Origin of the sequence: Coleofasciculus sp. LEGE 07092 (genome assembly GCF_015207375.1) — a bacterium.
In the GTDB taxonomy this organism is placed as follows: Bacteria; Cyanobacteriota; Cyanobacteriia; order Cyanobacteriales; family Coleofasciculaceae; genus LEGE-07092.
In genome coordinates this window covers 1-53,450 of the sequence record NZ_JADEWY010000030.1, presented here as the reverse complement: position 1 = coordinate 53,450, position 53,450 = coordinate 1, and the positions used below count along the sequence as shown (strand labels likewise).

40 protein-coding genes and 1 pseudogene are annotated in these 53,450 nt (G+C 44.4%); 26 read left to right on the top strand and 15 right to left on the bottom strand.

What is annotated here, in order from left to right:
- Nucleotides 1-194 precede the first annotated feature (194 nt).
- The gene (locus tag IQ257_RS09820) at nt 195-893 is read left to right on the top strand and encodes an ATP-dependent Zn protease (protein ID WP_193872836.1); all 699 of its coding nucleotides are present in this window, start codon (nt 195-197) and stop codon (nt 891-893) included.
- Here IQ257_RS09820 and IQ257_RS09815 read toward each other — a convergent pair.
- Nucleotides 890-1,879 carry a GGDEF domain-containing protein gene (locus IQ257_RS09815; RefSeq protein WP_193872835.1) on the bottom strand — a complete coding sequence of 330 codons (990 nt, stop codon included), beginning with the start codon at nt 1,877-1,879 and terminating at the stop codon, nt 890-892. The two genes, IQ257_RS09820 and IQ257_RS09815, sit on opposite strands and share 4 nt — an antisense overlap.
- A gap of 258 nt (nt 1,880-2,137) precedes the next feature.
- On the opposite strand from IQ257_RS09815, the gene IQ257_RS09810 reads away from it, so the two are divergent.
- The 4 genes from IQ257_RS09810 (at nt 2,138) to IQ257_RS09795 (ending at nt 6,745) form a co-directional block, all read left to right on the top strand.
- On the top strand, nt 2,138-2,416 hold the full coding sequence (locus IQ257_RS09810) for a hypothetical protein (RefSeq protein WP_193933010.1): 279 nt from the start codon (nt 2,138-2,140) through the stop codon (nt 2,414-2,416).
- Between the two features lie 149 nt (nt 2,417-2,565).
- Complete coding sequence (locus IQ257_RS09805) at nt 2,566-4,230, top strand: peroxidase family protein (RefSeq protein ID WP_193872833.1); 1,665 nt, start codon at nt 2,566-2,568, stop codon at nt 4,228-4,230.
- A 127-nt stretch (nt 4,231-4,357) separates the two neighbouring features.
- A complete protein-coding gene (locus tag IQ257_RS09800; RefSeq protein ID WP_193872832.1) occupies nt 4,358-5,557 on the top strand; it encodes a catalase in 1,200 nt (399 codons plus the stop codon).
- Nucleotides 5,558-5,674: 117 nt separating this feature from the next.
- Entirely contained in the window at nt 5,675-6,745 is a 1,071-nt protein-coding gene (locus IQ257_RS09795; protein ID WP_193872831.1) for a hypothetical protein, read from the top strand.
- 168 nt (nt 6,746-6,913) lie between these two features.
- On the opposite strand, the gene ggt is transcribed toward IQ257_RS09795, so the two are convergent.
- The 4 genes from ggt to IQ257_RS09775 form a co-directional block, all read right to left on the bottom strand.
- Complete coding sequence (gene ggt, locus IQ257_RS09790; RefSeq protein ID WP_193872830.1) at nt 6,914-8,713, bottom strand: gamma-glutamyltransferase; 1,800 nt, start codon at nt 8,711-8,713, stop codon at nt 6,914-6,916.
- A 112-nt stretch (nt 8,714-8,825) separates the two neighbouring features.
- Nucleotides 8,826-9,062, bottom strand: coding sequence for a hypothetical protein (locus IQ257_RS09785; protein WP_193872829.1), 237 nt, complete (start codon nt 9,060-9,062; stop codon nt 8,826-8,828).
- Nucleotides 9,063-9,259: 197 nt separating this feature from the next.
- Entirely contained in the window at nt 9,260-10,867 is a 1,608-nt protein-coding gene (locus tag IQ257_RS09780; RefSeq protein WP_193872828.1) for an adenylate/guanylate cyclase domain-containing protein, read from the bottom strand.
- A 142-nt stretch (nt 10,868-11,009) separates the two neighbouring features.
- Nucleotides 11,010-12,854: an AAA-like domain-containing protein gene (locus tag IQ257_RS09775; RefSeq protein ID WP_193872827.1), complete on the bottom strand. Its 1,845-nt coding sequence runs from the start codon at nt 12,852-12,854 to the stop codon at nt 11,010-11,012.
- A gap of 366 nt (nt 12,855-13,220) precedes the next feature.
- Between IQ257_RS09775 and IQ257_RS09770 the strand changes: the two genes are divergently transcribed.
- The 5 genes from IQ257_RS09770 (at nt 13,221) to IQ257_RS09750 (ending at nt 24,235) form a co-directional block, all read left to right on the top strand.
- Complete coding sequence (locus tag IQ257_RS09770) at nt 13,221-14,981, top strand: CHAT domain-containing protein (RefSeq protein WP_193872826.1); 1,761 nt, start codon at nt 13,221-13,223, stop codon at nt 14,979-14,981.
- Between the two features lie 94 nt (nt 14,982-15,075).
- Nucleotides 15,076-16,122 carry an AAA-like domain-containing protein gene (locus IQ257_RS09765; protein ID WP_193872825.1) on the top strand — a complete coding sequence of 349 codons (1,047 nt, stop codon included), beginning with the start codon at nt 15,076-15,078 and terminating at the stop codon, nt 16,120-16,122.
- Between the two features lie 29 nt (nt 16,123-16,151).
- Nucleotides 16,152-19,109: an AAA-like domain-containing protein gene (locus IQ257_RS09760; RefSeq protein WP_193872824.1), complete on the top strand. Its 2,958-nt coding sequence runs from the start codon at nt 16,152-16,154 to the stop codon at nt 19,107-19,109.
- Nucleotides 19,110-19,673: 564 nt separating this feature from the next.
- Nucleotides 19,674-21,815 carry a pentapeptide repeat-containing protein gene (locus IQ257_RS09755; protein ID WP_193872823.1) on the top strand — a complete coding sequence of 714 codons (2,142 nt, stop codon included), beginning with the start codon at nt 19,674-19,676 and terminating at the stop codon, nt 21,813-21,815.
- Nucleotides 21,816-22,069: 254 nt separating this feature from the next.
- Complete coding sequence (locus IQ257_RS09750; RefSeq protein ID WP_193872822.1) at nt 22,070-24,235, top strand: pentapeptide repeat-containing protein; 2,166 nt, start codon at nt 22,070-22,072, stop codon at nt 24,233-24,235.
- Nucleotides 24,236-24,476: 241 nt separating this feature from the next.
- Here IQ257_RS09750 and IQ257_RS09745 read toward each other — a convergent pair whose 3' ends face one another.
- Entirely contained in the window at nt 24,477-26,102 is a 1,626-nt protein-coding gene (locus tag IQ257_RS09745; protein ID WP_228060577.1) for a CAP domain-containing protein, read from the bottom strand.
- 149 nt (nt 26,103-26,251) lie between these two features.
- On the opposite strand from IQ257_RS09745, the gene IQ257_RS09740 reads away from it, so the two are divergent.
- Nucleotides 26,252-26,857, top strand: coding sequence for a thylakoid membrane photosystem I accumulation factor (locus tag IQ257_RS09740; RefSeq protein ID WP_193872821.1), 606 nt, complete (start codon nt 26,252-26,254; stop codon nt 26,855-26,857).
- Nucleotides 26,858-26,922: 65 nt separating this feature from the next.
- Complete coding sequence (locus IQ257_RS09735; RefSeq protein WP_193872820.1) at nt 26,923-27,531, top strand: hypothetical protein; 609 nt, start codon at nt 26,923-26,925, stop codon at nt 27,529-27,531.
- A gap of 71 nt (nt 27,532-27,602) precedes the next feature.
- Here IQ257_RS09735 and IQ257_RS09730 read toward each other — a convergent pair whose 3' ends face one another.
- Nucleotides 27,603-28,487 carry a hypothetical protein gene (locus IQ257_RS09730; protein WP_228060575.1) on the bottom strand — a complete coding sequence of 295 codons (885 nt, stop codon included), beginning with the start codon at nt 28,485-28,487 and terminating at the stop codon, nt 27,603-27,605.
- Nucleotides 28,488-28,814: 327 nt separating this feature from the next.
- Between IQ257_RS09730 and IQ257_RS09725 the strand changes: the two genes are divergently transcribed.
- Nucleotides 28,815-29,690: an OmpA family protein gene (locus IQ257_RS09725; RefSeq protein WP_193872819.1), complete on the top strand. Its 876-nt coding sequence runs from the start codon at nt 28,815-28,817 to the stop codon at nt 29,688-29,690.
- A 43-nt stretch (nt 29,691-29,733) separates the two neighbouring features.
- Nucleotides 29,734-30,741, top strand: coding sequence for a methionyl-tRNA formyltransferase (gene fmt, locus IQ257_RS09720; protein ID WP_193872818.1), 1,008 nt, complete (start codon nt 29,734-29,736; stop codon nt 30,739-30,741).
- Here fmt and IQ257_RS09715 read toward each other — a convergent pair.
- Together IQ257_RS09715 and IQ257_RS09710 are read right to left on the bottom strand one after the other, a co-directional pair.
- Nucleotides 30,732-31,103, bottom strand: coding sequence for a DUF6464 family protein (locus tag IQ257_RS09715; RefSeq protein WP_193872817.1), 372 nt, complete (start codon nt 31,101-31,103; stop codon nt 30,732-30,734). The genes fmt and IQ257_RS09715 overlap by 10 nt on opposite strands.
- A gap of 161 nt (nt 31,104-31,264) precedes the next feature.
- Nucleotides 31,265-31,657 (bottom strand): hypothetical protein, encoded by a 393-nt coding sequence (locus IQ257_RS09710; protein WP_193872816.1) that lies wholly within the window; start codon nt 31,655-31,657, stop codon nt 31,265-31,267.
- A 140-nt stretch (nt 31,658-31,797) separates the two neighbouring features.
- Between IQ257_RS09710 and IQ257_RS09705 the strand changes: the two genes are divergently transcribed.
- The 6 genes and pseudogenes from IQ257_RS09705 to IQ257_RS09685 form a co-directional block, all read left to right on the top strand.
- Nucleotides 31,798-32,169 (top strand): hypothetical protein, encoded by a 372-nt coding sequence (locus IQ257_RS09705; RefSeq protein WP_228060574.1) that lies wholly within the window; start codon nt 31,798-31,800, stop codon nt 32,167-32,169.
- Nucleotides 32,170-32,200: 31 nt separating this feature from the next.
- A complete protein-coding gene (locus IQ257_RS09700) occupies nt 32,201-33,436 on the top strand; it encodes an LL-diaminopimelate aminotransferase (protein WP_193872815.1) in 1,236 nt (411 codons plus the stop codon).
- Between the two features lie 88 nt (nt 33,437-33,524).
- Nucleotides 33,525-35,000 (top strand): AAA family ATPase, encoded by a 1,476-nt coding sequence (locus tag IQ257_RS09695; RefSeq protein WP_193872814.1) that lies wholly within the window; start codon nt 33,525-33,527, stop codon nt 34,998-35,000.
- Between the two features lie 8 nt (nt 35,001-35,008).
- Nucleotides 35,009-35,404 (top strand): hypothetical protein, encoded by a 396-nt coding sequence (locus tag IQ257_RS29995; RefSeq protein ID WP_228060573.1) that lies wholly within the window; start codon nt 35,009-35,011, stop codon nt 35,402-35,404.
- 65 nt (nt 35,405-35,469) lie between these two features.
- On the top strand, nt 35,470-36,054 hold the full coding sequence (locus IQ257_RS29990; protein ID WP_228060572.1) for a hypothetical protein: 585 nt from the start codon (nt 35,470-35,472) through the stop codon (nt 36,052-36,054).
- A gap of 178 nt (nt 36,055-36,232) precedes the next feature.
- A pseudogene (locus IQ257_RS09685) lies at nt 36,233-36,355 on the top strand (Uma2 family endonuclease); the annotation flags it as partial.
- Nucleotides 36,356-36,696: 341 nt separating this feature from the next.
- On the opposite strand, the gene IQ257_RS09680 reads toward IQ257_RS09685, so the two are convergent.
- Nucleotides 36,697-39,288, bottom strand: coding sequence for a glycogen/starch/alpha-glucan phosphorylase (locus IQ257_RS09680; RefSeq protein ID WP_193872813.1), 2,592 nt, complete (start codon nt 39,286-39,288; stop codon nt 36,697-36,699).
- A gap of 352 nt (nt 39,289-39,640) precedes the next feature.
- Here IQ257_RS09680 and IQ257_RS09675 point away from each other — a divergent pair, with 352 nt between their 5' ends.
- Together IQ257_RS09675 and IQ257_RS09670 are read left to right on the top strand one after the other, a co-directional pair.
- Nucleotides 39,641-41,041 (top strand): BamA/TamA family outer membrane protein, encoded by a 1,401-nt coding sequence (locus IQ257_RS09675; protein WP_193872812.1) that lies wholly within the window; start codon nt 39,641-39,643, stop codon nt 41,039-41,041.
- Between the two features lie 51 nt (nt 41,042-41,092).
- The gene (locus IQ257_RS09670; protein WP_193872811.1) at nt 41,093-41,551 is read left to right on the top strand and encodes a hypothetical protein; all 459 of its coding nucleotides are present in this window, start codon (nt 41,093-41,095) and stop codon (nt 41,549-41,551) included.
- Between the two features lie 95 nt (nt 41,552-41,646).
- Here IQ257_RS09670 and IQ257_RS09665 read toward each other — a convergent pair whose 3' ends face one another.
- From IQ257_RS09665 to IQ257_RS09650, 4 genes are all read right to left on the bottom strand, one after another.
- Nucleotides 41,647-41,880 carry a hypothetical protein gene (locus IQ257_RS09665; RefSeq protein ID WP_193872810.1) on the bottom strand — a complete coding sequence of 78 codons (234 nt, stop codon included), beginning with the start codon at nt 41,878-41,880 and terminating at the stop codon, nt 41,647-41,649.
- A gap of 104 nt (nt 41,881-41,984) precedes the next feature.
- The gene (locus IQ257_RS09660) at nt 41,985-44,468 is read right to left on the bottom strand and encodes an ATP-dependent Clp protease ATP-binding subunit (protein WP_193872809.1); all 2,484 of its coding nucleotides are present in this window, start codon (nt 44,466-44,468) and stop codon (nt 41,985-41,987) included.
- A 25-nt stretch (nt 44,469-44,493) separates the two neighbouring features.
- Nucleotides 44,494-44,727 (bottom strand): hypothetical protein, encoded by a 234-nt coding sequence (locus IQ257_RS09655; RefSeq protein ID WP_193872808.1) that lies wholly within the window; start codon nt 44,725-44,727, stop codon nt 44,494-44,496.
- 604 nt (nt 44,728-45,331) lie between these two features.
- A complete protein-coding gene (locus IQ257_RS09650) occupies nt 45,332-46,927 on the bottom strand; it encodes a hypothetical protein (protein ID WP_193872807.1) in 1,596 nt (531 codons plus the stop codon).
- A gap of 518 nt (nt 46,928-47,445) precedes the next feature.
- Between IQ257_RS09650 and IQ257_RS09645 the strand changes: the two genes are divergently transcribed.
- Nucleotides 47,446-48,636 carry an MFS transporter gene (locus IQ257_RS09645; RefSeq protein WP_193872806.1) on the top strand — a complete coding sequence of 397 codons (1,191 nt, stop codon included), beginning with the start codon at nt 47,446-47,448 and terminating at the stop codon, nt 48,634-48,636.
- Between the two features lie 99 nt (nt 48,637-48,735).
- On the opposite strand, the gene IQ257_RS09640 is transcribed toward IQ257_RS09645, so the two are convergent.
- The gene (locus IQ257_RS09640; protein WP_193872805.1) at nt 48,736-48,960 is read right to left on the bottom strand and encodes a TraX family protein; all 225 of its coding nucleotides are present in this window, start codon (nt 48,958-48,960) and stop codon (nt 48,736-48,738) included.
- Between the two features lie 128 nt (nt 48,961-49,088).
- Between IQ257_RS09640 and IQ257_RS09635 the strand changes: the two genes are divergently transcribed.
- The 3 genes from IQ257_RS09635 to IQ257_RS09625 form a co-directional block, all read left to right on the top strand.
- Nucleotides 49,089-49,697: a GDSL-type esterase/lipase family protein gene (locus IQ257_RS09635; RefSeq protein WP_193872804.1), complete on the top strand. Its 609-nt coding sequence runs from the start codon at nt 49,089-49,091 to the stop codon at nt 49,695-49,697.
- A 349-nt stretch (nt 49,698-50,046) separates the two neighbouring features.
- On the top strand, nt 50,047-52,386 hold the full coding sequence (hsdR, locus tag IQ257_RS09630; RefSeq protein WP_193872803.1) for an EcoAI/FtnUII family type I restriction enzme subunit R: 2,340 nt from the start codon (nt 50,047-50,049) through the stop codon (nt 52,384-52,386).
- Between the two features lie 95 nt (nt 52,387-52,481).
- A partial coding sequence (locus tag IQ257_RS09625; protein ID WP_193933008.1) for a type I restriction-modification system subunit M occupies nt 52,482-53,450 on the top strand: 969 nt, incomplete at its 3' end.

Here is a 53,450-nt window from a genome sequence, read left to right as displayed (position 1 = left end):
GCTGGGGAGCTGGGGAGCTGGGGAGCGGAATTTTCCTGTTTTGCTAGACGCTTCTGTTTAGAGATGGGTGTTACAAGGGCAGGGGGAGCAGTGCCTAATTGTTGCGTTTTGATACATTTATGAAAGAGCGATGGAGTCTGGGAATAGTATCCACTCCCTGACTTCTGTCTCCTGTTCCCTGACTCCTCTAAACCATGCAGCAAACTTCCCTAAATTTAATAGCCATCGGTATCTTCACCGTGACGATCTCGGCACTCCTCGGACCCATCTTCAACATCCCTCCCGCTATCCCTGCCGCAGCCACATTTAGCATTTTAGGTCTTGCCACTCTAGACAACTTAGGTTTCCAAGGTAAAGGCGTTACCTTGCTGTTAGACTGGCTATCGAGGACTCGGAGCGACTATCGCGATCGCATCCTCCGCCATGAAGCTGGTCACTTTCTGATCGCTTATCTGTTGGGTATTCCAGTCACAGGCTATACCCTAACTGCATGGGAAGCCTTAAAACAAGGACAACCGGGATTAGGAGGAGTCACCTTCGATACTCAACAACTGTCCCCAAATCCCTTGGCGATTACCGAAATGCAGTTAACATTAAACCGATTCTGTACTGTTTGGATGGCTGGAATTGCTGCCGAAACATTAATCTACGACACGACAGAGGGAGGTTTGGACGACCGCCAGAAACTCAGAGAAGCCCTAACCGCACTGGGGCGTCCTGCCAGCGAGTCTACGCTCAAAGAACGTTGGGCAACCTTACAAGCACAAACGCTCCTTCAGAACAACTGGACTGCCTACGAAGCACTCGTGACAGCGATGGAAAAACGAACACCTGTGACAGAGTGCTATAAGCTTATTCAGGAACATTGTCAGGCTTCTGGCGAGTCAAGCTAAATCTTATTTCCATCGCAGAAAACCTGATTGCGACCACTGGATTTAGCGAGCCGCAGATTATAGTCAGATCGTCGCACCAGACTCTCGCCTTTAGAATCATCAGAACCGTTTAGAGAAGCAAGCCCTAAGCTGATTGTAACTTCTAGGGCTAACTTACCATCAACGCGAAAGAGATGGTCGCAGATGATACGCCGCAGTCGTTGGGCGACCACTTGAGCTTCCCAAGCATTCGTTTGATTGAGGAGGATTAAGAATTCTTCGCCCCCGTAACGAAATAGGGTATCTTGAAGCCGCAGGTTGTTTTTTAATCGACCTGCCAGCAACTGGAGAACGCGGTCGCCCACCTGATGCCCGTGGTTGTCATTGACGGCTTTGAAATAGTCCACATCCAGCATAATAACGCTCACCGTACTTGAATGGGTTCGCGCATTTTGAATTTGTCGGGGTAACTCCCACTCCATGGCGCGGCGATTGCTCAGTTCTGTCAAGGGGTCGGCTAGTGCCATGGTAGAGAGCAAATCATTCGTTTGCTGTAGTTTTTGATAGAACTGAACGCTTCGGAAACCTGCCTGAAGTTGTGCCTTCAGCAATCGATATTCTGCCAAGGCTGTGACTGGATCTCCCGTACTTGCTGAAGTCAACTCTAAGTACGCATCGGCACCACCTTCTAAGGCGTCGGCACGAACCGCCCACTCCCGACGCAAGTCTGATACTATCCCATCGCAGGGCGTTTCAGACTTATCATTCACAAAAATGCAATAGATCCAGCCCAAATGGAGCTGTTCTTTAATTTGATGACACAGTTCTAAGCTACCCGGCTGTGTGGCTTGCACAATCAAAATAGCAGGTTGTTTAGCCTGAACCACGGATAAGACATCATCAAGATTAGAAGACGCCTCAACCGTACCGAACGTAATCGTGCGAATCTGGTCTAGAAAAATTCCCAGAAACTGCTGACTTCCCACTACCAGTATAGAAGCGTCCATCTTGGCATACTGCTCAAAAGAGCTAGAGCATTGATCCCGAGCAACCGATGTCGAAACTTTTAGCACCAGAACCCTTTAGCCGTGGATGTATGAATATTCTATTCAAGACTAGACGTTTCTGAAGAAGGTGGCAGTAGTAGTTATCCCTACTTTTGGCATAACTTTGCCAAATCTTTACAAAACTCAGGGGTGAACAGGTGAGAGGTGAGAGGTTATAGGGGTGAGAGGGGGAGACACGGAGACACGGAGATTTTTGAGGTGTTACTCTTCTCCCTAGCTCCCCTGCTCCCCACGCCGATGGATATGACATCAAATATTGATCAGCGTTCTGATGTTATTGACATCAAAGTTGAGTACAGCAAAGTCTTTCTTGTAATTCAACTAATTGTTAACTTAGGTTTAGTTATATTACTTTTTTTAATAAATATCATCTACACCACAGAAAGTCAGCAAAATGGCTGGAAAATATTTATATCTTTAGAGACAGGCTATAAAAGCAAAATTAAGGTGGTGACAAAAAGCTTAAAGTTGTTTTGAAAAGCTGAAAGGACTACCGCCCAAATAATCTAGAAAAGGTTCTCTCCAAACTAATTAAAAATGTAGAGAACTGAGAAAACTTCATCAATATCTCAGAAGAGAATACAAGCAAGCGAGCTAATCTACAAGAATCAAAAGGAAAAGCAATCATGGTAAGAGATACCTCTAAAGATGGATTCAGCAACAAAGCTTTAACTTATACGTTGAGCCATTTCAAACCAATTTGGGATTTAGTTCAAAGTTATGAGCCTCTGAAACGTAAACTCAACAAGTTTTTTCTGAATAGTATCATTTATAAAATTCCGACTCGACCCCTTCCCCATAGCTTAATGACTCTAGACCCCTGCATTCCAGGGACAAACATTCCCAAGAAAACTGATACCTATATCTCTTGGGATTCACTTACAGACCGAACTTATACTGGACGACATTTACCTCCAGACCCGGAATTTAACAAAGATGAGAATTTGCCGAAAATCGAAGATTTAAAGGTTTTATTCCAAAAAAGAGACGGAAAAACAATTTATTCGCCAAAATCGACTCTGCTTTTTCCCTATTGGGTGCAATGGTTTACGGATAGTTTTCTGCGGATTGATCAGGAAAACCGATTCAAAAATACCTCCAATCATCAAATTGATATGTGTAATGTTTACGGGTTGACCCGTAAACAGACAAATCTTATCAGAGCTTTCAAAGACGGTAAATTTAAAACCCAGAAACTCAAGCGCAAAGATGGCGTAGAAGAAGAATATCCGCTCTTTTATTATGCCGATCCTGAGCAGGGTATTGTCGATCCTCAATTTGAGGGTCTTCATGCACCCCTTAATGATGAGAAAAGACAACCCCCCGAAAAGAAAGCCAAGCTCTTTGCAATGGGAGTTGAACGGGCAAACGTCCAAATTGGCTATGTCATGCTCAACACTTTATGCATCAGGGAACACAATCAGATTTGTGATATCCTGTCAAAAAACTATCCGCAATGGGACGATGAGAGGCTCTTCCAAACCGCGAGAAATATTCTCATGGTGATTGTTCTAAATATCATTATGGAAGAGTATATTTTCCACATTACACCCTATAACTTTAAATTCTTTGCCGATCCTGAAGCTTTTGCCAAGGAAAGCTGGTATCGAGAAAATTGGATGGCTCTTGAATTTAGTCTTGTCTATCGCTGGCATAGTGCAATTCCTGAAACCTTTATTTATGACGGCGAAAAAACACCCATGTATGATTCCCTTTGGAATAATCAAATGTTAATTGATAAAGGGTTGGGCGCATTGATGGAAGAGACTTGTTCCCAACCGGGCACCAGAATTGGTTTGTTTAATACGCCTGATTTTCCGATCGCAGGAACACCCTACACATTTATTGATGTTACTGAACTAGCCAGTGTTAAACTAGGACGGCAGGCGCAATTAGCCAGCTATAATGATTACCGCGAAATGTGTGGTTTTCCAAGGGTAACTGATTTCAATCAAATTACGGGTGATGAATATGCTCAACAGAAGTTAAAAGAATTGTATGGTCATGTTGATAAGATTGAATTTTTTGTTGGATTGTACGCCGAAGATGTGCGAGAAAATTCAGCAATTCCGCCTCTAGTTGCACGGTTAATTGGCATTGATGCTTTCTCCCAAGCATTAACTAATCCTTTGTTATCACCTAAGATATTTAATAAGGACACTTTTTCTCCCGTTGGTTGGGAAATTATTCAAAATACCAAAACTGTCTCTGATTTAGTGAATCGTAATGTCCCTCCCGGCGATCGCAAGTACAAAGTCACTTTCAATCATCAAGTTGTAACTGACAACTAAGGCTCAAGGTAATTAGGGGTGCAAAGATATCTGCACCCTCACGCATTGAGGAAGGCAAATACTATCTTGTAGCAAAAAAAGCTAGAAGTCTAATGAACAAGCTGTACGGCGACGAAAGAAGGTAAATATGAGCCAGAAGTTATTTACAGAGTATCCCGAACAGGATGAACGCAAATACTACGATCTCCTGGTCGAGCAAGTCAAGACCCGCATGGATAATCTGTATAAGGACAAGGAGCGGGCGCTGCGAGATACCCATACCAAAAGCCACGCTGCTGTTAAAGGAATTCTCGAAATATTTGACTTTGATGAGGAAGCGATTAAAAGCGAATTGAAGAAACGCACCTCGTTGACATATTCGCAGCTTAATTCTATTTCCTTTAAGCAAGGCTTGCTCTCCTTACCCAAACAATATCCTGTTTGGCTGCGATTTGCCAACGGAGCCTTCCAAATAAAAAATGATTACGAGCCAGACACTCGCTCAATGGCAGTGAAAGTGATGAGGGTTGAAGGGGAACGACTTGTGCAAAGCTATGAGTCGAAAACCCAGGACATTATTGTTCATAATTCAGCGTTTTTCTTTGTTAAAACCATCAGAGACTACTACGGCTTTTTTTCTGCCGTTGTTGAATCAAAGGAGGCAACAAAGAAGTGGCTTTATCAACATCCCAGGCAGTTCTTAGCGCTCCTTAAGGGTACGAGCCAGGTTCCGAAAAGTTTACTAACACAAGAATATTGGAGCAGTTCAGCCTCTGCTTTAGGACTCAACCCCGATTTTGATGCCTCGAAGACTGGTCTAGTTCCTGTCGAATATCCTGCTGTAATTAAATATGCGTTTACTCCAGTTTCAAGCCAACCTCCACACAACAAAATTCCATTCCAGTCTCGACCTGGAATTCCTAAACTTCCCTTCTTCAATCGCGCCAAAGCACTTGGCTTAGATCCCAGTCAACCGGACAATTACTACCGGGATGACATAATTCAATCTCTGGCAAAACCTGATGCCCAATACTGTTGGGACTTTGGCATTCAGTTCCAAACCAGCCCAAAGATGTCGATCGAGGATGCCACGATTCTCTGGAAGGAAAAGGAATCACCTTTCTTCACAGTAGGTCGTCTCACCGTCAAGCATCAGATCATTAATTTTGAAAAACAATACGATTTCTGTGAAAACCTGCGATTTTCTCCTTGGAATGGTCTAGCAGTCCATCGTCCTGTTGGGTGCATAAATCGACTACGCGGTATTGTTTACCCTGTTGTCGCCTCCTATCGCCATCAGAAGCAAGATTTTGTCTACCAAGAGCCAACTGGAAATGAGACCTTTTGAATAGGCTTGACAAAAGGAATTAATGGAAATGTATAAAAATCCAGCCCCAAAAACTGGAGGCTGGTACTTATTTGTGTCTATCAACTACGATAGTTGAAAAGGCAGAAGTCAGTATAAATGAAAATAAACAAGAAGCTTGTTGCGATTCTGGCTTTTACGATCGCCCTCTTACCGACTCCCGTCCTTGCCAATGCGGGAACACCGTTGATGTGGACTGGATTTGGACACCTTTTTATTGGCAATGCGGTTATTGGTACTATAGAAGGACTCCTACTTTCAAGATTATTTAACACACCCCGATCGAAATCAGTCAATGTACTCGTTCTCGCCAACTACGCCTCCGCTTGGTTGGGAATGGTACTGATACTAGATCGACTATCCCATATCTCAACGATTACTATTGAAAATGTCTATGTTTGGCTTTGGCTCTTTGTCGGAATCGCCTTTATACTGACATTATTCATCGAATACCCATTCTTTTGGTTCCTACTTCGGAAACAACAAAAAGCAGTCCAAAAAGCTCTCAAAGCTACACTTCTTATTCATGGCATCAGTTACCTCCTGTTATTCGGCTGGTATGGGCTGAACAGCCAGACTAGTTTGTTGACTCAGCTTGATGTGGTTTCAGCCGAGCAACTACAACCGAGCAAGGACTATAGGCTGTACTTCATTACCTCTGACGGTAAGCAAGTGGTTCAGTCAAACCTGGACGGCAAGAATCAAGAGAGTATAAAAGATGTAATTGCTACAGATAGGAATGATAGACTCTCTATCTGCAAAAATGAAGAAGAGAAGTTTGATCTTGTTGTTAATGCCAAAGTCATCCTCTCCGATTTGGCATCTCTTGCCTCGATACCTGAACCGCCCGAACGGTATAATTGTGTCCCTTATCCTTTCGGAGCAGTTCCCAAACTGACTGAAAATACCAATTGGGACTATGAGACTTTCGTTTGGGCGGCGGGAGGAATTATGGGTTATAACGAGCCAGAAAAGTTAAGATTCGGATTTGCCCTTGAGACACCTTTTGTATTTTGGAATGTGAGTAATGCAACTCACCTCGACGGAGATTTTATTGTATTTCAGCTTGGTAACAATCAGGTGTGTATCTTACAGCCTCACGAAAAAAGAATAGCGTTGATTGCACGAGGACGATCGCCAGTTGTTGTCAAACCCAAACAATCAGACTAGTACCGCTACGCGGAATTCAAAATTCAAAATTCTTATAATACAAGCGTTTCATGGATTCTGAATGGTAGCTTGATTTCCGCCGCACTGTACTAGATGACTGCTTTGGGAGTTCCTTTTCGCTTCCAGATGATTATCCTTCTCGGCTGTGCCAGCTTAATTTTTCGGCAATCAGTATCCCAATGTTAAAGCACCAAGACGCCTCGGATCGGATGCACCTTGCAACGTATTATCAACAAACAGGATACTTTGCGTACTTCCCATCGCATCGACGACAGTAATCTGATGTCCTTTCTCCTTTAACAAGCGAGTTGTATCCCCATTCAAACTCTGTTCAATCATCAACTCATCAGGAAGCCATTGATGATGTACACGAACCGCATTAGTGGCTTCAGCAATATTCATATTGTGATCGATAACATTTAAGATAAGCTGTAAAACTGCCGTGATAATTCGACTCCCCCCCGGACTCCCAGTAACTAAAAAAGGATTTCCTTGTTTTAATACAATAGTGGGTGTCATTGAACTCAGCATTCGTTTTTCCGGTTCAACGGCATTAAATTCTCCACCAATTAATCCAAAGGCGTTAGGAACTCCGGGTTTAGCTGAGAAGTCATCCATTTCATTATTAAGTAAAATCCCTGTTCCAGGTACTGTTAATTTACTGCCATAACTGAAGTTTAAGGTGTAAGTATTAGCAACAAGATTTCCCTCTTTATCCATAACCGAATAATGAGTGGTGTTGTTACTTTCGGTGAATACATTTGGATTTCCGGGTGCAATCTTTTGGCTAGGTGTTGCCTGCTCACGATTGATTTGGCGGCGGAGTTGATTAGCATAGAGCTTTGACGTTAAGCCAGCCACCGGTACATCGACAAAATCAGGATCGCCCAAATATTTAGAACGATCAGCATAGGCTAACTTCATCGTTTCTGCCATTATATGAATGGTTTCTGCCGTATTATGCCCGAGTTCGCCAATCGGAAATCCTTCTAAGATATTTAACATTTGTATCAGATGAACACCACCGGAACTCGGAGGCGGCATCGAATAAATTTCATATCCTCGATAGGTTCCTCGAATGGGTTCTCGGATGACAGGTTTGTAGTCCGCTAAATCCTCTTTCGTAATTAAACCACCGTTGGCTGCCATATCTGCAACAATGGCATCTGCGATCGCACCTTGGTAAAATGCCTTTGCACCGTCTTGAGTAAGCTGTCTTAAACTTCTAGCTAAGTCCTTTTGGAGTATAATTTCCCCCACTTCATAGGGAATTACTCCAGGTTTGTAAAAAATTTCCATACTGGCAGGAGAGACTTGCATAGAGTCTTTGACAGCCACTAAAGAATTGTGCAAAAATTCAGAAACTTGCATTCCGTTTTCTGCCAATTCAATAGCAGGTTGCAAGGCGCGTTCGAGAGAAATTGTGCCATATTTCTCCAGTGCCATTGTCAAGCCAGCTACAGTGCCAGGAACGCCAACGGCTAAATAACTATTTTGAGATTTTTCAGAGTCAACTTCACCAGCTTCATTCAAAAACATATTGCGGGTTGCCGCTTTGGGTGCTTTTTCTCGATAATCAAGAGCAATCGTTTGGTTTTCTTGTGCCAAATGCACCAGCATAAAACCACCACCGCCGATATTGCCTGCTTCCGGTAAAGTTACAGCTAGTGTAAATCCAATAGTTACAGCCGCATCAATAGCATTGCCTCCTTCTTGTAACACCTCTAAACCTGCTTTAGTGGCATAGCTTTCTTGAGAAGCAACCATGCCATTTTGAGCGATAACAGGATGAAAGATATCCTTTTGGCTATAGATGGGGGCATCTTGCGCTAGGGTTCTGCTGGTGATGATGCTGATAGAGAGCAGAACGCCGAGTAGAACGTTAGGGTTGCGAAGGAAACCAAAAATGGTTATTGAGGTTTTCTTGAAACGAATACTTGGCTGGTTGCCTCTCTTAAGAGTTGGCATGAGATGTCTTTCATAATTTCCTGCAATGAGTGTAGTATGAGTGGAGCAGGTTTGGACAAGTCCCAACACCTCATTCAGACAGCAACGTTATCTTAGTGGCTTCTTTCTTGAGTTACGTTGCCTCAGACAAAAGAGCGATCGCAGGCTTGTTAAGGTAGAGAAAGGGCATCTTAACAGGTTGCCGCCCGTTTTCATTCACTTCTACATCAGTCAGAACAATACAATTTCGAGAACCGTTGAGCAGATCTGAAAGTTTGGAGCGATCGCTGCTCACAGGTGTAAAAAGAGTGACTTCTCCCGATATTTCAAGGTTGTTGGTTGTTAAAACCTTAATCCTCGTCCGTTTCATTTGCGTGATTCTGTGCAATTGGCTGTTATTTCTGTCTCAGGCATCGGAGGAGAACTTTACGGCAAAGGCTCGTTTTTTTTACAAAAATTTATATTTGCACAGAATTTTATGCCATCTGGCTGAAGCGATCGCAACTGCTTCCGCTAAATTAAGTAAACCATGAGTTTTTATTTTTGATTGTGCGATCGCTCAAATGCCTATGGGTTTGGCTTCACTTGACCCCAGAGGACGCGGTAAAGCTGTAACGGGTGTTCCTTCCCTTTCACCTGAACCGGATTCATTTTTTTAAGAGGGACTGTTGGCTCACTCAATTTATCAACCGTACTTTCAGAAATCAGAATTTGACCAGCCTGCGCTGCGCTGCAAATTCGACTCGTGACATTTGTCGTATCGCCAATCGTGGCATATTGAATGAGTTTTCCCGAACCAATATTACCGGCTGCCACTTTTCCCGTATTAAGTCCAATATGAATTTGCAAAGGTTGTTGGTAACGTTTAACCCATTCCTGATTTAAACGACGTACCGCCCACTGCATCTCAATAGCCGCTCGGACAGCACGGTTAGCATCATCCGCCTGCTGGTAAGGCGCACCCCAAACTGCTAATAAAGCATCTCCGATATATTTTTCAAGAGTGCCTTCATAGGGAAAAACAATCTCCTCTACCATGACTTTAAAATACTCATTGAGCATTTCAATCACCTGGCGTGGTTTCATTGTAGAGGACATTTGGGTAAAGCCGCTGATATCAGAAAATAATGCCGTGACTTCTGTATCGACAATCTCTAACTTTCCCTCTTCCCGAAGCTTGCGACTGACGGCTTGGGGAAAGAAATGCTCTAGTTTATTCCGCAGCACAGCCTCCGCTTGCATCTTGATGAAAAGTTGGGAATTGTCAAGGGCGATTGCCGCTTGGTTCGTTAGACAGGTGAGAAACTCCAAATCTTCGTCTGAATAAATGGCGGAGAGGGATAAATTATCGACATATAGCACCCCAATAATTGCCTCTCGACTTTTTAAAGGGACACACATTGCCGCATGAATTCCTTCTCTGACAATGGATTCGGATTTATAGTCTAAATAGGCATCGTCAGATAAAATAGCATCTTTCTTATCGCGAACGAATTCAACAATTTTTTGGCTGTAGAATGTATAGTCAGCCGGAATTTTAGGCTGGGATTTGACGGCTTTGCACTCAAAGTGCCCCGTTGTTTCGTTGATTAAGAGAATAGCGGCTCGGTCTACCCGCATAATCTTAAACAGCAAATCTAGAATTTTTCCTAACAGTTGCTCGGGTTTCATGGGGACGGCAAGCTGCCTGCTCACTTCCAGTAAAATTTCCAGCTTATCCATTGCCCGCTGTTGCGCGTCGGGTTGCTGGAGGATGAGGATAGAGTTGCCGAGGTTATCAGGATAGGGGGAACTATACCTCGTGATGCGGGTAACTTCGGGTTTGACTCGCCTGACGATGGAAAGTGCTGAGGCTTGATTCTCAAGCAATGTCGGTGGAGCGGGTTTAATCGTGTGAACCAACTGGAAAACAACGTTGCCAAACTCAATGAAGTCCCCGTATTTGAGTTGGCAGCGATTAATTCGTTTTTTATTGACAAAGGTGCCGTTGAGACTTTGCTTATCATTAAGGATAATGCGATCGCCAGTTATGCTGATCTCAGCGTGATGGCGGGAAAGACTGCCATCGAGTACCGCAATAAGATTATCCTTCTCGCGTCCAATCTTGTTGACGCCGAATCCCAGTTCGTAAATCCGTTGGTTGGAAGTATCGGGTTCGCGAATTAAGTACGGCACGCCTCAATCCTACGTTTAATGCTTTTGCTTAACGATAACAGACAATCGCACCACCAATTGTCTCGATTACATTGGCACAATCGGTATCTTTTGTCATTTTAACGCTTTAAATCAGTATTTTCAGAAGTTTTAACACTATAATCTAAGACGATGAAGATATAAAATTCCCTGAACGAATGCGGAAATACTGACGATACAAATCGCAGCGAAGTGTTACTTCATTACCCTGAAGATTGACTAGCCCCAAGCTGTACAACTTAAACCCATGAATTGGTTCTAATTGTACAGGTTTTTCTGCTATTACCACTTTATTAAACGCAGCCGCTAAGGTAGGTTGCTGGGATAGCATCCATAAATGTCGCCGTAAATGGTCGCTGTAGAGTCCCGAATCAGTGGGTGCTGTTTCTAATAATTGCTCCAGTGTCATTTCCTGTCGGGCGATGTGGTAGAGTGCTAGTCGCACCAGATAGGGATGACCTCCTACTATTGCCATCAGTTGTTCAACCTCACTGGCACCCCAAGCCAATCCGTGCCGTGCTGCTAGTTCTTCTATTTGTTCTGTATTAAATTCGGGTAATTCAATCGGTAGCCCGACATTAAAAGGTGACTGATTAATATCCATTGGAACGTAAACTTCTGTCGAATGCACCACCACTAAACGGAGTTTGCGCCAAATTTCCCGATTCTTTGATTCTTCGTGCCACGCCCGCAACAAACCAAAGAAATCAGAAGAAAGTTCAGGATATTGAAACACTCGGTCTACTTCATCAAGCCCCAACACCAAAGGCTCAGTAACGTTAGTCAGCAAATACCGCTCGAAATAAGACTTACAGCTAATTTTACTACCAAAAACCCCGTTCCAATACTTAGCCAACTGATCGGGTAACTGGAGTTCTAGGGCGATGACGGCACAGAACCACTGTAAAAATCGATCCAAATCGTTAAACACGCTGCTATCTGCCAACTGAAAGCTGAGAGGTACGGTTCGGTACTTTAGCGTTGTGGCGTGATGGAGAATTCTTGCCATCAATGAAGTTTTGCCCATCTGTCGGGGGGCTTTAATGCGAATCAAGGCACCAGGTTTGGCAATTTCTTCGTAACAGCGATTGTCAATTCTTGATCGCACTACATAAAAGGCAGAGGCTAGTTCAACCTGTCCCCTCGGTAACTCCGGTTCTGCCACCGGTTGAGGTGGACTATTGAGGGTGAGGGTATCGGGAATGGGCGATCGCACAATTTTCGCAGTTCCTTTTAGAGGTGTAAAGGCACTATCCCGACTCACCCCAGATGAAAGTAATTCTAGGACGGCTTGGGCGATCGCGCTAGTATCCTCGGCTGAGTGCCACTCCTGTTGGGGCATCCCTTGTAGATAACCGCGCAGGTCGTGGTTGAGTGAGTTTATGGGACAATTGATGAGAATGGGTACGATCCAAGGCTTACCTTCTGGAGTGCGATCGCGCAAAGTTTTTGCTAGCCGTACCTCTTCCGTCACCATTTCACTACCCGCTACTCCCTTTGACAGCAGTATCAATACGCCATCACATTGGTTAAGTTGGGTACATATTTGTCGCAGTCCGTTGGTTGCCATGCGCCGACTGTTGCTGGCAACGAATATGTCATAGCCGGAAGCTTGTAACGTATCTTCTAACTGATCAGCAAGGCTTTTGTCTGGGTTTGTACCGCGATAGTAACTGAGTAAAATTTTGGTACGATTGGGATGTGTTTGAGTTCCCCCACTGAATAAATCCGGTCTGTACTTGGCAAAGAGGGCAATCAAGTCAGGACGGTGATTGAAGCCTGGATCTTGCAGATCACTTAAACCAAAGGTTTTACAGATATTTTCAACGTGTTTTCTGACTGTCCCTTGAGTGATATGCAGTTGATTGGCAATTTCGGCATCTTTTTCACCCACCAAAATTTTGACCAACACCTCTTCCTGTCGAGGGGTTAGCCCTGCCAATGCCTGTGTAAACTCCGCTTGATTCATTATAATTGTCCATATTCTTTAACTCTAGCAATATATCGCTCTTATATTACTCTAGGCAGAGGTAAATAAGAAATCTTCTGAATATAAGGTGTCGGGAATAGCACCTCGCATTCGATTCATCAATGCGATTAATCTGAAAAAGCCAACCGATAAATGTGAAATGAGAAAAACTGTAAGCCAAGGTTTAAGTAAATTAAGATTTTCGAGATCACTATCACTGCTGGCAGTCTCGGGCATTTTTCACACAGGTGTATCGAATCGTTGCTGAACTACTCTTCTGTGAGTCTTGACTTCACAGCGTCCCCAGCAGCTTGATTTCTTTGGAATAGTCAGAACTATACAGCCATCTTTCCCAAGTTATTGAAGATGAAGCTCACCGTTTCCCAGAGAAATTCTCTTGCTGAAGTTCTGACAGTTACTACAGTAGCTGCACTCGCACTGAGTAATCCTTTAAAAGCATTCACCGAGACGGCTCGATACTTTGCTCAGATGCATCCCATTGCCGTAAATTTACCTTCTGTCGGAGTACACAGCCGTACACTCCTAGAGGTTTCTGACAAACATCCCAGCATCTTACCTCATCAAAAAACAGCCAGTGCCTATCGTCAAGAAGCTGACCGCTTACTTCAGCAACATCAAGTCAGCGAAGCTCGACAGATAATAGAATTGCTTGAAGTAACAGAACTAGAAAATTACTTGAGTAACGGGCGAGGGCATCAATCCACTGACTCAGGTGTGAATGAAATTTCGCCAGCAGAACCCGTCAGAGTAGAGAATAATGCCAGTCAAGGTCGCGAAATTCAAATTGGAAAAGAACTCACAGCGTTATTGAAAATTCCCGAATCCCAGCGAACGGTTGAAGAACAGCAGCAAATTGCCCAACTGGTAAAATGGCAATCACAAATTGTTCAACGGTTCAACGAATTTATTCACACAGATACGGTTAAATCGGTTAGAAAACAGCTCACTGAAACCACTCAAGAGCAAAATTTACCCCTGACTCATTTAAATACCGTGCGAGATAACCTTCAGTCAGATGCAGTTTTGCTGTATCCCCTAATTCTTCCCAATCGACTGGAATTGGTACTCGTGACACCAGACTCACCGCCCATTCACCGAACCGTTGCTGTTAACTCAGAAGAGTTGCAGCACGCTATTGTTGAATTCCGTCGCGCTTTATCTAGTCCCAATACTGATGCCAAACTTCCCGCACAACAGCTTTATAACTGGCTGATTAAACCCATTGAATCAGACCTGAGAATGGCGCAAGCCAAAACTATTCTTTATGCGCCCGATGCTCAATTACGTTACATTCCTCTGGCAGCTTTACATGATGGCAACCAGTGGTTAGTAGAGCGTTTCAGTATTAATAATATTACAGCAGCGACCCTGAATGAACTCGATACCCAACCTCCAACTCAACTGCGTGTTTTAGCGGGGGGTTTGACCCAAGGGCGTTACCACTTTAGTGTCGGTTCCAGGCAGTTTGAGTTGACAGGATTACCCTTTGCTGGTGTGGAAGTGGAAAACTTGGCAGCAACAGTGCCAAACACGACAACTCTTTTAGATGACGAGTTCACTCCCGAAACCTTTGTGCCGAAGATGCAAGATTATAATGTCGTGCATCTGGCAACCCATGCGGCGTTTGTACCGGGAAAACCGGATGATTCATTTATTGTATTTGGTAATGGCGATCGCGTCACTCTCCGAGAGGTTCAAACCTGGAATCTCCCCCATGTGGATTTAGTCGTGCTGAGTGCCTGTGAAACCGGTGTCGGTGGCGAGTTCGGAACCGGTGAAGAGATTCTGGGATTTGGCTATCTGATGCAACAAGCTGGTGCCAAAGCAGTCATGGCGTCTTTGTGGTCAGTCGATGATGGCGGCACTCAAATGTTGATGAATGCATTTTACAGGAGATTGCAAGAGGAGAATCTCACCAAAGCAGAAGCGTTACGACAAGCGCAGCTTACCCTGATTGCGGATAAGGGTGGGGCATTGGGGAAACAGCGAGGAACGATTGCGGTGATGGGAAAACACCAGAAGCTCTCGCCAGAGAACGAGGTGGTAAATCGTTTCAACCATCCTTATTATTGGGCATCATTTATTTTGATCGGGAATGGTTTGTAAACTCGTTCACACCTGTGAAATGTTCCTACACAAAAACACAAACCGACTCATCTAGGTACTACAACAAAAGGGTGAAGTATACCCCTATCTAGCCATGAATCGAGTCAACTTCAGCGAACCCCCCGCTAGGATGAACCCAAGACAGCACGAGTTACTTCAACAAGCTGATGCTTTCTATGTGGAACGCCCAGAAATTGACCAACGCTGTCACCAAGAATTTCTCAAACCGGGTGCCTTAATCCGCATCAAAGCCCCTCGACTGATGGGCAAAACCTCGCTCATGACAAAGATTCTCGATCAAGCCACTCAGCAAGGCTACACAACTATATCGTTAAACGTTCAGTTGACAAACACTCAATTATTTGCTGATTTGACGCAATTTTTGCAAGAATTTTGTACCCGTATTGCTCTACAGCTAGAGTTACCCGAACGGTTCACAGAATATTGGAACCCAATTTTAGGCAGCAAGACGGCTTGCACCTTTTACTTTGAGCGGTATTTGCTGGCAACTACAACTAATCCCCTGGTTTTAGCCTTGGATGAGGTGGATGTCATGTTTAACTATCCTAAACTCGCTGCTGATTTTTTCGGGTTGTTGCGGGCGTGGCACGAAGAAGCCAAAAATCGAGAAATTTGGCAAAAACTCCGGTTAATCCTCATCCACTCCACAGAAGTTTTTGTGCCGATGTCCGTGAATCAATCACCCTTTAATGTCGGACTACCGATTGAATTATCGGAATTTCAACCTGCAATGGTACTCGAACTTGCTCAACGATACGGACTGAGTTGGAGTACAACTGAGGTTGAGCAGTTAATGGCAATGGTGGGTGGACATCCTTACCTCGTGCGAAAGGCTATCGAGTCGATTGCTCGTTTTGAGATAACGTTAAAGCAACTTCTGGAAACCGCACCCACAAATCATGGCTTGTATGGCAACCATTTAAGACAGCAGTTGTGGGATTTACAACAGCATCGAGAGTTAGCGATGGCTCTAAAAAAAGCTGTCGATACGCCTTACCCGGTGCGATTGACACCCATGCAGGGTTTTAAGTTGCACAGCATGGGACTGGTGCTGTTACAGGGAAATCAAGTAACACCTCGATGTAATTTATACCGCTACTATTTTCGCCTCAAGCTGTGAGTGCCATTCCCGAACAGTAGAATTTATGTATGAGTTTCCAACCCTACTCAACCTACGATTATCAAGTTGGGGGAAGCCTACCCCTTGATGCCCCTACCTATGTCACCAGACAGGCTGACATTAACCTTTATCAAGGGTTGCAGGCGGGAGAATTTTGTTATGTCCTTAATGCCCGACAGATGGGTAAGTCTAGTTTGCGGGTACAGACAATGCGACGGCTAGAGGCAGAGGGTGCTGCCTGTTGTGCCATTGATTTAACGGCAATTGGCAGTCAAGAGGTGAATCAAGAGCAGTGGTATGCTGGTATTATTTATACACTGGCAAGTAGTTTCGAGCTTTTAGATAAAATTGATGTTCTAACGTGGTGGTGCGACCGCGAATCCCTTTCCCCAGTACAGCGGTTAGGAGAATTTATCCGCGAAGTCTTGCTCACGGAAATCGAGCAAAGTTTAGTTATTTTTTTCGACGAAATTGATAGCGTCCTCAGCCTCAATTTTAAAGTAGACGATTTTTTTGCCTTAATTCGCGCCTGCTATAATAAGCGTGCTGACGATCCCCCATACCAGCGCCTCACCTTTGCTCTATTGGGAGTGGCAACGCCATCAGACTTGATTCAAGAAACAAATTACAGCACTCCGTTCAATATTGGTCGAGCTATTGAATTAAGGGGGTTTCAATTTCAGGAAGCTCAACCCCTAGCCTTGGGATTAGCCAGAGTGTCTAATAACCCGGAGGCATTTCTCGCTCAAGTACTGACTTGGACAGGAGGACAGCCGTTTCTTACCCAGAAAGTTTGCCAGCTAATTCTAAACAATGGGGCGGCAATTCCGGTGGGACAGGAAGCGGCATGGATTGAAAACTTAGTGCGATCGCGTATTATCGAAAATTGGGAAGTCTACGATGAGCCAGAACATCTCAGAACGATTCGCAACCGCTTGCTGGCTGATAAAGAACGCACCGGAACCTTGCTGAGACTGTACCGACAACTCTTGAAACAAGGAGAAGTCGGCGCAGATGACACTCCCGAACAAATGGCACTGCGACTGGCGGGATTAGTAATTAAGCAGCAGGGCAAATTAAGGATTGGCAACCGCCTTTACGAGTCGGTTTTTAACCTGAATTGGATTCAGGAGGTATCTGCACAAGTCGGTTTGCGACTTGATCTGGCAGAATTCCCGCAACTCAGCCGACAGGAGTACTACAACCGTCAGGTTTTGCTCAATAAAGTCAATCACTATTGGGTTCAAGGCGTTCTGGAAACTGCCCTACACGACCAAGTCCCCATTGAACTGGGTTTGGAGAAGAAACACGATGCCGTTGTTCACCCTCTAAAGATGGTCGCTAAGGCACTCGACGAACCGCCAGAACCGTTGCCCGCAGGGACTCAAATTATTAACCTGTTCGATCAACTTGGGGAGGGACGCTCTTTACTGATTTTAGGAGAACCGGGATCGGGCAAAACCATTACCTTGTTGGAACTAACACGAGATTTGATTAATCGCGCTCAACAAGACATTAACCATTTAATTCCAGTCGTGTTTAACCTTTCTTCTTGGGGGAATAAAAAACAGAGTATTGCGGATTGGCTGGTGGAGGAACTCAACACCAACTATCAGGTTCCTAAGCCCATTGGACAGCCTTGGGTTAAAGAGCAGCAACTTTTACTGCTATTAGATGGTTTAGATGAAGTTCGAGCCGACTATCGAGAGGCGTGTGTTGCTGCCTTAAATAGTTTTTATCAGGAGTATTGCCCCGAAATCGTCGTAACTAGCCGCATCAGAGACTATTCCAGCCTTTCTAATCGCCTCACCTTTGAAAGTGCAGTTTACTTGCGATCGCTTACCCTTGAACAAGTCCATCATTACCTGGATAGCATCGCTACTGATTTAACAGGATTGAGAACCTTAATTGATGGGGATAACGTGCTACAAGAGTTAGTCACCTCACCCCTAATGCTCAATATCACGATTTTGGCTTATCAAGGAATAACCCTAGAAGAGTTACCTCACACTAACAAAGTGGAGGAACGACGCCAACAGCTATTTAATCGTTACATTGAGCAGATGTTTAGCCGTCGGGGAAGGGGTCAGCCCTACAGTCAGAACCAAGCTAAACGCTGGCTGATTTGGCTGGCGCAGAGGATGGTTCAGACCTCTCAAACTGTCTTTTTAATTGAGCATATGCAGCCGAATTGGTTGAAAAGCGCCCGTCAAAAGCGGCTCTATGCGATCGGCATTGGACTGATTGCTTGTTTTATCGGTGGGATAGGTTTTGGAGCAATTCTTTGGCTGACTACAATTCCGTCACAATTTGTGTTAATTGCGGCGCTTATTCTAGGAATCAGTAGTGCAGTTACCAGTGGGTTAGTTTTTGGATTGATTAGTAATCAAATTAACCCAGTAGGAATGCTGAAATGGTCATGGAAAAAAGCGAGAGATAATCTGTTACTGGGGTTAATTGTTGGGTTAGTCTTTGGACTGGTTGTGGGATTTAGCAGCCTCTTGATTTACGGGCTGGTTATTGGAATAAGTTCTGGATTAATAGATGCCATAATTGCCGCATTGCGTGCCTTTATCAGTGGTGGATTAACGTTTATCCTGCTGCGGGGATTAACGGGTTCTAGTATAGAAACTAGTACAGTACCGAATCAAGGAATTTGGCAGTCGGCTAAATATACTCTGATTTTAGCAACGACCGGTGCTGTAGGTTTAGCCGCAGGTTCTTGGATTATCGGTATCCCAATTCTTTGTGGCGTAATCAGTGGGATACTCCTCGGACTCTTTGGTGCTGGCGAAGCTTGTATTAAACACTTCACTCTTCGCCTTATCCTCTGGCATAATGGCTACAGTCCCTGGAACTACGCTCGCTTCTTGGACTATGCCACAGACCTCATTATTTTGCGAAAAGTCGGCGGTGGGTACATCTTTATTCATCGGTTGCTAATGGAACATTTTGCTCAGATGACTCAGGAAGAATTCAGGAATTAAGGACTTCATAAATCCGTGATTTAGAGGGGGTATGTTCAAAATAGCTGGCGTATCAACTGTTTTGGTGTATTTCTGTCAGTTCAGCAGGCACTGCCTGCCACGATCGAACGGGGAAGGAACACTATCCTTGTTAAAACCTTTATGATTAGGGTTTCGACAAGGGAACACTGGCACTCTCTTCCCATTGCTATAAAGACTAGACTATCATAGTATTTATAGACAGTTACTCGGAATTGCGATCGCTGGTTCGCCAGATATTTTGATCGAGTTCACTCAGCAATGGTAAATAAATTAATGGTGATAAATATCTCCCCACCTCACCAAGTTGGTTTAGGAGTTGGGTGTTTTGGAACAATTGTTATTAAGTGTATTTCCCGTCTAGCATTAGCTCTCAATGTTGCTAGAAGAATTCTAATAGTGGAGTGAGTGCCAAACAGGTAAGCTTTTTTCCTGCTACCGTGCAATGGGATTGCTTCAAGTATCGAAACCTTTTTTAACATAACTCCATAAGTCCTAAGCCAAAGCTTTAATGTCTTAATTCTTGAAAACTGCTTTTTTGTTGTAATGAACGGGCGCATCGTGCTAGATAGTGATCAAGCTAACTTTTGTGTTGATGACAATCGATTCAAAGAACAAAGCCTCCAACAGGCTCAGGATGTCATTTACCAGTTCCTTATTGATAGTGTCAATCAATCGTCACCCGAAACTGTTTTACAGGAATTTAAACAGTTATTTGTATTGGGAAATAGTCTAGTTGATCCAAAACTAAATCAGGCTCTTAATGCAATTATTTCTCAGAAAAACGAGACAGATTTTATAAATACTCTGAAAAGAGCTTGTTATATCTTGATTAATAATTGGTCTTCTAAAAGAAAATTTACTTTCATACAAAAACTTATTAAACTCCTTGCTGATTCTGCCGTTAATCCCCCTAAGCAAGCTCCAAATTTAAATCGCCTACGAACGGCATTGGTTAATTTTGTAAACAGTCAAGATTATCAAGGGCTGAAATTATTTGCGTCCCCTTCTGAAGAAAAAAAGCATTGGAGCCATCGATACACCTTTTATTTATTAGTTCCTCAATATCTAGATTCTCGAAATCCCGTAGAACAAAGAGAAATTGCTAGAAATCTATCCAAGCGACTGAAAAAAAAATTCAAATTCGAGCTAGCCATGTATACGGCTCGGTGTGATTCTCCTAACTTTAAAGAGACGGAAATTAATAATCCTACTCAACTCGGCGATCTCGCTATTAAAATAATAAAAAAAGTTGGCGCACAGCATCTTTTATTTAATCAAGCAAATTATGCTAATCTGTTTACTCAACAAATTCAAAATCAAGATTATAAAACCTTCAAGAAAAGTCTAAAAAAATACTTGTTGTTTTCTATTAGCAATTCTGCTCATTTAGAAATCCTAGATACTCAACTGTCTGCCAAATTAGATAATCTCTACACTAACTATCACTCAAAGCCTTTAACTGTTGATTTGTTGCTACGAACCTGCAAGCGTGTTATTGGATTTCTGACAACTGAAGATAGTCGCGAACCATCGTCGTTATTCATTTTACTCACCACTCACGGTAGTTCCCTGATTGTAGCGATTGCCCTATTCCGAATTATTCGGATTTGCAAGTATGCTCAAACCCATTTAGAATTTTGTATTGCTCACCTGATTCGTTACTACGAAGGTTCTTTGGAAAGCGACTGTAAATGGCTGATTCATTTTTTAGAGATATTTAACATTATATTTGCAGTTTACAACGCAGATGTTCAATATAATTTAGTCAAAATCAAATCCCCATCTCAAGGTTCTGGTTTTGATAAAAACTGTGATATTGACAATCTCAAGACCTATCGCATCTTTTCTCAATTGAAAGGTTCTGATTTGCGGAGTGCTGATCTCAGTGGTATTGACATCCGCAGCACTGATTTAAGCGCCGCTGATCTGCGAGACGCCGAACTCAGCGGTGCTGACCTTAGTCAAGCTGACTTGAGTCTTGCCAAACTCAGTGGTGCTAATTTGAGCGGTGCCATACTCAATCAAACAGAATTGAGCAGTGCTATGCTCAACGGAGCTAATTTGAGCGGTGCTAGTCTTGCTGGTGCAGACTTGCGTTGTGCTGACCTGCGCCAAGCTAATTTGAACCATGCCACTCTGACGGCTGCGAAGTTGCGCCGTGCCGACCTCCAGCAAGCCAATCTTAGAGAAGCTAATCTCTGGGGTGCGAGTCTTGATGCCTGCGAACTCAGAGATGCTGATTTGCACCATGCCGACCTCAGTAACGCCAACCTCAGTAACGCCAACCTCAGTAACGCCAACCTCAGTAACGCCAACCTCAGAAGTGCTCAGTTATGTCATAGTAAGCTGCACCATGCCAACCTCAGTGAAGCCGATTTAGATCGGGCTAACTGTAATCATGCAAGCTTAAGCGGTGCCAACCTTAGCCATGCCAACTTGACCCGCACGGACTTAAGCCATGGAAATTTGAGGCACGCCGATCTCACAGAGGCACTTCTGCGTCACGTTAATCTCAAGGGGGCTAACCTCAGCCACGCTAATCTCACGGGTGCCAACCTGTTCGGTACTAATCTCAGCGATGTCCAGGTCACAGGGGCTTACTTCAGGAATAATTCGGGATTATCTGAAGAAATGAAGCGAGAACTCATCCAGAAAGGCGCAGTGGTTGAGGTGCAGTTCGAGTGACACTCGATAATGTGTCGCTAAACAGCCCCTACTGCCATAAATCTACATAGGTTTTATGTAACAACAGAATACAGGAGTTCAGAATTTTTTGAACTTCACACCCCAAACTCAAAAATCATGGATAATTTAACTACAACGAATTTCTCTACTTCTTGGTAAGTTCAGAGAAAATTTAGGCTCTTACAGCTTTCGTTACTGCTGGCATCACTCCCGCAGTAAGATAACTGAGCAGTTACAGGGTGTGTTTATCAATTATGCAAAGTTCCATCTTACCTACTAATTCCAACCTCAATTCCACCGTTGATGTAGTTCCGCAAGAACAGTTAAGTATTCAGGCTGCTCAGGATATTATTTATAAATTCCTGATCGATAGGGTGGCTTGCTCTTCTCCTGAAGCAATTTTAACGGAATTTCTGAAATTGTTTTTTTACGGTGAGAGTAGTCTAGGTTCTAAAGTCAACAAGGCTCTCTATGAAATTCTGTTCCGCAAAGACGAAGCCGAATTTCGCAATACCTTTAAACGCTCCTGTTATATTTTAATTAATAACTGGTCTTCCAGTCGAAACTATTCTTCGATTCAAAAACTTATTCAAGTCCTGGCTGAAGCGAAAGTCAAGCACAAACAACAAACACTTTCTCCCAGTCTACAACGCCTAAGAGCTTGGCTGATAAATTTCATTGAAAGTGAGGATTACCAAGAACTCAAGCTTTTTGCTTTACCGGCTACGACTCAAGAGAGAAAAAACTGGAGTCATCGCTATGCAACTTTTTTACTCGTTCCTCAATACCTCAATTCCCAAAACCCTATAGAACAGAGAGAGTTAGCCAAAAACTTAGCCAAACGCTTGAAAGAAAAATTTAAGTTTGAGTTAGCTAGATATACAATTCAATGTAATTCTCCCATCCTCGAAGAAAAGCGACCTTCCAATCCAACTCACCTCGGTGATGAAATCATTCACTTACTCAAACACTTAGTTTCTAGAAAAGTCCTTTTCAGTTATTCCAGCTATGCTAATCTATTTATCCAGCAAACTCAAAATTTAAACTATCAAGACTTCAAATGCAACCTACAGACCTATTTGCTTTTCGCCGCTAACCACCTTCCCTCTATAGAAGTTCTCAAAAATCAATTAGATAATAAACTAAAAAAACTCTATGAAGCGCATCATCAAGAAACTCTAAACCTTGATTTACTCCTGCGAACCTGCCGACGATTTATTGAATTTTTAACAATAGAAAATGATCGGGAGCCTTCTTCGCTTTTTATTTTACTCACAACTCAAGAAAGTCCGTTAACCCTAGTTATCACTCTCCTGAAAATTATTCTGTTGTGCGACTATGTTCGGACTCATTTGGATATTTGTATTGCCAAATTAATTCGTTATTACGAAACCTATCCTGAACAAGACTGCCAATGGTTTATTAATTTCTTGGATGTTTTTAATATTGTATTTGCAATTTACACAGAAAACGTTCAATACAACTTAGTCAAAGTCGATAGGGAGTCAATCAATCAAAGTGTTACTGAATTGGATACATACCGGGTCTTTTCTCAATTGAGAGGTGCTGACCTGCGGGGTAGCGACCTCAGTGGTGCCGACATTCGCAGTACCGATCTCAGCGCTGCTGACTTACGAAATGCCAATCTCAGCAGTGCGGACTTGAGTCATGCAGATTTGAGTCTTGCCAAACTGGGTAACGCTAACTTGAGCAGTGCTACGCTCAATGGTGCTGTGTTGATTGCGACTAACTTAAACGGGACTAATTTGAATGGTGCAAATCTTAGCGATGCCGATTTGAGTCGTTCTGACCTCCGGCAGGCTAACTTGACTCGCGCTAACTTGACTATTGCTAAGTTGCGTCGTACTAATCTTCAAAAGGTCGTCCTCAAGAATGCCAACCTCAGCGGTGCTAGCCTAGTTGCTGCCGATCTCAGGGGTGCTGACTTGCGACAGGCTTGTTTACAAAACGCTGACTTAAGTGATGCCGACCTTAGCTTTGCCAACCTCTGCGATGCCAATCTCAAGGGTGCTAACTTATCTCGGACAAAATTTCATCACACCAACCTGAGCAATGTCAACTTCACTCAGGCTAACCTGCTCGGTGCTACTTTGATCGGAGCGTGTCTAGCTGAAGCCAACTTCAACCGTGCAGACCTCAATTACGGAAATTTTTGCGGTGCAAACCTCCAAGGTGCGCTACTGCGCCACGCAACACTGAATCATGCTAGCTTGAAAGGTGCCAATCTCAGCCATGCTGACTTGAGTCATACTAATTTAAGCTATGCAGACCTGCGCGGTACTGATCTGAGCAATACTCTTTTGCGCCACGTTAATCTCAACGGTGCTGACTTGAAGGACGCTAATCTGAACGGTGCTAACCTATTCAAGACCGATTTAAGTACTGCAAGGGAAAAATAGACTCAGTGCAAGAAGGTAGTGGCGTGACCCACCTTAATTGTGACTTTAGAAAAGCGCTACAATCCTTAATAGCTAAAGTTTATCTAACTCAAAATCCCACATCTCAACCGATTAACAAATCGCCCCTTTAGCTCATCCAATAAGATGAGTTTGGCAGTGGGTGACTGTCTTGAGTTTTGAGTTGTGGGTTAGTTTTGAGTACTATTCGTTCTTACCGAGAGCTATGGATTAAAAACAGAACTTAAACCTCCGTGAAAGCTACCTCGGCAACTGCCATCAGATAACGAGAATCTACCTTGTTGATGATGGCGAGGATCTCACCCCCAAAACTGATGAGAGTATTCTTGGTGTTTGCACCTGTTCCCTGGGTAATAGTTAGTTCCTCGAACGTTAACCCATTCGCTAAACCCAAGAAATCTTCGCCAATGTGGAAGTCAATAATGGTATCAGTCCCTTCGCCAGCAGCCAGTACAAACGTATCGCTGCCGCGACCTCCAGAAAAATTGTCTCCAGTGAGAGTATCATTGCCCAGCCCCCCCCAGAGCAAGTCATCGCCATCGTCACCCCAGATTTGGTCGTTATCATCCTGACCGTAAAGTTGGTCGTTACCTCCCTTACCGCCAATCCGGTCGTTTCCTTTACCCCCGTAGATGATGTCGTCGCCGCCAATGGAACCACCAGGAGAGCGAGAGTTTAGATCACCTCGTAGTACATCGTCACCATCTCCACCACGAATTACATCATCTCCCAAACCCCCGGCAATCGTATCATGACCAATACGACTTGAAAGATCATGATTTGCCGTTGTGTCTTCAACAGGAGAGTTGTTACTAGTAGTCGCGTCATTAGAAGCTGGCTCGGGAGTCGGAGTTGGAGTGGGAGCCAAATCAGGTTCGGCAGTTGGAGTTGGAGCGTCATTAGAAGCTGGTTCGGCAGTCGGAGTTGGAGTGGGAGCCAAATCAGGTTCGGCAGTTGGAGTTGGAGCGATACTCAAGTCATCAGTTTTGAGGTCAAGTTTAACGTTTTCTGACCCGATAGTTACCTGCTGAGTTTCAGTATCGGTTTGTCCGTCCTTGTTCCAGTCACCAGAGAACGTGACTTGATAAGTCCCACCGGGCAACTGCATCTGATAGCCGCCAGCAGTCCAAGTGGTAGTCGTGAAACTTTGGTTTGTTGTAGTATTAACCGCTGTTACATCAATTTCAGCAAGTCCCTCACCGGAAGTATAGAAATTATCATCAACGGTCTGGTCGTCGAATACTACTCCCAACAACCAGGAATTGCCAAAGTTGAAGCGACTGCCAAAGTTTTGAGTCGTGACTAGTGAACCAACGCTGGTGGTTGGGTCATTTTCGGGAATAATGGAAAGACCAATCTCCCGAAAATTATTGTTCATAATGTTGTTGCGATGACCGTGTGACTCTTGTATTCCCGTTGAGGTAAACCCCCAATCAATCGCAAAACTGGCGTGACTGTGGAAAACTGATTTTCCGAATGCATAGACATTTTCCCCAACAGCAGACCAGTTGTATCCAGTACCTGCAACTCGCTGTCCTAGGGTTAATTCACCGGGTAACTGGTGTGACTGCGTATCCTCCTGAATGATCAATGCATTGTGATCTTGTGCAGCATCAATGAGTTCATCAGACCATGCCAGTGGCTGCACGGGTTTGAGACTAAGCCACTGAGCGCTTAATACATCAATATCTACATTGAAGTAGTCGAGGGCAAAGTTGACGCTGGTATCGGATGAGTTCAGTAAAAGGTCGAGTTCGTTACTGGGCTTCAACCGCATCCGGTTGATGAGTTCGAGCATTTCTTGCTCTTGTGCGGTTGGTTGGTTTTGGTCTTGTTGGGGTAGATACATCGACTTTATCCCTGAAGTGCTTAACTTCAGTTTCAAAGACCGAGGTTTATGATCGCGTTGTCGCTATGTTTGCGTAATGTATACGTTCCCGTGCCATAGTTCAAGGGATAATCATAGAGAAGGGGGATTGGAGCCAAAGATAGGTTGATATGACTATTTACTCATTTCGATTGAGAATCATAAACTTGAAAAATTGTCAAACTTACAGGCGTCTTGTTTCTGGGGGCTTGTCGATCCTGATTGCCGTTGTTGCTTGTTGGCTGCTGGCAACACCCTCAGCACTAGCAGGACTCAATGATGATCGCTTTGATGGTGACATTTTCGCTCTTTACGGCAGTAACGCTTCTCTGGTGCCGCCGCGTGTTAACTTGGCAGAGTCTCTGAAACGGAATAAACCAGCACTGTTGGTGTTTTATGTCAATGACAGCAGTGATTGCAAGCTGTATTCTGTCGTTATCTCTCAGCTCCAAGCACCTTACGGACGAGCGGCGAATTTTATTCCCATTAACATTGATACCTTGCCTCTGAAATCTAACTACAAACCGATGGAATCGGGCTACTACTACAAAGGGTTGGTTCCTCAAACGGTTCTTTTTAATCAGGAGGGTAAGGTTGTACTCAACGAGACAGGACAACTGAGTTACGAACAAATCGATGATGTATTTCGAGATGTTTTTAATTTGTTACCCCGTTCTGAGTCCATTGAACTGAAACGCCGAACCCTCAATGAGATCAATACTGAGCTAAGGGAATAAGCCGTATCAGAAAAAGGGGAAATGGGCATTTTCATTTGCTGTTGCCAGCTATTCCTCGTGGGCTGATGTCACAAGTCTACAGCACAGAAGAGTTAATCAAAATTTTGGCAGATGAGCGTCGCGCCTGCATGAATGGGCAGCGCCTTAATTTGGCAGCTTCGGCGTCTGGCAACCCGTTGATTGACCGTTTTCTCAAACCGGATGGTATTCAAAAGTTTAGTGCTTATCGAGACTTCAAAGCGGCTGTACACGGTTATCAGCGGCAACACCAAATTTCTGGTATTGTTTGGCGACAACTTATAATTGAGGGGAAAACTCTGCGCTATCCTGCCGTTGACGATCAGCTTGTGGCACTCTCTAGGGACGTGGAACTCCTCAAAGCGGCTAAGGCTTCAATCTTGAGGTTTTGGTGGCAAGTAACCAGTGATATGGACTTGTACTTAAGTATTAAGCTTGGCAGGGACTATCGCCAAATTACACCCGAAGATGCCAGAGCGATCGCTTCTAAAACTGAATGGGCGAACCTCTTTAAACATGGTAATGCCAGATTTTTGGAAATTATCTTGCAGTTAGGCTGGGGTCAGCCAGAGGAAGCGTCTTATAAGCGAGGATGGCCCGCATCGGGTAGCGAATATATCCATGGGGTAAACCCCGGTCAGCGTCCAATTTGCTAATTGAATGATGAATTATGAATGGAGTCAATTTTTTAATCTATCACTCATCATTCATAACTCATCATTACTCATTACCAACGCGCTTGAGGACCTGCCCAGACTTGGTTGACGACTTGACCGTAAACAATCGGGTCGTCTTCAAGGGCGAGGGTCGTTTCACCGGTCATATTGACTGCCCATGTGGGCCAGCGTTCTTCACCCAGTTCACCAACACGGAACAAAACGCGATTGGGATCGCGTTGACTCCAACCCAGCAATACAGCATTGCTGTATTCCATTCGCTCTGGTGCTAGGGTACTGACCTGATTTTGCCGCCGATCCCAGATTACAGCGTAATCCGAAGCATAAGACGTGCTGAACATCCCTTCAAACTGGCGTCCTAAGAGGCGCTCACTTGAAGGCGACCAAGAAACCGGAATCAACATTGAAAATGTTCCCGGCATATCGGCTTCTTCATTGCTGACTAAGGGATTATCAGACAAGGGCGACGATGGGTTTATGGTTCGCAAATCTCCAGTTTCCAAATTTTCCAGAAACATTACGCTGGTGATGCGACTGCGGTATAGTTCCGGCTGTCCTTGCATCTGAATACGACTGTAGGCAGCGTACTGACCGTCTGGAGACACTAAGGGTTGACTGCGATAGTATCGTAACCCGAAGCTTTCACTCTCACTAAGTTCAGCATGAGTTGCCAACACCCAACCCCAAGGAACGGGATGGGGACTATCGAGGGGGTCAATTTGTACTTTTGTCTGAGTCATATCGGGTTCTGTTTCTTCGGGCGCTTCGATAGAGGGCAAGGAAGAAGGTACCGATAATGGGCTAGCTCCTATAGGCACACGCACCTGTTCAGCCCGGACAGATGGGTTATGAGCAACAAGCAGCAAGGGGGCTAAAAATAGCGTATGTGGCTGCTTGTACAACCATTCGAGTAAACAGACTATTTTACTGAGCATCGATAGGATAGGGGATGGAGGTTGCTAAACGGCGCTTCTTGTGTGAGGAGCAACGCCCGAGGAACTCTCATCTATGTTCCTCAGTCTATATATATCAAGTTAATGATCCATAGAACTCACTCTTTTACGAAAGTTTTCACTCTTGTCTTAAAAACGGGAAATGGGAAACAGGGAATAGGATTTTCACCCTCTCCCCGTTCTGCCCTTGGTGGCTTGATCCCGAAGTGAAACATTAATTTCGACAGTTTGGTATTGGTGGTGGCATGATCGAATTAGGCTTTGTCTGGTGTTATTCTTCTAGGGTCTGAATAGAATTCAGGAAAATCAGTGACCCAATCCGCTAGTTCAGCAGATACAATCACTCCCGATCCTTCAACCCACAACCGTTCGTGGTTACTCGTTTTAATTTTTCGAGTGCTGCTGCTGGGTGTCGGAGGAGGTTTGTCCTTGCTCTTAGGCATTGTTTTGGCTAACATTTATCCCAATCCCAATCCCCAAAAGCCACTACTGCTCAAAATGGGATTGCATTTTGAGAAAACTATACCAGTAGTTTCTCCCAATACTAGCTCAACAACAACAGTGCCAGATCTTGCCGAGTCGTCATTGTCCCTAACACCCGTACAAAGACAGCAGGTACAAGCACAGCTCAACCAGTTACAGGCACAGCTCAAGACCTTGAATGAAGGTGTTGGTACTCTAGAAGCCCAGCTCGGCACTAGTCGCCCGAATGAATCCTTAGAAGCGCGGCTGCAAGCGATCGCCCTACAACTCCAAGGGGTGAAGCCTAGGAGTCAAAACGGTTCCTCAGCAGGAACGAATGCTGTTAATCAAGGTGTCTCCCCTGACTCCCCATCCGCCCACAAGTTGAAGGTAACACTACCCAGCGATGTTTTATTTGAGGGCAGTAACAGCATTCTACGTCCCGAAGCAGGCTTAATTTTAGACAAAATTATTGCCGATTTGCGGAACTACCCATCCAGCACGATCCGCATCGCCGTCCACACCGACACTAATGGTGAAACCCAGGACAACCGCGAACTCTCGTTTCGCCGCGCCAAAGCCGTTGAGCAGTACTTTGCCCGCGCCTTGGGTGATGAGTATCGATGGCTGGTTGCGGGTTACGGCGAAACTCGTCCCCTGGTAGCGAATGATACCGATGCCAATCAGCAACGGAACCGTCGTATTGAAATTGCCGTTAATTAGGGGAAGTTTTGAATGCATGAATTTTAAATTTTGAATGTTCTCCATGAATGTTATTTTTTTCGGTACGCCTCAATTTGCACTACCCACCTTAGAACGCTTGTTAAATCACCCCGAATTTAACGTTCTGGGGGTCGTTACCCAACCGGATAAGCGACGGGGACGGGGGAAGGAGTTATCACCCTCACCCGTAAAAGCGGCTGCCTTGGCGCATCAACTCCCTGTCTGGCAACCGAAGCGGGTGAAAAAGCACACCGAAACCCTCACGCAACTGCGGCAAGCAGGGGCAGATGCGTTTGTGGTTGTTGCTTACGGGCAGATTCTCTCCCCAGAAATTTTGGATATGCCTGCCCTGGGTTGTGTCAACGTTCACGGCTCAATACTGCCCAAGTATCGGGGGGCTGCGCCGATTCAATGGTGCCTGTATCATGGCGAAACCGAAACGGGTATTACCACCATGCTGATGGATGCAGGCATGGACACCGGACCGATGTTACTCAAAAGTTATACCCCTATTCGGTTATGGGACAACGCCCCTCAGTTGGCGCAGATTCTTGCTGATGTGGGAGCTGATTTGTTAGTCGAAACTCTCCTCAAGCTAAAACGCCAGGAAATTAAACCCATTCCTCAAGAGGATGCCCAAGCTACTTATGCACCCCTCATTCAAAAGTCGGATTATTGTCTGGATTGGTCGCGCCCTGCTATTGATTTACACAATCAGGTGAGGGGATTTCTTCCCAACTGTGTGGCATTGTTTCGGGATAAACCGCTGAAAATCCTCGCTACGGCTCCCCTTGGAGAGGCTTACTTCTCTGAGTTGCCCTCAACCTTACAAACGTTAGAGCGGGACTGGTTTTCTCTATCGGAAAAATCAGGGTGTCCTGGAGAAGTAATCAGCCTTGCCAAGGGAACGGGTCCGATTATTCAAACGGGCAACGGATTGTTACTGTTGCAGGAAGTGCAGTTAGCAGGGAAACGGGCTCAGTCGGGTTGGGATTTTGCTAACGGGATGCGTTTAGCTGTCGGAGACGTTTTAGAAAATGGTCAAGTTTGATTGTCTGGTGTAATGGGTTCGTAGTAACGGCAAGAACTACACGGACCTTCTGGATTAACCGCACAACGCACGAGTTCGGAGTGAGCATTAAAGCAGCACGTGGCGTCGCCAATAACCCAGCGTCCGTTAATCTGGCTTTTCTCAGTTGGGCGTTGGGCAGACTGCACGTAAAGAGCAATTTTTTGCAAGCGATAGCGCCCTGATTTCAGGCGATAACGGTGGCGACGTTCTAGCACAGCGTAGGTTTGACCTTCAAAGTCGAGATAGCTACCGGGTTGGGGAGTCCAATCGAGTTGAACATTGCCAAGGCTCTGACGCGGCTGCGTCAAAATGAGCTCTGCTGGTAGAGAATCTGGCTCCATAGTGACGTATGTAATGCGGACTACATTTGGATGGTATCGCAATCAACGCCAGAAGGTCTCCCTTTTCCTTGGCTTTACTATGTTTTTGCCATACTAAGTGCTGAAGAGCCGCAGGTTTTTTATTTCAGTAGGACAGGCATCCTGCCTGTCGATGGCAGGTGCTAAAGGAACTCATACAGAATTTCATCAGGTTCGTCATCCATGTCCTCCAGGTTAGTAGATACGACAGGATGTGTGAGTGGCGATGCTCGTTTCACTGCCTGCGTAGGTGAATGAATCCCAGTAGCTGGGGTTGCAGTGCTACTAACTCCCAGCCGACTGTGACTGAGTGCCGAAACTTGGTAATTTAGGTAGTCCACTTTCTTCGATAGCGCCTCTAACTGTTCTATTGTGGCATAGCGTTTCGTTTCCTCACCTTGCTGCAAGAATTCAGCCAAGATGGAAACGGCAGCCGCAGCAGTCGAATCAAGCTGCTGTTGCTTTTGGTAGGCTATCAGGGCTTGGTAAAGTGAGTCAGGTAGGCGGATGCTCAGGAGCTTTTCGTCACAATCCATAATTCCTACACCTCAAGATATTTTTCATAAACCTATGATAAACGGAATTTGATAGAGAGGATTTTCTGGAGAAAACCGATGGTAATGAAGTTAAAAGAAGTTAAAAAAAGTAGTTCCCTTTGGACGATCGATTGACGAGTATGGGAAAATGTTTAATCTCTCGGAGTCTGAACTCAAAAAGCGAAGGAAAGAAAGAAGGACGATATCGAACGGGAGCGTTGCCAAAATTGGATAGTAATGATGATGACTATAATATCGCTTTGTGTTCGCACTTTTTATTCTTATATTCCGACCCTTATGACTTTAATTTCCACCGAGACTCCATTCAAGAAATGCTAAGGGTGAGCCAAGAAGTGCGTATTTTTCCATTGCTGAGTCTGATGTTAAAACGCTCCCCCTATCTCGACTCAATTGTGCAAGAATTTCGGGAGCTGGGATATACCGTATCGGTTGCCAAGGTTCAATACGAACTCCAGAAAGGCGGTAATGAAATGCTCCGTATTAGAAGATAGACTGTTTTAACGGCGTTTGTAGTAATTCACGATGGCAACGATTAACGACAACTATCTCAAACTCAAAGCGGGCTACCTGTTTCCTGAAATTGCGCGACGGGTGAATACCTTTGCAGAAGCCAATCCTGATGCCAAACTTATCAAGCTGGGCATTGGCGATGTCACGGAACCCTTGCCGGAAGCGTGCCGCACTGCCATGATTAAAGCGGTGGACGACATGAGCGATCGCTCCACGTTCAAAGGCTATGGTCCCGAACAAGGCTATCTCTGGTTACGGGAAAAAATTGCAGCCCACGACTTCCAATCTCGCGGATGCGAGGTTGACGCTTCCGAAATCTTCATCTCCGATGGTTCTAAGTGCGATACAGGCAACATTCTGGATATCTTTGGTAAAAATAACAAAATTGCGGTGACTGACCCCGTTTATCCGGTGTATGTAGACACCAACGTGATGGCGGGACATACCGGAGAGGCGAATGAGAGGGGCGAATTTGAAGGCTTAGTGTATCTGCCCATTACCGCAGAGAACAACTTCACCGCCGAGATTCCTTCTGAGAAAGTCGATTTGATTTATCTGTGCTTCCCCAATAATCCTACGGGAGCAACGGCAACGAAGGAACACCTGAAGGCGTGGGTGGAGTATGCAAAAGCCCATAACTCCATTATCTTTTTTGATGCGGCATATGAAGCGTATATCACCGATCCAGAGCTTCCTCATTCTATCTACGAGATTGAAGGAGCGCGGGATTGTGCGATCGAGTTTCGCTCGTTCTCTAAGAATGCTGGGTTTACTGGAACTCGCTGTGCGCTGACAGTTGTACCGAAGAACCTAACGGCGAAAGCTGCTGATGGTTCGGATGTGGAACTGTGGAAGCTATGGAACCGCCGCCAGTCTACCAAGTTTAATGGGGTATCCTATATCGTACAACGGGGTGCTGAGGCAGTTTACTCTGAGGAAGGACAGGTGCAAGTTAAGGAGTTAATCCACTTCTATCTAGAAAACGCCAAAATTATCCGCGAGAAATTAACAGAAGCAGGAATAGACGTTTATGGCGGTGTGAATGCACCCTATGTCTGGGTGAAAACGCCGAATGGTTTGTCGAGTTGGGATTTCTTCGATAAGTTACTGCAAACGTGCAATGTAGTGGGAACCCCTGGTTCTGGTTTTGGTGCGGCGGGTGAAGGTTACTTCCGTATTTCGGCATTTAATAGTCGGGAGAATGTGGAGGATGCGATGAAGCGGATTACCCAGAAGTTTAAGGTGTAGTGATTAGGGTGGGACAACACCCACCCTAGCATTTACAGGTCATTCATGTACGAAAAATTTGATACCAATTCAATAGGAGGAGTATTGTATGCACCTGCAACGAATTCAAGTCCCTGATTTCCGGGTTTTAAAGAATGTTGATATCACGTTTGAAAAGAAATTTGTTCCTAGCATTTTTCCCCTTGGTAGTCAAAATGGGGGTGGGAAGAGTACACTTTTGCAATTAATTTTTGTGTTACTCCACTGTTCTAGTGATCCGGATAAGATACCGTTTTTGAAAAATATACTCTATGGATTAAAAATTTATGATGATTCTGAAAAGAGAGTTTTAGCTATATTTGATATTTGGGATGGAGAAAAAATTATCAATCTTGAATTTTTCTGTCGTAAAGACTCTTCTATTCAAGAATTATTAGGGGCAAATAACGATGATGAAACAATCGATTATTCTGATTTTAGATTTTCTGTACCCAATAAATTGGAAGAATTCAAGACAAAGCTTGTAGTACTGAAAGAAGAATCTAGTAATTTAGCTCAGTTAGAAAGAAATCTAAAAGAGAAAAAAGAGAAAGATATTATAATTGAAGTCAAGGCTTCTAATCAAAGATTAGAAGAAAATGGTATTTTTTTAATTGCAGTTGATAATATACGTAAGGCTTTTATTGATGAGGGAATAAACTATCCTTTAAGCGATTCAATTTCAATGATAGTAAAAGATATTAAAGAACGAATAAAATTTTATCAAGAAAAGCAGAATAAAATAGAAAATATCTTACCCAAAATTATTGAATACATGAAAACAGAAAAATTGCTTTATATATCCAATTACTCATCCCATGAGAATGGAAGTGAAGATGAAGTATTACTCTGTCATATTAATGATTTAGATATTACTGAATCAAAATTATTTTTAAATAAGCTTTCACAAAAAATATTTCTGGCTGCTCCTGCAACCCAAATTTTCATTTTTATGTCAAAAGACTCTAGAAAATTATTATTGAAGGCTGCGCCTAAAGAAGATAATAATTACTATTCAGAAATTCAAGATGTAAAATCTAAAATTACAAGTTTATTTACCTATGATTTTCTGTCTGTAGAGCTTATAATTAAAGCTTTTTTAGATGCTCGCGATCAAGATTTCATAGAAGCTATAGAAACAGGAGAATATGGAAATAATTATAAGGCTATCAAGAGGGAGTTAAACCAAATATTATACAATAAGAAAATAAATATAGATAAAGAATTTTCAGAAATAACCTTTAAATTAGATAGAAACGGTGAGACTATAGAATTATCTCCAGAAGACCTAAGTCATGGAGAGCTGAAAAGGCTGAGTATTTATATGTGGCTGAAATACCGTAATATAGAGAATGCAATTGTTTTAATGGATGAAATTGAAATCGCATTTCATCCAGATTGGCAATATCAAATCATTTCAGACCTTAAAGAATGGTCGCCCAGTAATCAGTACATCCTTGCCACTCATTCCTACGAATTATGCCAAGCTCTCACACCTGCTCATGTTAAGGAACTGGAGCCAAAGCTTCTCAAGCAAGAAGTCTAACACTAAATATGAGTCTTAGCTCAGAACAGCTAGAGCAACATTGTAAAACGATTCTTCAGTCTCGAAGGATTAGAAATAAGATTGTTGTACTATGTGAAGGTGATATTCCAAAAATTCAGGGCAGACCATCACCTCAATCCTATGGCAGAATGGAAGAAATGCCAGATGCCAACTTTTATAAGGCGTGTGTGCCAAAAGGGTGGACTCAGTATCGACCACAATTTTTTAACTGTGGCGATCGCAAAGATGTAATAGATAGCTACTTCTCCCTTTTAGACTTACACAATCAAAACAAAGATAACTCGTACTTAAATCCCGATAAACTTTTTGCAGTTGTAGACCTAGATCTTCAAGTACAAGCGATTGATAACTACAGCATTTTTCAGTCTAGTGAGGTACAGTAACAAGACGAGGTTAGCCTCTGTGAGCGCAAAAGTCTTATTCTCAATGTACCTCACCAGCATGGAAAATGCTGTATCATTTCGCAGATACCGAAGAAATTTTTCGCAGTCTTTACGACCAGTTCAAGCTCAAGGAACAAAATACAGAACACCATCAGATCTGGGTTACAGGTTTAATTCATAAAGAAGCATACTTTCTGATACCTGAACTCCAATCACTGTTTAATGATTTTCCTAATCTTCCAATTTATAAGGGAAATAGAATTACTCTTCAAGATATTTATATCGAGATGGCGGATGCACTTATCATAGATCCTGATTTACAAAATAACTTACAACGAGCATTTGATCGCATTAGTTGCTGCTCTGGATTAGATTGTAGTGAGCTAGAAAAGTTGCGAAATTCATGGAAAAACCAGTTTCAAAAAGCAAAAGATGATACGCGGAAGGATGAGTTAGTCCTGGCTTTGCTAACAATTAAAAAAGCTAAGAAGTATTGGAACCAAGTTCAGCCCCCCAGTGACTGGACTGGTTCACCTAAAGCCTTTAAAGATCAAGTTTTATTAGAAATAGGAAGATTTTACTCAGAACACAGTAATAACCCTAAGTATCATATTCCTTTTTTCTTAAAAACCTTATATAAGTTCGTTTAAGTCTAAACGGCGGTGCAGTGAGGCTTGAAAAATGCTAATCGCTACAGGATGATAGGTTTTAATCCTTTATTCTCGCTACCTTCGTTAAACTCAATCTATAAGGTTTCACAAGTTGCGGTGGGCAATGCCCATCCTACCTGACGATATCGGTATCCAGCATAATTCTAGGTTATCTCAAATGGTACAGACACCCACTAAACCTTTAACTCTAAAAGAGTTTCTGGAGCTTCCCGAAACCGAACCCGCTAGCGAGTACATTCAGGGTCAAATTATACAAAAGCCAATGCCACAGGCAGAGCATATCCCTCTTCTGTCAGACTCCGAAAAATGGGGGTCAAACCCTGATTCTTGCGTTAGGTGTAGTTGGCTGTAATGACGGAAATTGGTCAGAATTTCGGAAAGTGACAGAAGCGGCATAAAGCATACTCTTGAGCTCTTAAAGGTCTGAAAGTTAAGGGTAATCTCGAGCAACGACTTGAGGTTCTTGTCCTACTGCCTTGTAAATTTTGCTGGAGTTGTAAGTAAAAGGGAATGTTAGCGGTAGTGGGGTTTCTGGGGAGTTTGGGAGCGACTGCGATCGCATCCTGCCGTAACGTTAAAGTACTCCCCACTCCCCACTCCCCACTCCCTACTCCGCACACATCAAGCTTGACGTGGCGAATTAAGTACCTTCAACCCAGCCGCATCTTGATCGTAATCGTCGAGTTCAATTTTGACCGGCTCCACGTTCCAAATCTCTTGACAATATTGTCGAATCGTGCGGTCTGACGAAAACTTACCCATGCGAGCCGTATTGAGAATCGACATCCGAATCCAGTTATCCTGATCGCGGTAAGCTTGGCTCACTCGTTCCTGACAATCAATATAGGATTGATAGTCAGCTAAGAGCAGATACTCGTCGTGGTAGAGCAGCGAATCCACAATGGGTTTGAACACCTCCCGATTACCATCTGAGAAGTCACCAGCCGCAATGCGATCGATTACTTCTTTGAGTTGGGCGTTGTTGTTGTAATAGTCCAACGGTTGGTATCCCTTCGCCTTGAGATCAAACACTTCTTCATCCGTCAAGCCAAACAGGAAGAAGTTGTCATTTCCTACCACCTCTCGAATTTCAATGTTGGCACCATCTAGGGTGCCGATAGTGAGCGCTCCATTGAGGGCAAACTTCATATTGCCAGTACCGGAGGCTTCCTTACCCGCTGTAGAAATTTGCTCCGAGAGATTGGCAGCCGGATAAATCTTTTGACCTAAAGATACAGAGAACCCTTCTACGAATACCACCTTGAGACGATCAGCAACATCGGTGTCGTTGTTAACCACTTTGGCTACGGCATTGATCAACCGGATAATTAATTTAGCCATAAAGTAGCCAGGAGCCGCCTTGCCTGCAAAAATAAAGGTTCTCGGCAGGATTTGCAAACCTGGATTCCGCTTGATCCGGTTGTAGAGGGTGATGATGTAGAGAACATTTAGCAACTGGCGCTTGTATTCGTGCAGCCGCTTCACCTGAACATCAAACAGGGAATTTGGATCGACTTCCACATCGTTGAATAGAAGAATATAATCCACGAGCTCTTGCTTATGCTCCTGCTTAATTGACCAGAAGCGGCGGCGAAACTCCGGATCGTCTACAAAGGCTTCTAGCTTCTGTAGTTCTTCTAAGTGAGTTACCCAAGTCTTGCCAATCTTTTCGGTAATGAGTTCCGATAGTTGGGGATTACTCAGCAAAATCCAGCGACGGGGTGTAACGCCGTTGGTTTTGTTGTTAAACCGTTCCGGCAAAAAGTCGTAAAAATCTCGCAACACTCGATGCTTGAGCAATTCGGTGTGCAGCGCGGCTACCCCATTGATGCTGTGGCAGCCGATACAAGCTAGGTGTGCCATGCGGATAAACTGCTGAGAACCTTCCTCAATTAGAGACATCCGCGACACCCGCTCTGGGTCATTTGGATACTTCGCTCGTACCTGCTCTAAGAAGCGGTGGTTAATTTCGTAGATAATCTCTAAGTGCCTGGGTAAGAGGCTCTGGAATAGGCTAACGGGCCAGCGCTCTAGTGCCTCTGCTAATAGGGTGTGGTTGGTGTAAGCGAAGGTATTTTTGGTGATATACCAGGCGCGGTTCCAACCGATGTCGTACTTGTCCACCAGCAACCGCATTAATTCAGCAATACCAATGGACGGGTGAGTGTCATTGAGCTGAATGGCTACTTTTTCGTGAAAGTTATCAAAATTGCCGTGGGTGCGGCGGTAATTGTTGATAATGTCTTGTAACGAACAGCTTACGAAGAAATACTGCTGTTCTAGTCGCAGTTGCTTCCCTTGGGAGGTGTTGTCGTTGGGATAGAGAACTTTTGAGATATTCTCGGAGAATATTTTGCCCGTTACGGCACCAGCGTAGTCGCCGCTGTCGAAAACCTGGAAGTCGAATTCTTCACTCGCTCCTGCCCGCCAAAGACGCAGGGTGTTCACTGTATTGTTGTGGTATCCCGGCACCGGTGTATCATAGGGCATTCCCATGATTTTCCGCTCGGGCATCCAACGCACTCGATAGCGACCTTTCTCATCATGGTAGCCTTCGGTGTGTCCCCCAAACATCACTTCAACGGTTAGTTCCGGGTGTCGGATTTCCCAAGGGTTGCCGAAGCGAAGCCACTTGTCGGGGTGTTCGACTTGAACACCTTCCTCAATCCGTTGATCAAAAATACCGAATTCGTAGCGAATTCCGTAGCCGACTGCTGGAATGGCTAAGGTGGCTAGGGAGTCTAAAAAGCAAGCCGCCAAACGCCCTAAACCGCCATTACCCAGTCCGGGTTCAGCTTCGAGATTTCTCAAGTCGCTTAGGTCGAGTCCAGATTCTTTGACAGCTTGGCGAGCCCGTTCGTATAAACCCAAGTTCAGTAGGTTATTGTCGAGCTGGCGACCCATCAAGAACTCTGCCGACAGGTAATAGACTGTCTTGACATCATTTTGCAGGTAAGTCGTGGTCGTATTGATCCATCGATAGAGCAGCCGATCCCGCACTGTATACGCCAGAGCCATATAGTAATCGTGGGGTGTCGCCAAATACTCGTTTTTGCCCTGGATGTAGTATAAATTATCGGCGAAGGCTCGTTTGAGCGTCTCCACCGTCATGCCAGTGCGATCATCTTCCACCTGAATCTCAACGGGTTCCGTGGGATGGAGATTGGATTGTACGGGTTCTGTGGGATTGGGCTTAAAAAAGGTGTTATCCATAAGCTGAAGTATTACTACTGAGGAGTTGACATCCACCTCCGCTAATCTAATGGCTGGAGTCAGAAGGTGCCAATACCAGAATTCAGGGTTTCCTCATTATCCATCAGCCAGCTTAACTCGGTTGGCTAAAACTGTCCGGGAAATTACGGTTTATAAAGTTTTCTCTACAGGCTTTCTTTCCTTGGAGCCTTCTGCCTCCTGCATAGCTGCCTTCTTGCACTAGTGCAATATCTGGTTCTTAGCGATCGCTTTATTTAGATGAAGCCTCCCCTAATGAATCTATGATTATCCTATACGGTTGCGCTGCAACATCCATCGTCAGAAGCCGTTCAAGGTTGTGAGGAACAAACCGATGCAAAAGCCAGGGGATTTAGGGAAGCCGATTGCTTCATCACTGCTGCTGTCATTGGCAACTACGTCCATCAGTTTGCTAGTTGCCACTCCTAGCTGGACACAAACGAGCTGTGAAGCTTACTCCATTAATCGTTCAACCCCACAGACTCAAACCCCGCCTATTTCCGCCTTCCTGCCTTGGCCCGAGCCCCGTTTTCACCCCGTAGCACAACAATCTTTAAATCCTGCTGATCGCGCCTGTGTCGATCCGGCAAGTCCTCTGGCGCAGCGAAATCCCTTCGAGGAAGAAGAAACCTTATCATTTTACATTGGTTCAAAGCTTCCCAACCCCACTGCATCTCAAGGACCGACGAGTGCGCCCATCACCCCCGCCGCCTCAGACTTGCGCGGTGGCACTAACATCACTGTGGGTTCTCAACTGAATTTGGGCGATACGCAACGTCTGGCGCTGGAACTTAAAGGGGGTGAATCGGTGCTGGGGCTGTATTTAGGTTATGTTCAGGTGACGGACGATCCGCGACAGGGGTTTGCCGTAAGTGGTTTCAACCAACGTTCCTATTCTACGGCACTGGCAGAAGGCGATCGCAATGTAGAACTTCCTGGGGGTGATACTCCTTGGGTACATCGCCTCGGTGGTGGGGTAGAAGGGTACATTCCCATCGGTACGGTGGATACCACTGTTGGTGTCACCTATCAGCGCGTCTCGGTTCGGGATGATGTCTTTACCTCCGATTTAGCACCTGTGGATGAGTTGGGTAATCCCCTGACGATTAGTGATGATGGACAAGACGAACTGCTAACTCTCAATCTTGCTGCTCAGTACGACACCCGGAATAGCCCCCGCAACCCCAGTGAGGGAACCCGAATCCGATTAGGATTAGATCAGTCGATTCCGGTTGGTGATGCCGAGATTTCGATGACTCGTGTTAATGCCAGCGCCACTCAATTCATTCCGCTTTCTTTGTTCGGGTTTGCCGAAGGTTCTCGTACCCTAGTGTTGAACTTGCAGGGCGGTCATATTTTTGGCGACGCGCCTTTCTACGAAGCGTTTAGTTTAGGTGGTGCTAGTTCCGTTCGGGGTTACAGTGGTGGTGAAATAGGGACGGGTCAAAGCTATATTCAGGCAACGGCAGAGTATCGCTTTCCTATTACTTCTTTGACGGCATTTGACGAGGCAATTGACCTTGGCGGAAGTTTGTTTATAGACTACGGCAATGTACTAGATACCCAAGATGAGGTATTTGGCAAACCGGGTTTAATGCGGGATAAACCTGGTGAAGGATGGGGTTTTGGTCTGGGATTACGTGCTTATACTAGTTTCACGACTGGACAGGCAGAATTTGCTATTAGCGAGCAAGGTGATGTAGAGTTCCATTTCTCTTTGGGGCAGCGTTTTTAGTCGTGCAAAAACCTTGCACTTTATTCACTTTTAATCGTCCTCTAACCCTTAATGTATGAGGGTTTCCAGTTTGTGCAGCAAGCCCTACATAGCCCAGATTTTTTGGCAAAACAACGACTCATCCTCAAAGGAGTTTCCCAGAGGCATCAGGACGAGAACACGATAACAGCCTATGATTTAGCTCGCATGATCTCAATGTTGGGTTGGCATTATTACATCCCCCAATCATCGCGACTACCGGGTGTACAGTGGCATAGTTTAGAAACTGTGATCAGAGCCATGGGTTCAGATGCGGCTCGTTTAACGGATCTTGCTCTGGAAGAGTTGGATTTGCAGAATAAAATAAGTTCTATTGTCATCCTCTCTAAGCTGGGTAATGGTGTTACCCAAATGCGCAACCGAGCTGAAGCTGTTTATGTGGCGTTGGTGCAATTTGTTAAGCCAAATGCTGGAGGTGCAGATGAACTCATTACCTTTAGCATGGCAATCAAGGGAGCAAAGAGACTCTAACCCAGAGAGGTAAAGCGCGAGGTGCTTGAACTGGATGCCAGGATGGCAACGGAAGTCACAGAAATTATCCGTAGAGCAGGGATGGGGTAGTTAGGCTAAACCCTATTCTGAGGCTGTTCGCACACTTTTCCATATTTATCATAGACCTGTTGAGGAGTCGCTGGCATGACGTTGCAGTATTCTTCGCTACCGTTGCTCTTACCAGCAGGGGCTTGATACCCACAGACAAACTCGGCTGTGCCGTCACAGAAGATATAAGCCCCACTGAAGTAGCCCTCTTTGTCAGGATTACCAAAGGTTTCTTTAACAATTTTGGTTAACTTGTTCATTGAAAATCCTCTTCTCTTGCTGTAGATTGGCTTGTGATTGTTTTCTCCTCCCTGTGCATCCGAACTTGTCTGGCCTTTTAAGTGACAAGAACGTGTTAAACCCTTTATATTGTCAATACTTCTGGCGGCAATAATTCTCGCTGATCGCCCTGAGTAACTTTAATTTGACCATCATCATCTACATCAACAATAACAGTATCTCCATCATTGAGGCGATCGCTCAGGATTTCCTCAGCGAGACAGTCTTCCAACAAGCGGGTGATAGCCCGACGCAGAGGACGTGCTCCGTAACTGGGATCATACCCTTCTTCCACCAAGCGGTCTTTAAATCGTTCAGTGACCTCCAGAGTAATTCCTTGCTCCAGCAAACGGCTACGTACCTCACCTAAAAGGATAGAGGAAATTTGTTTAACTTCATCCTTGGTCAGTTGCCGGAAGACAATGATTTCATCGAGACGGTTGAGGAACTCTGGACGGAAATAGGCTTTAAGTTCTTCATTCACCAGGGAGCAAATGTATCTGTAGTGAGAGTCAGCTTGATTTTCAGCCGTCTCAAACCCCAAACCCCCGCCGCCTTTTTCAATCACCCTAGAACCAATATTGGAGGTCATAATCAACAATGTGTTCTTAAAGTCCACAATGCGACCCTTGGTATCCGTTAAACGACCGTCTTCTAGGATTTGCAGCAGCAGATTGAACACGTCAGGGTGTGCTTTTTCAATTTCGTCAAGTAGCACTACCGTATAGGGACGACGGCGGACGGCTTCGGTTAATTGTCCCCCTTCGTCGTAACCGATATAACCGGGAGGAGAACCGATGAGCTTGGAGATAGTGTGACGCTCCATGTATTCGGACATATCTAACCGAATCATGGCTGCTTGATCCCCGTAAAAATAAGCTGCTAGTGACTTGGCAAGTTCTGTTTTACCTACCCCTGTTGGACCTGAGAAAATAAAACTGGCAATCGGTCGATTAGGGTTACTAATGCCAACGCGGGCGCGACGTACTGCCCGGGAAATGGCATTGACGGCTTCTTCTTGACCAATGAGCCGAGTATGTAGGATATCTTCCATCTGAAGCAGCTTTTCAGACTCGGATTCGGTCAATTTGTTGACTGGGATTCCCGTCCATGAGGCGACAATGTGGGCGATGTCCTCTTCATCGACGACGACGGGAGTATACTCAGTATCGGTAGAGTTGAGGCTATTGTCTGGAATGAGCGCCCGAATCTCTGTCTGAAGGGCTAATTCGCGATCGCGCAGTTTTCCTGCCTTGCTAAACTCTTGGGATGCAATAGCCTCATCTTTATCCTTGAGGAGTTGACGGAGTTCTTTATTAAGGCTTTTGGCAGCGGATGGCACTTTAGAGTTGAGTATCCGAACCCGAGAACCCGCTTCATCAATCAGGTCAATCGCTTTATCGGGCAAGTAGCGATCGCAGATATATCGGTTTGAGAGCTTAACGGCAGCGTCTAGGGCAAGGTCTGAAATTTTGAGTCGGTGGTGTTGCTCGTAGCGATCGCGCAATCCGTATAAAATTTCAATTGTTTCCTCAACGCTGGGTTCATTCACCATCACTGGTTGGAAACGACGTTCTAAGGCTGCATCCCGCTCAATATACTGACGGTATTCATCAAGAGTGGTTGCACCAATACACTGAAGTTCGCCCCGCGCCAGAGCAGGCTTAAGGATATTAGCGGCATCAAGGGAACCTGAAACTGCCCCTGCCCCAACTAACGTATGAACCTCGTCAATAACTACAATTACATTTTTGCAAGCCCGGATTTCCTCAATGATTTTCTTGAGCCGCTCTTCAAACTCGCCTCGGTACTTAGTGCCTGCAAGCAAGGAACCTATTTCTAATGTAAGAACCTGCTTACCTTGAAGGCGATCAGGAATATCGTTGTTGACAATCCGTTGAGCTAGCCCTTCTGCCAGGGCGGTTTTACCGACTCCTGGCTCTCCTATCAAGATCGGATTATTTTTGGTGCGACGACCCAGTATTTGAATAATTCGCTCAACTTCTTTTTGGCGACCCACTACTGGATCAAGCTTGCCCTGCGCTGCCAGTTGAGTCAAGTTGATGCCATATTCGTCGAGGGTTAAGGTTTTTGTGCGGGTACGACTACTACTACTATTGGTTAGGGTAGGTGTCATTTCAGACAGCATCTGAAGCACTTTAGTCCGAACTTCTTTGGCATCAACCCTCAGGTTTAAGAGTACTTTTGCTGCCACACCCTCTCCATCTCGAAGCAGTCCTAGCAGCAAGTGTTCGGTGCTAACGTAGTCGCTCCCCAAAGTGCGAGATTCTGCCAGGGACAGCTCAAGGACACGCTTACTCCTCGGGGTAAAAGGAATGTCAACAGCAACAAAGCCCGAACCGCGACCAATAATTTTTTCAATTTCTACTCTTGTATCTTTGAGCGTAACCCCCACCGAGTGCAAGACTTTTGCCGCAACACCATTTCCTTCTCCAATCAGACCCAAAAGGATTTGCTCTGTACCTATAAAATTATGACCGAGGCGACGGGCTTCCTCTTGAGAAAGCCTAATTACTTTAATGGCTGTATCTGTAAAGCGTTCAAACATGAGTGTGTCCTTGGGGAGGAAGTAATTACTGTCCCGTCTGGATTCGGGATTTTAAGCCAGCTATTTCAACCAGAGCCTCTCGGTGAAACTGAACCACACAGGAGGCTGATTCCCGATAAGGTACACCTGTGGATACTTTCAGAGTGATGTTGGTGTTGGTCGAATCGAGTAACCGTTGCACCGTACAGGGTTGCATCTTATTCTTGCAGTAGGCAATGATGCGATCACCCACCTTAATATCAAGTGCTTGAATGTTCATTAATACTCCTCCTCTTAGTCCAGGAATTGGCTCAGTCAGTCGTATCCAACATGACAAACGGTTTATCGGTACGACTTCACCGAGTTACCATTAATTTTCTTGGAGGTATTGTGGTTCCTTACTGCTTTCATCGCTCAAAGCCCGCCAAATGCTGAAGAGTAGATTTCTCGCTCCTCGCTACTCTACTGTTGTCGTGCCTCTTAAGATTAGCATATAAAAATCAATTATTTTATCAAAATTAAATTTTAATCGTCAAGATAATGTCGTTGTAACGATTCATCCGAGCATTTGATACCAATTGGGTATAAGTTAATGACACAATTGTCTGGGCTACTCCTGCTAGGGACTGGGTTTTATTTGTGTCAAAGCCAAACCCAATTGGTATGATTCGTTATGTAGACTACATTCATTACAATCCTGTCCATCATGGATTTGTGAAGGCTCTCAAAGAAAGGTTCGGCATATTCCAGCTTTTACCGCTATGTTCAAGCTGCTATTTATTCACAAGAGTGGGGAGCAATTGACACAATCAGATTTGATATAAATGTAGGTAAGGAATAAGGGTGTTGGGTTTCACAAAGTTCAACCCAACCTACGAGAGTGATCACATTGGCTGTGAACTCCGAAAGAACTCTCGAAGTTCCTCATAAGTCATAACTTCATAGTCAGAAACATAGAATTTTGCGATATTTGGATATTTGGTCACAAATCTAGCACGTATCAGCAACTCAGATTGAACCTCGACCTTACATTTGCATTTGAACTCGTGTCTGACAATTGCAGCATTATTTTTAACCCAATTTAGTTTAGACAGAAATTTGTAATGATATTTCTTTTGTGTAAAGTGATCTTGATACATTTGATGCCATCCCCGGAATGTAAGTGATCCTGCAATTACTTTTACCTCAACAATGTCTAGTGTATTATTTGAAGGGTTATATGCAAGTATATCGATCTCACCACAAGGTAAATATTCTCCTGTAGAAAGTTTCTTTAATCCCCAAATGCAGTGATAACCTATCTCACCATAAAACTCAACCAAAATTCCTTCAAAAGTATTCTTTCTGTAATATTCTTCAAGCTGATTTAGGGCAGGACGGAACCATTTTTTCTTCTTCAAATCTGTTCTTACTCCATGAATCAATGACCAAAAGAGGTGGTCAATCCACTCGGTAAACATAGGTACTGAAATAAGTAGATGTTCGTTATCTGTTAAAACTTCTCCACGCATCGAACTTGGACTATAAAGGGCATCAAGGTGTCGAATGCGTGGTAAGGAAACACCCGCAAAGTTCAGCATTCTCAACATATCGCTTCTTTTTAGGAAATCCCGATTATCACCAGGAAGTTTCGCTCTTGATAGAAACGCAAAATCTACAATGCCATTCACCGTTTTAATCGACATTTCCGAAATGTCTGCAATCCACTCAGATAAGTACTGTCGGGAATGGACTACAACAATGCCCACATAAGGCTCTGTAATCTCGACTAATGCATCTAGAAATTTATTGAGATCGTTAATTGAAAAGCCGACGTTAGGCTGAAGTGCAGCATCTAAAATTTGCGCGTAACGTCCTTCTTTAATATTAGGATATACTTGTTCTAAATTTTGCCAATCAGGTTTTTGTCGCATATAGAGAATACGACGTTCAAATTCATTGCCATAATCAGCCATAGGTTGCGGCATTAGAACTGCTGATAGTGGTTCTAGCTCTGCGAAAAAAAGGGGGAACTCCTCACCGAAATAATGAAAAAAATTAGACCACTCTGATGACAAACTCATGATTGTCATTAAAGAAAACGCTTGAATAACTTCTTTCTCTTCTGGTATCCCACGAAACAATTTTGAAGAAGCAGTTACGTGCCGAAGTGACACATCAATGATATATCGCCATCCATATCGTCCTATGGGCGCTAAAGTGTTAGGAAAAGTCTCGCTAACTAATTCTTTACCATTCACCTGCTCATTGAGATATATGACTGACCATCGTACTAATTGCTCCATTGCTACACGAACCCATGCCGCTGGTTCGCGAGAAAAGATGAGTTTCTGAATTTCTGATTCAGCTTTTCTGTACAAATAGTTTAAGAACGACTTAACATTTTCGGAGCCTTCAATGCGTCCCCCTTTAGGAGTTTTAGGACTATCTTTAAGCAACTCCTCTAAGATTGCCTCTGGAGCATCCCAAATCGGTTCCATAATAAATTTTGTGAGCAAGAGTGGCTTTATTGTAGCTAACTTGAATAGTGCTTGCTGACCATTAACCTCACGCTAACCTTACCCTGAGTGTCGCAAATAGGTTTTCGGTTGCGCCCTCACGGACAATCTAAGCCGCATGACTCGTGATTATACAGATCCTGTCTGTTTAACTACCCAAATTGGGATGTTATGTAGATTTTGTCCATATAGCATTCCAACCCCCTCAGTAGTATCTGTGTGTTGCTGCAAACTTTTGAGTGTGTAGAGTTTCAACCCGTCAAGAAGACAATCTCTTCTGGTTTGCCTACAATGAGTTACAGACGTTTTTGCAAGTCCTTTCGCAAGCTCTTCGCTTCTATGACTTTCCCTCCCTGGTAATCTTCTAGAACCCGTTCCAGCCCGCGATTCGCCATACAACTAAGGCGGAGAGTTTGTTCGTGGATTCCCCCTCCTTTCTCGCCAACGCCCTTGAAGATGTTGCGCTGGTGTTCAAATTTTGAGGACGGGAGAATTTCACGATGTCATTAGATAGTAAAAACAAAACGACCAGGACTGTCATTGTATTAACGATTATTTTCCTGGCGATTGAGTTATTAGACGAGCTTGTGGATGGAGTGGGGGGTGCAGCCTATCCGTTGATTCGGAATGATTTGCATCTTTCATATATACAAGTAGGACTGTTGCTGACGATACCCAATACAATCAGTAGCCTGATAGAGCCGATTCTGGGTATTTTGGGAGATCTAGGTCAACGACGGCAATTGATTTTGGGGGGAGGCGTTGCTTTTGCGATCGCATTACTACTCATTTCCCTCAGTCATCACTTTTTCTGGTTATTAGCCGCGTTTGTGCTGTTTTATCCCGCCTCTGGCTCTTTTGTCAGTCTTTCCCAGGCAACGCTGATGGACATCGAACCAACGCGCCATGAACAGAACATGGCACGTTGGACATTAACGGGTTCTGTTGGCAATGTCCTTGGACCTTTGGCTTTAGCAGGTGCTGTAGCATTAAATCAAAGTTGGCGGAGTGTGTTTTTAATCTTGGCGGTACTAACGGTATTACTGGTAGGAATCTTGTGGAAGTATCCCAGCGCAACTCTAACCGCCTCATCTCAAGTTGAGCAGCCAATACAGAGTTTCAACGATGGTATCCGTCAAGCTATCAACGCCTTAAAACGACGCAACGTACTGCGTTGGTTAACGTTATTGCAATTTTCGGATTTAATGTTGGATGTTCTGCGTAGTTTTTTAGCACTGTATTTTGTGGATGTCGTGGGTGCAAGCAACACGCAGGCGAGTTTTGCGATCGCGGTATGGTTGGGGTTTGGCTTACTCGGAGATTTTCTCCTCATTCCCTTACTTGAACGAGTGCGAGGACTCGCTTATTTAAGGTTTAGCGCAATGATTGTTTTGTGTCTTTACCCAGCTTTTTTGGTTGTACCCAATCTCAATGTCAAGCTCGTCATTCTCGGCTTTCTGGGGTTCCTGAATGCAGGTTGGTACTCAATTCTTCAAGGGCGATTGTACACAGCGATGCCGGGGCAGAGTGGGACAGTTATGACACTCAACAACCTGGCGGGTTTCGTGGGTGGTTTAGCCCCGTTTGTACTGGGTTGGGTGGCTCAACAGTATGGTTTGCAACCTACGATGTGGATGTTACTTGCAGCACCCATCGCCTTGCTCATTGGGCTTTTTAAAAACAGTCTCTAAGAATGTTGCTGAGTGATTCAGATTCCATTGTTCAATAAACTCTCTGGTCATGCGACGAGAGTGCGATCCGCGAAGCGCTTCCGAAGGAAATCGCTCTCCTCAGGGAATCTGTGAAATAATAGTAAAAATTATCAGTCGAAATAGATAACCCGAAAAGTTGCTCGTATGCCGCTCTCCCTGGACGAGAGCATAGCCAAATAAGGGAAATGCCAGTCTGCCAATGATTCGGAGTACTTCCACGGAGGGAAGGAAGAAATATCCGATATGATCAACAAGCATTGTAGAGAGAGCGATTAATTTCAGGTGAGAATCATTGATTTTCATTGAAAATACGCTATCTAGCTATTTAGGATATGACGGGACAATTCATCACCCGATTAATTCTATCAAGTCGGTGCTGGGGAAACTCAGTTTCAACTAAGTGTGGTAAATCCTAGGGCGGGCGCAACATCATGGAGAATCAGTATAACGTGCGTATTTGCTTTGTAGGCGATTCTTTTGTTAACGGAACTGGCGATCCTGATTGTCTTGGCTGGACAGGCAGGATTTGCGCGAGTGTTTGCAGACAAGGGTATGATATAACGTATTACAATTTGGGAATACGAAGAGAAACCAGTGCAGATATTGCCAATCGTTGGCTAGAAGAAGTTTCCCGTCGTTTACCTGACGAATACGATGGCAGGATTGTCTTCTCGTTTGGGGTCAATGATACCACTATCGAACAGGGTAAGCTCCGTATTCAATTGGAGGAGTCTGTCAAGAATGCTTACCACATTTTAACGGCGGCTCAACAATTATTTCCAGTTTTGATGGTCAGTCCACCTCCAATTGCAGATAATAAGCAAAACTATAGAATTGCAAAATTATCAGAACAGTTGGCTTTAGTTTGCCATCAATTAGACGTGCCTTACTTGGATGTTTTTACTCCCCTGCAAGCCTCAGCGATTTGGATGGATGAGGTTGCTGCCAATGATGGCGCTCATCCCAGTTCGGCAGGATACTCTAAATTAGCTGAGTTAGTGCAAGACTGGGATGCTTGGTTAGCTTGGTTCCACAACTAGCTAAATCGGCAAACTCCGTCTCGGATTAAAATTCTCAACCTCTCGTAGCTTTTGATGTTAGTGAAAGACAAATGACTCATGACGCACGACTACTGACTCCTTAGAACCAGTCATTATCCTCTTCATCCCAATCATTCTCTAGAGGAGCAGGACGCGATCGCTTGCGAGTGTATCCACAATCCAGCGTCACTTCTTTGAGTTGCCGTTCCGCGTCATTGGCAACGGTGTCAGCTCGATTGCGCTTTTCTACCCGTTCCCGCCGTTGTCGGTGATTCCCCTAGCCGAAAGGATAGGCAGAAGACGGTTCTATTCGTTACCCTAAAGGAAGGTTTTACATATAGATGCTCAGTTGGATAAAAAGCAGCTTTCTGAACGGGATATTTGTACGAAATTTATTACCCCTGCTTTGGAGAAAGCTGGCTGGGATATTCATCGACAAATTCGAGAGGAATTTTCCCTGACGAATGGACGGATTATTGTGCGGGGGAAACTTCACACCCGTGGGAAAAATAAGCGAGCTGATTATGTATTGTTCTATAAGCCGAATATTCCCTTAGCGGTACTTGAGGCGAAGGATAATAATCATTCGGTTGGGGATGGAATGCAGCAGGCTCTAGGCTATGCAGAAATGTTGCAAGTTCCGTTCGTGTTTAGTTCTAATGGCGATCGCTTGTTGTTCCATAACAAAATTAATACGGATGGGGTTTTAGAGCAAGAACTTGAGTTTGCTCAGATGCCATCACCGGAGAGGCTGTGGCGATTGTGGTCAGAGCATCAGGGTTTAACGGAAGAACAATCAAGCATTGTTACCCAAGATTACTTTAGTGATGGGAGTCATAAAGCACCCCGATATTATCAGCTTTTGGCGATTAATAAAACCATTGAAGCGATAGCCATTGGGCAAAACCGGATTTTGTTGGTGATGGCGACGGGTACGGGGAAGACATTTACAGCTTTTCAGATTATTTGGCGGTTGTGGAAGTCGCGGACGAAAAAGCGGATTTTGTTCTTGGCGGATCGGAATATTTTAGTCGATCAGACGATGACTAATGATTTTAAACCGTTTGGTTCGACGATGACAAAAATACAGAAGCGACAGGCGGATAAATCCTATGAGGTTTATTTGTCACTTTATCAGGCGGTGACGGGTAATGAGGAAAGCCGCAATATTTATAAACAATTTAGCCCCGATTTTTTCGATTTGATTGTCATAGATGAATGTCATCGGGGGAGTGCTGCGGAGAATTCGGCTTGGCGGGAAATTTTAGAGTATTTTACCTCAGCAACTCAAATTGGTTTGACGGCTACACCGAAGGAAACTAAAGATATTTCTAATATTGATTACTTTGGTGAGCCGATTTACACCTATTCCCTACGCCAAGGAATTGATGATGGTTTTTTGGCTCCCTATAAGGTAGTAAGGATTGATATTGATAAGGATTTGGCTGGCTGGCGGCCGAGTAAGGGGATGAGGGATAAATATGGGGAGGAAATTGAAGATCGGATTTATAACCAACAGGATTTTGATAAAAGCTTGGTGCTAGAAAGGCGCACTCAGTTGGTTGCTCAAAAGGTAAGTGAGTTTCTCAAGCAAACTAACCGCTTTGATAAAACAATTGTCTTTTGTGAAAATATTGACCATGCTGAACGGATGCGCCAAGCTCTTAATAATGAAAATAGTGATTTAGCAGCAGAAAATTCTAAGTATGTGATGCGGATTACGGGGGATAATCAGGAAGGGAAAGATGAGCTGGATAATTTTATTTTTCCAGAGAGTGTTTATCCTGTAATTGCTACTACTTCTAAGTTAATGACAACAGGGGTAGATGCCCAAACTTGTAAATTAATTGTGCTGGATCAGCGGATTCAGTCGATGACGGAGTTTAAACAAATTATTGGGCGGGGGACTCGGATTAATGAGGACTTCGGTAAGTTTTTCTTTACGATTATCGATTTTAAGAAGGCGACAGAATTGTTTGCTGACCCGGATTTTGATGGTGATCCAGTTCAGATTTATGAGCCGAAAGGGCCAGATGATTCACCTGTTCCACCGGATGAACTGAGAGATGAGGATGGGGATTCTCGTGGAGATGATTGGGGTGATTGGACTGAAGAAGAAGTCTCAAATGTGAGGCGGTATGTGGTGGCGGATGTGGAGGTAAAGGTTTCTTCAGAACGGGTGCAATATTATGATGCAGATGGCAAGCTAATTACAGAATCTTTAAAGGATTATACCCGCAAGGCTTTGGTAACGGAATTTGCTTCCCTAGATGATTTTCTGCGACGGTGGAGTGATGCAGAGAAAAAACAGGTGGTAATTGAGGAATTGGCAAAGGAGGGGGTCTTTTTTGAGGCTTTAGCCGAAGAAATTGGGCGGGATTGTGATCCGTTTGACCTGATTTGTCATATTGTTTGGGATATGCCGCCGTTGACTCGCAAGGAACGGGCCAGGGAAGTTAAGAAGCGCAATTACTTTACCAAGTATGGGGAACAGGCGCGAAAGGTTCTAGAAGCACTGCTAGATAAGTATGCAGATGAGGGGATTGAGGCGGTAGAGGAACCACAAATTCTCAGGATTTCACCGTTTACACAGTTTGGGACACCGCTGGAAATTGTTAAGGCTTTTGGGGGGATGAAGGGTTATCAGGAGGCGGTGCGGGATTTGGAACGGGAACTTTATAGTGCATAATGATATGGCGTTACTTTTGCTGCGTTACGCTTCGCTAACAGCACCCTACGGTAATGGCTCAAAGTTTTGCTTTTAGGAAGTTTAGGAAAACAGTTATGGCGATCGCAACTTTGGTTAAGAGTATTCAGGACATCATGCGTAAGGATGTGGGTGTCGATGGGGATGCTCAACGGATTAGCCAGTTGGTTTGGTTACTGTTTCTGAAGATTTTTGATGATAAGGAACAGGAATGGCAGTTTTTTGTGGAGGGGTATAAGTCGCCTCTAGATGAGCGGTTGCGGTGGTCAAATTGGGCAAAAGATGATGAGGGGATGACGGGGGATGAGTTGATTGAGTTTGTTAATAATCAGCTTTTTCCGGCGTTGAAGACTTTAGGAACTGCGGCGGGGGTTTCTAATCGGGGTAGGGTGATTGGCTCGGTGTTTGAGGATGCCTACAATTATATGAAGTCGGGGACTTTGTTACGACAGGTTATTAATAAGATTGAAGAAGATTTAGATTTTAATTCCTCTAGCGATCGCCATTTATTTAATGATATTTATGAGAAGATTCTGGCGGATTTGCAGTCGGCTGGGAATGCGGGGGAATATTATACGCCTCGTGCGGTAACTCAGTTTATGGTAGATATTCTCAATCCGCAGTTGGGGAAATCGTTACTTGATCCGGCTTGTGGAACGGGGGGTTTTTTGACTTGTGCGATCGATCATCTCAAAAAACAGGTGAAAAATCCTGATGATGAAAAGATGATTGAGATGACGATTCATGGGGTTGAGAAGAAGCCGTTACCCCATATGCTGGCAATGACGAATATGATGTTGCATGGCATTGATGTGCCTACAAATATTCGCCATGATAATACCTTAAGTCGTCCTCTCAAAGATTACAGTCCTGGGGAACGGGTGGAAGTGATTATTACTAATCCGCCGTTTGGGGGTGTCGAAGAAGATGGGATTGAGAATAATTTTCCTAAGAAGTATCAAACTAGAGAGACGGCGGATTTGTTTATGGGTTTGATTATGCACCTGCTCAAAAAAGATGGGGGGCGGGCTGGGGTGGTTTTACCG

Excerpts from the sequence above, each read along its gene's own strand:
- IQ257_RS09820 (WP_193872836.1), top strand. The coding sequence starts at position 195 with ATGCAGCAAACTTCCCTAAATTTAATAGCCATCGGTATCTTCACCGTG.
- IQ257_RS09815 (WP_193872835.1), bottom strand. The coding sequence starts at position 1,879 with ATGGACGCTTCTATACTGGTAGTGGGAAGTCAGCAGTTTCTGGGAATT.
- IQ257_RS09805 (WP_193872833.1), top strand. The coding sequence starts at position 2,566 with ATGGTAAGAGATACCTCTAAAGATGGATTCAGCAACAAAGCTTTAACT.
- IQ257_RS09800 (WP_193872832.1), top strand. The coding sequence starts at position 4,358 with ATGAGCCAGAAGTTATTTACAGAGTATCCCGAACAGGATGAACGCAAA.
- IQ257_RS09795 (WP_193872831.1), top strand. The coding sequence starts at position 5,675 with ATGAAAATAAACAAGAAGCTTGTTGCGATTCTGGCTTTTACGATCGCC.
- ggt (WP_193872830.1), bottom strand. The coding sequence starts at position 8,713 with ATGCCAACTCTTAAGAGAGGCAACCAGCCAAGTATTCGTTTCAAGAAA.
- IQ257_RS09785 (WP_193872829.1), bottom strand. The coding sequence starts at position 9,062 with ATGAAACGGACGAGGATTAAGGTTTTAACAACCAACAACCTTGAAATA.
- IQ257_RS09775 (WP_193872827.1), bottom strand. The coding sequence starts at position 12,854 with ATGAATCAAGCGGAGTTTACACAGGCATTGGCAGGGCTAACCCCTCGA.
- IQ257_RS09770 (WP_193872826.1), top strand. The coding sequence starts at position 13,221 with ATGAAGCTCACCGTTTCCCAGAGAAATTCTCTTGCTGAAGTTCTGACA.
- IQ257_RS09765 (WP_193872825.1), top strand. The coding sequence starts at position 15,076 with ATGAATCGAGTCAACTTCAGCGAACCCCCCGCTAGGATGAACCCAAGA.
- IQ257_RS09760 (WP_193872824.1), top strand. The coding sequence starts at position 16,152 with ATGAGTTTCCAACCCTACTCAACCTACGATTATCAAGTTGGGGGAAGC.
- IQ257_RS09755 (WP_193872823.1), top strand. The coding sequence starts at position 19,674 with ATGAACGGGCGCATCGTGCTAGATAGTGATCAAGCTAACTTTTGTGTT.
- IQ257_RS09750 (WP_193872822.1), top strand. The coding sequence starts at position 22,070 with ATGCAAAGTTCCATCTTACCTACTAATTCCAACCTCAATTCCACCGTT.
- IQ257_RS09745 (WP_228060577.1), bottom strand. The coding sequence starts at position 26,102 with ATGTATCTACCCCAACAAGACCAAAACCAACCAACCGCACAAGAGCAA.
- IQ257_RS09740 (WP_193872821.1), top strand. The coding sequence starts at position 26,252 with ATGACTATTTACTCATTTCGATTGAGAATCATAAACTTGAAAAATTGT.
- IQ257_RS09735 (WP_193872820.1), top strand. The coding sequence starts at position 26,923 with ATGTCACAAGTCTACAGCACAGAAGAGTTAATCAAAATTTTGGCAGAT.
- IQ257_RS09730 (WP_228060575.1), bottom strand. The coding sequence starts at position 28,487 with ATGCTCAGTAAAATAGTCTGTTTACTCGAATGGTTGTACAAGCAGCCA.
- fmt (WP_193872818.1), top strand. The coding sequence starts at position 29,734 with ATGAATGTTATTTTTTTCGGTACGCCTCAATTTGCACTACCCACCTTA.
- IQ257_RS09715 (WP_193872817.1), bottom strand. The coding sequence starts at position 31,103 with ATGGAGCCAGATTCTCTACCAGCAGAGCTCATTTTGACGCAGCCGCGT.
- IQ257_RS09710 (WP_193872816.1), bottom strand. The coding sequence starts at position 31,657 with ATGGATTGTGACGAAAAGCTCCTGAGCATCCGCCTACCTGACTCACTT.
- IQ257_RS09705 (WP_228060574.1), top strand. The coding sequence starts at position 31,798 with ATGGGAAAATGTTTAATCTCTCGGAGTCTGAACTCAAAAAGCGAAGGA.
- IQ257_RS09700 (WP_193872815.1), top strand. The coding sequence starts at position 32,201 with ATGGCAACGATTAACGACAACTATCTCAAACTCAAAGCGGGCTACCTG.
- IQ257_RS09695 (WP_193872814.1), top strand. The coding sequence starts at position 33,525 with ATGCACCTGCAACGAATTCAAGTCCCTGATTTCCGGGTTTTAAAGAAT.
- IQ257_RS29995 (WP_228060573.1), top strand. The coding sequence starts at position 35,009 with ATGAGTCTTAGCTCAGAACAGCTAGAGCAACATTGTAAAACGATTCTT.
- IQ257_RS29990 (WP_228060572.1), top strand. The coding sequence starts at position 35,470 with ATGCTGTATCATTTCGCAGATACCGAAGAAATTTTTCGCAGTCTTTAC.
- IQ257_RS09680 (WP_193872813.1), bottom strand. The coding sequence starts at position 39,288 with ATGGATAACACCTTTTTTAAGCCCAATCCCACAGAACCCGTACAATCC.
- IQ257_RS09675 (WP_193872812.1), top strand. The coding sequence starts at position 39,641 with ATGCAAAAGCCAGGGGATTTAGGGAAGCCGATTGCTTCATCACTGCTG.
- IQ257_RS09670 (WP_193872811.1), top strand. The coding sequence starts at position 41,093 with ATGTATGAGGGTTTCCAGTTTGTGCAGCAAGCCCTACATAGCCCAGAT.
- IQ257_RS09665 (WP_193872810.1), bottom strand. The coding sequence starts at position 41,880 with ATGAACAAGTTAACCAAAATTGTTAAAGAAACCTTTGGTAATCCTGAC.
- IQ257_RS09660 (WP_193872809.1), bottom strand. The coding sequence starts at position 44,468 with ATGTTTGAACGCTTTACAGATACAGCCATTAAAGTAATTAGGCTTTCT.
- IQ257_RS09655 (WP_193872808.1), bottom strand. The coding sequence starts at position 44,727 with ATGAACATTCAAGCACTTGATATTAAGGTGGGTGATCGCATCATTGCC.
- IQ257_RS09650 (WP_193872807.1), bottom strand. The coding sequence starts at position 46,927 with ATGGAACCGATTTGGGATGCTCCAGAGGCAATCTTAGAGGAGTTGCTT.
- IQ257_RS09645 (WP_193872806.1), top strand. The coding sequence starts at position 47,446 with ATGTCATTAGATAGTAAAAACAAAACGACCAGGACTGTCATTGTATTA.
- IQ257_RS09640 (WP_193872805.1), bottom strand. The coding sequence starts at position 48,960 with ATGAAAATCAATGATTCTCACCTGAAATTAATCGCTCTCTCTACAATG.
- IQ257_RS09635 (WP_193872804.1), top strand. The coding sequence starts at position 49,089 with ATGGAGAATCAGTATAACGTGCGTATTTGCTTTGTAGGCGATTCTTTT.